The following is a 45024-nucleotide window of genomic DNA, read 5'->3' on the forward strand; positions in this document are numbered from 1 at the left end:
CCTACTCTTCAAACTAGCTAATTGATAAAGATTATCATTATCATCTATAATACTACGATGTATTCTGATCCCTGTCAAGAAAATCTTTTAGCTATTAGCCATTTCTACAAATTTATTTTCATAGTACCGTTTTTTCTTTGTATTGTTAGTGTTATCAAAAAATGCTATTACATCAGCCAATGCATTTTCAAGCAGCTGACGGTCCTTAGTCAGTTCAAGGCGTTCAATTGCTTTCTCATAATTTTTGGATGCATCCAGGAGATTGCTTCCTTCCTTATGTTCGAGACAGTAGGCATATTGCATATGAATCATACCTAACTGTCGATGTGACGGAAATTGCAGATTATTATATGTTTCAATTGCATCCTTATAAAAAGGAACTGCCTCATTAAGCATTGATTTTCCAAAGTAGTAGTATGCCATTTCTGTTAATGCTTCAGCGTGTGCTATTGTATTTACTAATGAGGAGTCCCCCAAAAGCTGTAATGCTTCTTCTAAGTATGGATATGCCTGTTTACTTTGATCTTTACTGCCGTATGTTTTTGCAATACTTACGAGACTTTTAATTTTAAGTTCCTCATTATCATCCCCCGCCATCTCGATCACTTTTTTGAGGTATGAAATAGATTCATCACCTTTATTTTGCATCGAATAAAGCATCCCAATTTTAAAATGGATATACAAAATCATATACTGATCCCTGTTATCATCTTCCTCGAAATAGCTCAGCCCTTTTTGGAAATACTTCACAGAGCGAACCAATTTTTCAAGCTTTTCTTCCACTTCAGCCAATACCAAATAACCCCGAGCAAGTTTTATTCGATCCGCTTCCAATTCTACCTCCATTTGTTTTATTGCAGCTGTCATAATTCTGCGTGCCAATTTATAGTCACACATAAATGCGAGCTCACCAAGTAACATTAAATCGCTATCATCATTCCTATACAGCTGAGCGATTATTTCGGATGATGCCTTGTTTTCACCAATTTCCGCGTGACAAATCGCCTCAACCATCCATAATTTTTGAACAAGAACTGTATGTACATCATTATTTTCACGTAAAGTTTTCGACTTGGACAGGACGTTCGGATAGTGTCCACGCTTAAACTCGTCCAAAATCTGTACCAAATCATCTTTATGTTCAACTGACACATTATCATTAAATATTTCTGCCAAATTTAAAATATCCATAACCAATACTCCCCCTCTCTGACTAAATATTAACCAAATTTCATGTTAAAATAAAGCTAAAGGGGTGTTTCAGACATGATTATTTATTATGATAGCTATTGTAATATGTGCACAAGTTCATCACTATTCTGGAAAAAAATTGATTGGAGAAACCAGCTTTCATTTGAATCGTTCCGTACGCTGGAAAATTATCCAAAAGCAATGGAAGAAAGTCTGCACGTATACCACCAGAAAAAATGGTTTGATGGTTTTGATGCTATTATAGAGGTTTCTAAAAAGCTGCCACTTATGTGGATTCTGCTGCCTTTCATGTATCTCTTCAAATGGATTGGATTAGGCGGGTTTATTTACAAAAAAATAGCCAGGAATAGAAAACTTGTTCCCGTCAATCAATGTGACCATGACGGATGCCGAATAGACTCATAGTGATTCAGAGGAAAGGATCCTGATAATCATTTTCCCTTCATCAGCTGTTGCCCGAATTAATAATGGTTGTCGATAATTATTCTTAAATACAAAGTCAGGACCATACCAGCTAACTGTCGCATCACGTCCTGGCGGTACATACGGGACACTTCGGCTGTGGGAATATCGTTCAATTATCTGGACACCTTTCAGCTCGACTGCATTGTACAACGTTGAAGAAACTTGGCATATGCCTCCGCCAACGTCCTCTGCCAACTCACCTCTTACGATAACAGGGGCTCGCTTGTACCCTCTTTCTTTCGTTCTTTTACCAACTACATTGTTAAAAGAAAACCTTTCTCCAGGAAAAACAACATAATTATTTATTGCTTCAGCTGCGAGCACAATATTATGTGATCTTTCCTTATTGTTCTTTTTAAAATAAGTAATATAGCTGCCAAGTATCTTTTCGCGAATCTCTGCAAGTAACTCACTATCAACACGGGGATAAATCTTTTGTTTGGGAAGTATTATTTCTTCCCTGCTTCCCTCGTAAAAATATTCCTGAAACAGCTGTCGAAATTTAATACGGTCAAGCATAATCCCCGGTTTTTCCTGCACAATCTGACCGTCATCATCCAGCTTTGCATTTATCGGTTTTTTGTAAATTTTTTCACTCAAAACATCCATTTCGAGTTCCAGCTTTTGATCATTTACAAATAAACTATCCACATAGGATAATGAAAAGTCACTCCTCAATAATTCCCCTACTGGTTCTTGATCACTAGTTAAAGTCAGAGGAGTCGAAGCTAATAAAAAAGACAAGATAACGGTTAACAAATAACCACCTCCTGTCTTAGTATTTGATAGATAAATAAAAACATGTAACTGTTTAAAAACTTAAGAAAGATAAATTGCAAAAACCACAAGCGAAATTACAATTGTAACCGTGTAAATAATAAGTTGAAGGGGGAGATTTGATTTCAGCGATGATGACTCATATTCATGTGATCGCCTCAACTGATCTTCTACACTGTCTCCTTCTTCTTCATATTTTTTCATCTTATTTTCCTCTTGTTTAAATACTAATAATGTCCCTGCCAATGCAACAATAAATAGAAATGCCAGTAAGATAATTAGTTCAATACTCACGAAACAACCTCCTCTGATAACTCCACTATATATCATTAACACTACACAAACAGTGATATCCATCACAGATTTAAAAAATAATTTAGAAATCCTGACTTATCGCCAAACATAATATAGATAAGCCTTAGTTACACTTATGCAGTAAGAAAGGATTTATACTCTCCTTAACTACACTAAAAAAACCACCCTGCTGCTTAAACAGAGTGGTTTTTGATTAGTCTTATCTGAAGTCTCTTGAATCCTCGAGATTACGGGTTGCTACCGTATACCCGATAATTGCTGCAATTGTAATTAATAAAACATACAATGTTCCATTTTTCATAAAAATGTCCCTCCTCATTTATTTAAAGCATGCGTAATTTACCTTTTTTCAAGATAAGTTTAGGTCCGCCAAGTAAGAACAGGTAGCGGTTATCAATCACCTTTTTCATTGCAGTAGCAGGTGTACCATAAAGCAGGCGCTCAGAGAACACAGTTCCCATTGCATCACTTTCACCAAGGGAAGCTACTGTACCTTTGTCATCAAATGTAAAGCTTTCTAATGGTTCATTACGAAGCAGTCCTTTTAAGTTGGCAGCACATGTATCAGCATGCTGCATTGCAGCTTGTGCAGTTGGTGGGAATGGACGACCTTCCTCTTTATTCATTACCCAGGCACAATCACCAATGATGAAGATATTCTCTTCACCTGGTGCACGAAGATCAGACTCAACGGTAACTTTACCTTTTGTTATTTCAAATCCTGATTTGCCAAGAATAGAATTACCGGTTACACCGCCAGTCCATACGATAGTTCCGGCTTTAATTTCTTCCCCATCATCTCCAATAACAAAACTGTTCTTCTTACACTCGGAGATTTTAGCACCTTCTCGAATTTCAACTCCACGGCTTTCCAAAGACTCTTTAGCGTATGCTACTAAATCATCATTAAAGCCAGGTAAAATTCTTGGTGCTGCTTCCACATTAACGATACGTGCTTTACTGCGATCAATATCATACTTTTTGCAGAGTTTCGGTACTTGTTCTGCAAGTTCACCAACAAATTCGATACCAGTAAAGCCGCCACCGCCAACTAGAATTGTTAAATCATTTTCATTCTTCTTGTTTGAAGTACTGTATTTGGCAAATTGATACTCAATATGTTCGCGAATCATACGGCTTGATTCGATGTCTGTAATGGAAAATGCATTCTTTTCCATTCCTTTAATTCCAAATGTATTTGTTTCAAAACCGAGTGAAATAACAAGATAGTCATAAGAAACTTCACTATTTTTCAATACAACACGGTTCTCTTCTTTTTTCACTTCAACAACTTCATCATAAATTAAACTTACACGATTTGGGCTAATCACATCACTGATCATCATTCGTGCTTGGTTCTGATTCCTCGTACCTGCTGCAACCTCATGAAGCCAGGTTGTTTGATAGTGATAGTTATGTTTATTTACTAATACTATCTCCGCTTCATCTGGTCCTAGTTTTTGCATTAATCGTTTAGTCGTCATCATGCCAGCATAACCGGCGCCAAGTACGACTATTTTTGGTTTACTCATATAATATCCACCTTCCTCAAATAGTAAAATAGCAATTTCATACGAAAATTCATATAAAATGCAGGAAAAACCTTATGTCCACTTCCTCTATAATATCAAAGTTTTTATAAATAGGCTAACAAATCTATGGTTACCTGGCTATTCTTTGTAATAATGAAGAAAAACATTCTATAATTATATGGAGGTGGATTATGGAAAAAATTAAAATTTATCAGGATGACAAATCTGTACATGAATTATCAAATGCTGATCCGCAAATGAAAAAACTAATACAAATCATTGGAGATATTGAAGTTGTAATGCGCGTCGACTTTTTCACATCCATGGTTCGTTCAATGATTGGACAGCAAATTTCAGTACAAGCAGCAAACGCCATATATACAAGGCTTGAATCGCTTATGGAATATAATATTACAGCCGTTTCAATTCTTAATACACCTGATGAGCGATTACGTTCAATAGGTTTATCAGCACGAAAAGTCATCTATTTACGGGATTTGGCAGAAAAAGTTTATGATAACGAAGTCGATTTACAAAAGTTGCACGCACTTGATAATCAGACGGTTATTAAGCAACTGACAAGTATTAAAGGAATCGGAAAATGGACTGCTGAAATGTTTCTAATTTTTTCATTAGGCAGAATGAATGTATTGGCAGTAGATGATATTGGTATCCAACGGGGAGCGAAATGGCTCTATGAAGTTGAAAAATCAGAACGCCGAAAGATTTTAGTCGACAAACAGCCGGTTTGGAGCCCCCACCTGACAATTGCATCATTTTATTTATGGGAAACCGTGCATTTGGATTTAGTAAAAAAGTACAATTCAATAGAGGATATTGGAGGACAACATTATGCATGATAAAAGTGAAATCAAAGCTCTTTACCAAAAAATGATTGACGGATGGAACAATAGAAATGCCCATGATATGGCAGGACAGTTTACCAAGTCCGGCGAATCGATTGGGTTTGATGGCAGTCTGATGTCGGGGCAGGATGAAATGATTGCGCAACTAAGCGGGATATTTAACGAGCACCCTACCCCTCCATTTGTAACGAAGATTAAAGAAATACGTTTTATCGGAGAGGATACCGCAATCTTACGCGCAATTGTAGGAATGGTGCCACCTGGCCAGACTGAGCTGGACCCTGAATTAAATGCTTATCAGACAATTGTGGCAGTTAAGCAGCCAAGGCAATGGAAAATTGAACTGCTTCAGAACACACCTGCACAATATCACGGCCGGCCAGATCTGGTTGAAGAGATCACCGAAGAACTGAAGTCTGAAATGTGAAACTGCTGGTTTATATAGGTTGTTGATGGTATATATTGCGACACAATGTGGCAATACACTTTAGTTCGCTGTCTATAGAAACTCCAAAGGTTAATAAAGCTAAAATAAAGGGAAATGCTGATACATTTATAGCATTTCCCTTTATGTTAACTACACTGGTCTTACAGTCACTTCATTAACATTCACATAATCCGGTTGTGTAACGGCATATACAACGGCACGTGCGATATCATCTCGTTCTAACTTTTTTCGATCAGAATTGGAGGCTTTCTTTTTAAGATCTTCATCCGTTCCATGTGAAGCAAGATCAGTATCTACAGCTCCAGGCGAAATGTTTGTTACACGCACACCAGTCCTTGCAAGTTCTTTTTCCAAGCCCATTGAAAGTGCACGAACAGCAAATTTTGTCGCACTGTACACAGCATTCACTTTAGAGACTTCATGTCCTGCAACTGATGAAATATTGACAAGATGCCCTGTTTGACGCTCTATCATTTTAGGTAAAACCGAGTTAACCCCGTAAAGAACTCCTTTTATATTAACATCAATCATCTGATCCCATTCATTAACATGTCCTTTTTGAATAGTTGACATTAACATCAGCCCTGCGTTGTTAACATAAATATCTATTTCGCCAAAGGTTTCTGTTGCTTTTTCTGCAAGCGTGTCAACTTCTGATTGTTTTGCAACATCGGTTTCAACAGCAATTGCTTTTCCGCCTTCCGTATTATTAATTGATTCTACAAGCTCATCCAGCTTTTCCTTGCGTCGTGCTGCTAATACTACATTAGCGCCTTCATTTGCAAGATGTTCTGCAATCGCAGCACCAATTCCGCTGCTAGCACCTGTTACAATAGCAGTTTTCCCTGATAATTTTGCCATGGTTAATTCCTCCCTTACTGTTATGAGTTTATCATGTAAGAAATGCAAATTCTAAATTTATGGATTAGGATTACGTTGATTGACAAAAAATGAGAGCGATCGCTATACGCGATCACTCTTATTTTTTCACTCAAAATTGTGAACTTCAGCGGGGAAATTGTGAACTTCAGCCAAATGTGTGACAACTTCGGCGAAAACTCTGTGAACTTCAGCCATTCGACAAGTTTCGACATTACTGATCCCGGAAAACTCACACATCACGGACGCAGTACGACCTTGATGCAATCATCTTCTTTCCTGTTAAACATTTTATAGCCATCTGAGGCATCATCAAGTATCATATGGTGCGTTATGATCTCTTTAGGATTGATATCTCCTTGAACAACCTGATGATAAAGTTTATCCATATAAGATCTGGCATGCGCTTGACCTGTCTTCAACGTAATGTTCCTTGAGAAAAACGGCCCCAGTGGAAACATATTATACAGCCCGCCATAAACACCAGTAAGTTGAACGATTCCGCATTTTTTCACTGCTTTTGTTGCTATTTGGATTGGTCCAAGTGTGCCACCCTGCAGTTTAAGTTTTTGTTCAACAAATTCAAGTGGAGACTTTTTGCCATCCATTCCGACACAATCAATTACGACGTCCGCTCCACCATGTGTTGCCTCTTTCAATTCTTCACCCATATCATCATATTTAGCAAAATTATATGTTTCCGTTCGATTAATCTTCTTCGAATGCTGGAGGCGAAATGGGATATGATCAACTGCAATTACACGTGATGCCCCTTTTTGCCATGCAAACTTTTGAGCCATTAATCCGATTGGACCACAACCCAATACCACAACTGTATCCCCTTGTTTAACCCCAGCATTCTCCACACTCCAGTAAGCAGTTGGCAAAACATCAGATAAAAATAACAGCGAGTCATCATCCATTTCACAGTCTTCTGGAATTAAGAATGGTGTATAGTTGCCGAATGGTACACGAAGGTATTCCGCCTGTCCACCTGGATAATTACCAAATTTCTCTGAATATCCAAAATAACCACCTGAATCATAATGGGGGTTCGCATTATCACATTGAGATTCCTGATGATTCTCACAATACGGGCAGCTCCCACATGCTACTGTAAACGGAATGACAACCCGGTCACCTTTTTTAACCTTTGTTACATCATTACCGACCTCTTCCACAATACCCATTGGCTCATGACCAATCTGATAACCGATTGGCAGTGGAAAATTCCCCTGATATAAATGTAAATCCGATCCGCAAATTGCTGTTGATGTAACTCTTATAATAACATCTTCTGAATCCTGGATCCGCGGGAAATCAACATTTTCGACACTTACTGAATACTTTCCTTGATATGTTACAGCTCGCATAGTTAATCCACCTTTATATAATTTACTAAGATTTACTAAGATTTAAGATATCCTATTTGCTGTAACTTATGTGCTAATTTACCGTCTAGTACCAGACTCTGTAACCTTAAATTTCATTTTCACTTCAATTGGAAGTGTCTGGTATTTCTCCTTAAACTGTTTTTGATTATACCCTCGAATACTGCTCCGAACATGTTCTTTAATTCCGAGTGGATCAATGTTTAACTCCTGGAATTGTTTGATTAATTTATTTGCTTTCTTTGTAAAATCATCTTTCAAATCTTTTTCAAAAGAAGGTATGCGCTTCGTTAAACTTTCTTTTGTATATTCCCTGACAACCCCCGTTAACCTCACATCTATCGTAACGTTTATATTGCCTTTTTTATTTGAAACATGAAAATCCCTCGTTCCATTAATATTTTGAATCGATGCTTTATACGTATCAGTGATCAAATTATGCTGTCCGTTTTTAAAATCCTGATAAAGCATTTTAAATATATTCGCATCTGTTATTGGTATGCTGTCAACAAATTTATCATCATCAAAAAAAGCTATACCCTTAATACTCGGTACTCCTTTTTCAAGGGTTAACATTGGCAGGAATGGATCATAGGTAGAGGCTTTCAGACTAGAGGAAAATTGTTTTAAGTTTGTTTGGGGAACATTACCATAATGTACATTATGGTCTATTAAATCTGACAAGTAAATTCCTGCACCTTTATCACTGTTTACACTATTCAGCAACTCATATGCAGATCCTTCCACAACTCCCATGTATAGCCGGGACCCGATTGACGGGTCTCTCAACAGATAATCGACACTATTACGCAGCCCTGTCTTTGCCAATTCATCATTAAATAATGCTACCTCTAATTTTCCATTAAACAGTTCTTCGGATGCCTGTGCATTTAGTTTCCCTCTGTTCTCATATATCATCGATGCTGTATCTGTAAACACTAAATCCTTTAATTGATTTTGTTGTAAAAACATTGGCGAAACCACAGTTCCCTGTATGGTCTCTTCATCTACATAGTCATACCCTGCTACCGTGATCATTCTAATTTGGTCAATAACCTTCTTAGGCATACCAAAGTTTGCAACGACGCTTGTGAATATAAGTGTGAATGCAATAAGATACCTAAGACGCATTATTCGTCACCTTTCTGCGGACAAAGTTAATTAAAAATAATACAGGAATATAACCAAACAAAAAAAGCAGCCCAAATTTACTTACAATATCACTCAACTGATCTATAACTATTCTTCCAGCGGGGATAACACAAGCCACATACATTATAACAAGTAAAATAGTTGCTATTTTTTTATGTGATATTCCAGCAACATTGTGTAGAGTTCTCGTGCTTGCCCATAAAAATAATACGATATTAGGCAGGATACTAAAAAACAATGTAGCAATGCCGAAGTATTCGAACCTAGCTAGAAACGGCATCTCGATAATCTTCCACATACCTAACGTTGCCCAAATCGTATTCTGAAGTTCATTCTGATTGTAATATATATAGGTAACAACGCAGATAAAAACATATAAAAGTGTGGTAGCTAAATTTCCAATATGAGCAAATTTTTGAGATTTTCTGGACTCACGTATAAATGGATAAAAGACAAGTAAACTGCTAACACCCAGAAAACTTAAGACTGCTAATGATGAGGACTGCATAATTTCAGTAAAGGAGTGGTCAAAAACAGGCAAAATATATGTTATATGAGCATATTTGAGCGGATAAAGCAGTGTAAAGATTAAGAAGGAAGGATAGAGCACACCGAAAAAACACACACCTACGACAATCCTAAACTCCCCTGATATAATGTAATAAAACAACGGAATAAGAAGGAATAATAATGCCCAAACCTGGATTTGGGGAAAAACCCATACCTGAATGATTTCAATATATGTCCGCAATACAGTTATCGACAGTAATAACAAGTATACAGAGAAAATTATGGAGAAAAAAGCTCCTAACCATTTACCATAAGTAAATTTGTGAATAGCAACAATTTCTCCTGGTTCATTATTATGTAAAATCTTAAACATAATCCAAATAGTTACATGGAAAGCAAGACCTGCTACAATTACAGATATCCATGCATCATGTCCGGCATACTTATTGATAACGCTTTGAAAACCAAGAACCCCAACACCAACCTGTGAGGAGACAATTAAAAAGAACACCATAAGTGCCGGCACTTGATCTTTTAGCTTAATCATAAAATACTCCTCTACTTATCCTTGTTTTGTTTAGTAGGTCGCAAAACTTTATCTGGTCGAACAGAAAAAGGACGCTTGTTCTGTTTATCAAAAGGTAACCGAATAAAAGCATCTTTTAAATCCGTCATTCGAAATGGAAACATCGGTTCCAAAAACGGCCTTCCCAACGATGTTAGCTTTAGCAAATGAACCATAATATATGCAATACTGATAGCAATACCCAGTAATCCATATACATGTGCAAATATAAGTAATGGGAACCTGATAAGGCGGATTGTGTTACCCATTTGATAGACAGGCGTTGTGAAAGAGCCAAGTGCTGCCAATGCAACAAGAATCAGCAGTACATTACTGGTCAGTCCTGCTTCCACTGAAGCCGTCCCGATCACAATTCCCCCCACAATACCAATTGTTTGACCAATCTTGCTGGGTAAACGTGCCCCAGCCTCACGTAATAGCTCAATCGTCAACTCAAGAATGATAGCCTCCAAAATAGGAGGGAATGGCACTTGTGTTCTTGAGCTAACTAAAGTCCCAAGCAGTGTTTTAGGTATTAATTCAAAATGGTGAGTAAGTACAGCAACATACATTGGAGTAATTAAAATAGAGAAAAATACCGCAAATAAACGAATAAGACGAAATGCGGATGCAAGTGTCCAATTTAAAAAATAATCCTCAAAGGCTGAGAAGAACTCCACCAGCGTTGTTGGGCCTAATAATACATGTGGTGAACCATCAACAAAGATAACTACTTTCCCTTCAGTTAATACAGCAGCAATCCTGTCAGGACGTTCAGTGTCCAGTAGTTGCGGAAATGGTGAATTCTGGTTATCGGTGATCGATTGCTGGATATATGAACTATCAATTACCTGATCAATTTGAACATCTTTTATACGCTGAACTACAGTTCTAACATTTTCTTTATCTGCTATACCTTCAATATATACAACTGCAACCTTTGTTTTTGTTACGGTACCAACCTTCATCTTTTCTATAGCTAATTCAGGGACAGCAATTCGCTTTCGCACTAGATTTAAATTAGTATCGATATTTTCTACAAAAGCTTCTTTTGGCCCTACAACACTGAATTCCACTTCCGGAATACCGATTTGACGTGTATCAGCAAGCGGTATAGGTATAAGTAGATACTGAGGATTCACATTTTCCATAGAGATGAATACATACCCTTGAATAAGCTTCTCGTGTAATTGATCAGGATCATCCATTAATTGTGATTTGGTGATAGGAATATCATTAATTACTTCAGTTAAATCAGCATAATCATTTTGCTGTATTTGTGGCAGTATGTATTTCTCTAACTTTTTTTTATCAATTGCTGATTTTAAATAACCAATAGAAATAAGATTATCATTATGCTCAAATTGATAATCAATAAAATCATCTTTTTGTTTTAAATCAGCTAACAAATTTTCAAAGTCTCGTTGCTTTTTCTTTTGTGCCGCTTTCTTTTTCATCGAAACATCCTCATTAAAACGTGCTACAAGGTAGTATGAAAAGGAATTGGCTTTCTTATGCATCTGGAAGAGTTCAAAGTAAATGAATAATCTTGACCTACAAAAATTTCTTTAGTAAAAAATACATAATTTACTTAAACATGCTAAACAATACTTACGGAGCACAAAAAGCTCAATATACATTAATGGAGGTTTTTTATTTATGGCACAACAAAATCAACAGCAGCAACAGTTACAACAAGCTGTACAACAGGCTCAACAAGCGCAGCAAGCGGTACAGCAAGCTTCTGCAAGTGCTGATCCTCAACAGCTGCAACAGGCGCAGCAACAATTACAGCAAGCTGAACAAGGGCTTCAAAATGCTCAATCCCAAGCTGGTGCTGCCGGACAGCAAGACCCGCAAGCTCAGCAAGCACAACAACAGCTGCAACAGGCACGTCAACAGGCAAATCAGGCGCAGCAAGCTCAGCAAAACAAACCACAATAATACTTGGATTATCACCCAAGTAAATAGGGAGTCTTCAAGATAATTGGAGACTCCCTTTATTATTTATTGACTTTGGATTAATTCTACAATTTTATCTTCAATTTCCGGACCGTCTTCCTCATCCAACAAGTTATTAAGCATGATTGAAAAAATGAGCTTTTCACCGCTTTCGGTTTCAACCATCCCTGATAACGTACTGACACCATAAATAGTTCCGGTTTTCGCCTGGATATTCTTGTCCTCCATTCGGCTTCGCAATGTTCCGCCAGTCATCCTGTCAGCTTTTCCAGCTATAGGCAGTGAATGGAGATATGAATCATACCAACTTTGACTCTGTACTGCATAGAGTAATTTTGAGATCTCATTTGGGGGAATTAAGGTTGCATGTGATATCCCCGAACCATCGCGGATCATAAGGGAACCTGTGTTCATTCCCATTTTTGTTAATTCCGTTTCAACTACTTCCAGCCCTTTCTCCCAGCTGCCTTCACCATGTACAACCTTTCCCATTTCTTTTACCAATACTTCCGCAATCGTATTATTACTTAACTTCATAAACGGTACCAGCACCTCAGATAGTGGCATCGATTCATGTGAATAAAGAACTTCAGCTTCACTCGGAGCTGCGTTCATTTTAACTTTGCCCGTCCAGGATATCCCCTCTTCTTTAAGTGATTGCTGAAACAAATCCATCGCATAACCAGTTGGTTCCCAAACAGTCATCCATTCTTTAATAACAGCCGACCCAGCTGGAATCGTCCCCTCAATTGTTAAGGTATTCTCACCATGTACACGCTTAAGCGTCAAGTCCTCTTCCGCGCTTGGTTCACTAGTTATAGCCGTATTCTTCACTTCTATATAGTTTGTCTTGGGTGAAACGGTAACATCCGGCTTTTTCCCTTTACTGCGTGGACCCACCTCAACAATAACTGTACCTGCATCAAAGTCAGTATCCGGTGAAGCAGTTAGAGCAGAAATTTGTGCACCATAATACCAATGCTCGTCACTCCAAATAAGATCCGGTGACAACCGAACCTCATCATACCACGTATCATCCGCCACAATATCTCCCTTAATCACGTTGACACCACTTTCCTTTATTTTTTTAGCAAAATTATCAAAATCAGAAGGAAGTAATGTTGGATCCCCTTTCCCCTTTAAAAAGAGATCCCCAGTCAATGTACCACTCTTAATCGATCCAGTTGTAAGAATCTCGGTTGAAAAGGTGTGATTCTCCCCCAACACGGCGAGTGCTGCAGCTGCTGTTAAAAGTTTCATATTTGATGCGGGTCGCAAACGGACGTCACCCATATGTTCATACAACTTTTCTCCATTCGATGCTGAACGGACACTTATCCCAGTGATAGCCCCATTCAATTTTGGTTCACTTTTTATAAAACTCTCTATCTGTTTCGTCATCGTATTACGCTCCTCTATTGTGTTTGCTGCTTCATTATTTCTATCTGTTGCACCAGACCCTATCATGAAGATTAATAAGAATAGAAAAAGCATACCAAAGCTATAATTTTTTACTGTCATTCCTATCACCTCATTTCAGCCCTAATAATAATTTCTGTATTTATGTAAAAAATCCTTTTTACTTCCTTATATTTAAAGAAATTCACGATAAACTGACCCGGGAACAGCCTATTTCCAATGATTAACTTGACTCTAAAATTATATACTTTATTTTAGAAAACCAAGCTTATTGTTAAGCCTTAATGGGGAAAGTCTAGTTGCACCTTTATTCCATGCGTAAATCACTGCATGATTCGCGATGTTCTTCTGTTGATTCCACGTGCTCTTCTGGCGATTCGGCGTGTTCTTCTGTTGATTCCATGTGCTCTTCTGGCGATTCCGTATGTTCTTCTGTTGATTCCGCATGCTCTTCTGGCGATTCCATATGTTCTTCTGTTGATTCACGATGCTCTTCTGGCGATTCCACGTGTTCTTCTGTTGATTTCACGTGCCCTTCTGTTGATTCCGCATGATCTTCTCTTGATTCCACGTGCCCTTCCGCCGATTCCGCACCACGCTCTGTTGATTCACAATGCTCTTCTGGCGATACCCATTGCCCTTCCATCGCATCACATTCACAGCCAGGTGATAGATTGATTACTTCCCCCCAACCTCTCTAGCTCTATTACAAATCATTATTTTCATTATGGGTGGTGTCAGTTCATTTAACGGCCATATGATTTCTTAGCTGCTAAAAAATTATAAATAATTCTGATTTAAAACAGCCATCCTAATTATGTTAGTAATGCGTTATGGAGGTGTGAGTGTAATGGATTTTTTCAGTGGACAGGAATCACTTACCGCAATTCAATGGGCGTTAAGAGCTGTTGTTGGATTTTTATTTTTAATTGGCATAGCTAAATTTATGGGGCAGCGATCAATTTCACAATTGAGATTTCTCGATTTTGTCGTTGCATTATTAATTGGAAACATTATTGCTCACCCTCTATCAGATGAAGGACTTGGACTCAAGGGGTCAATGATTACAATGAGTGTTGTGGTAGGGTTATATATATCTGGAGTATTCTTGAGTTTAAAGTGGGACCTAATACGAAAAATCTTCAATCCTCCTCCAATTCCTTTGATTGAATACGGGAAAATAAAATATAAAAACCTGAAGAAGGCAAGGGTCTCAATAGACGTGCTTTTATCCGAATTGCGAAAAGAAAAAACAGAGGACATCCAAAAGGTAGCACTCGCATTGTGGGAACATGGCGGATCTATTTCAATTTTTCTATATCCTCAATACCAGCCGCTTACACATTCAACCCTGACATCCCCTTTACAACCGTTCCATTATCCTCATACACTCGTTAAAGAACGTAAAATCGATTATGAAATTCTGCAAAAGGCAGGGAAAGATAAAGAATGGCTGGTTCAAGAACTGAAAACAATTCATAATGTAAAACTAAACGATGTACTGTTGGCGACAATCGATGAAAACAAAAACCTGAAAGTATTTTTGTATAACTGATCAAATTGTTAGAAGACTGGCATGCACCAATAAATGTCTTAATTACACTTATTGGTGCTTAAAAGATCCTGATAATGAATATTATAATTAATTTTTAAAAAAGGCAGAGAAAAAAACCACATATTGTGCTGTGCCTTAAGATTTCCCTTCTCAGTCTCTTCAACATAGAATTTTTCTTCAATAGGTAATCGAAATAAATACTTGCCAAAGGATAAATAAATCCCTGTATTATTAACTTTATTTGCACTTGAAAGTTGAAGTGCTTCTTCATGCTGGTTAAGTTCAAGTACGCCAACCATTGAAGCAAAAGGCAGTGGCAAGGCTATGTTCATGTAGGACCGACCTTGTTCCTTATGTAAAGAGTACAATGCTACAAAAGTGGTTTCCTTATTTATTTTTCGAACCCATGCCCTTACTTCATTACGTCCATCAGCATCATCGTTAACCGAGATAATATTTCCACTCATCTCGACCTTTTTACTGGAAAATGGTAGGTTAATTTGTCCAACATATCTGCTAATCAAACGATACACTGCCGCAAAAGGCTTAAACCATGCGCGCCATTTCACTTCAGCAATTAACCGGTATTTATTTGTGTTTTCATAAAAATCTATGATCCCTGGAGCTAATGTATCCGTATTTATATCACCTTCATACACACTCATATCATCTACTAATCCATTATAGGTCTTATGATCTGTTCTACCTGCTAAAATCCTTTCACCAATGATACCCTTCCCTCTAATTTGACTTACCGGAAAGTTCGGCTTTTTAAGCCTTGTAAAAGGAAGCTTAATATACCAGCCTATAATCCCTGCTGCTGCAAACAACACAGAGTTTGTTATCCCATGAAATAAAAGCATAAAATTAATTGTTACGGTATACAGTCCGGTAACATTACCAAATGCGTATACTAATGAAAAAATGATTGCCACACCCAACGCAGCAAAAGACACTCGATTCAGCCAATTAATAGACGCTTTAAAAGATATGTAGATTAAACCATAAATACCAATGATATAAATTACTACCGATATCAGTTCTAATACTGTTGAAAAAGTGATTCCTAACGCCACAATAATTGGTGAAACAATAACAACTACGCCTACCAATTTATATAGTGCTGATTTGTATAACCTGCCAAGCAGTCCCGTAAAGATAGGCAACAGAAAGGCTGAATAATGAAAATGAATACCTGTCAGCCATGTCATCATCGGGGAGAATCCTGTATTCATATTGGCCTCATATGCAACAAACCAGGCCCCGCCGATTGCTATATAAATAAGACCAATATCAATTAAAAATTCCTCCAAATGAATAGAACCTCTATGTAAAAAGCGACTGAATCCGTACCCAGCAATGAACAACGTGAAAAGAAAATAAATTACCGCAAATGTCGTATCCCATGCAGTATCAGTTGTAATTTGCAAAAAAATAACAGCAGTAAATGCAGGTATTGCTAGATAAGAAAGATATCTTGGAATATATCCATTATCACTTTTCATTACCAAATGAAGTGTAAGCGGAACGTAGACTAATTGAGCTGCCGTCAACATCATAAAATGCCACGGATGTGAACCAATTATAGCAATCACGAGTACTATTATTATGTTACATAATCCAATATTACGAAATGTCATCGGCTGTAAACTCTCCCTCATACGAAAACAGTATACCAATTAACGGATTTCTAACTATTACATGTATCGAGTATGCATCATTTTCCTCCACATACCTCTCCGTAACTGTCGCTAACCCCTGAAACAACGTTGGCAATGGAATTTCCAGCCGTCCAAGTACCAAGCGCTGCCGCTTTGATGAGATTTTTAAGGCTCTGTCTTTGGTTACAGCAAATGACAAGTCTGAATAAACCAGATGTGGTTCACCAAGATAATCCTTTATTATATTCCGTTCGGAGTCTAAACTCATCAGCGCATTAAAATACCTTTTCTTCGATCCAAAATAAAATGTCCGTTCCCAATGAATCTGCTCCTCACCGTTTCTCCCTTTTTCTGGAGTATTTATAATCTTAAAGGGAATATTCTCCCCATGCTCCGGAAACAGTAACTTAAACTTCGCACCCGTCCAAAATAAGGGAAATAGCCATTTCGGCCCACCTTTTATACGTTTCATCATGCCTGTCCCTGTAAAGGATATTCCTTTTTGGATCTCATATCTTTTTTGCAGCATGGGATGAAGCAAATAAAAATCCTTCCCCATAACATGTTTATAAATGGACATCTTTATCTCCCTATCTCTTTCGTTTACAACTTTTTGCAGTAGGAATATTTTTACTGGACATAAATCCCACTACGGACAGAATAAGTAATGCTAAATTAAATGTTAACGGATTAAACGGATTCAAAGCACTGCTTGGCTGTGCGATAATTGCTCCCACTGTTAACAAGGGAAAAATAATAATCTGCAACCGATACAATTGCCTTTTTTTCGAATAAACCAGCCAGGCAATCCCGAATAATACTTCGATAATTCCAGCAATCAGAACAACCCATGATGCTTGCATATACGAAATAGGTATTGCACTTTGGACCATACCTACCTCAGCTGGATGCATACCAATTATTTTTGGAACAAGCCCGTGATACAGCCAGATGAATGAAAATAGAAGCGTAATAATCCAATAACTAAAAAACCTCAGATACTGTGCTGAAGGTGCATCCCCTTGCTCCAGCCATCGTTTCAATACATCAAAACTAAGTGCAGTCCCCCACCCTATAAGTGGTCGAAACATAAAGTCATCAATCAATTTACCAACCCTGCCAAGACCTGGTTCATAATTATATTGTGTTATAAATGTAATTGAAGAATCTGATTGAGGGATATACTTCCAATACCCTCTTCCTTCACGAATAATGGAGATTGCCTGGTCCGTTCCAAAATGTAAAGAAGATGTTCTCGCCCCATCTTTCGCATGAAAACTGCCAACACTTTTTCCCCAGCCTTCAACTGATAGACCAGGTCCAATAGCTGTCTTATATGTAAATTTCTGTGCCTGGTTTTCTTTTTTAGGGAGATATGTAATTGACGAAAAACGAAGATCCCACTGTTCATGGAGATCTGGAGTTTGAGTTGCATCCCATAATTTATCCATCTTTGTTTCGATGGGTAATTCAACATATACTGGTTTACTTTTCACAGTGTTCACCTCAACTTGCACAAGTAGTTTCAGTTTAACATATAGCTGTTCAGATAAAGTTAAAACATACGAAGGACCTAATAAACTATTGAACTCTAATCTTAATTGGACTTTCTGCTCGCTACCCCAAAAGCTAGTATCACTAATGAAATTACCAAGAATGTTGGAATATTAATATGACTCTGTGTAAGCATTGCTAAAAAGAACAGTACTACAATTCCTATAATTATGTACAAACACCCGCGTCCGAATATTTCCATCTATACTTCCACTACTAATTCGAAATTCTAATTATCTAATTGAATATGTATTAACAGTACTTTTATGATCTAGCCTCGCATACTGCGAACGCCCTAAATAAAGGGGAATTTCAAGTTTACTGAAATCTGGGAGTCCATTCTCCAAAAATAAAGCATCATCACGATAGCATTGAGTAATATCGCCGACAAACCAATCATGATCACCATACGTATTAATATCAACTGTCTTACACTCATAGGCAACATATGCATCATGAAGAATCGGTGCATTGATAGTCAATCCGTTATCATATGATATTTTTCCATGGTCAAATTTGTCGAAATTCTCCCCAGTAAATACTCCTGTTTCTTGAATAAATGCGGCTTTTTTATATGGAACGAAATTAATTGCAAATCCTCCAGCATCCTTAACCAGGTCAAATGTATAACGTTCTCTCCCAATTGCCACACCATACATCGGTGGGTCAAACGAAATGTAGGAATGCCACCCAGCAGCCATTATATTACTTTTTCCATTATAGGTTACCGTAACTAATGCAACCATGCCAGGATAGCTGTGCATGACCGTATTTGGTATAGGTTTTCTCATTGTGATCACCCTATCTATGTATCTATTTAATCCGATAAAAAGCTAAGAACTAATATGTTTAACACTGACGATAACAGCATTCGAAAATTAGTAATAACCTTTCTTAATATTAACACCATAGTAGTAGAGCAACAAGACAATAAGCAGTAAGTTCTTGAATCTAAATGACTATTCTTTATAAAAAATATAAACAGTACGACATAATCTGGAAACAAACCTGACCAGGTCTCATGACATTGATGAGTGACCTTTTCTCTCTAGTTGAACTGAATTCAGGTTCTCATTGCTCTTATGAGTGGCATTGAGCAAATGTCGCATTTGTGCCCGGAGTGGTGAAAGTGAGTTATTCTGCCAGAACGAATTGCTGCACTCAACCATCATTAATACAAGAGAAAGCAGCAAAAAATCTTCACTTAATCACAGCGAGCATTTTTAAGAGCATATTTTCAAACAACATTTTACTTTATCCATGCCACCTAAACCAATTGAGAATCGATAGTAATAATAAGAGAGGTTCACTACCACTATCGTCTACCGAGCTAAAAAAGTGGCATCTTAAAGGAAGTTAATTTCAGAATTATGTATGTGAATCATAGAACAAAAGCGCAAGCGCCTGTTCAGCGCCGTATGGACTGCGCTCAGCGCTGCGGGTGGGTCGACGTTGCCGCGCAAAGCGGCGGTGTTAGTCAATCTTCCTTTTCCCGTGTGAGATAAAGGATACACGAAGAGCGTAAGCTGCCCCACAGGACGTGGGGTAGTTCGACGTTGCCACAGGATGTGGTGGTTTTAGTCGAACATCCTTTATTCTTATCGTAGACACGGGGAGGGAAGTCCACTAGGCGCAAGGTGCTGGCCGGTGAGAACGCCACGTCCTGTGGCGTCACCGGCACTAGTACGTCCTATACGTCGGAGCTGGACGTCGCTGATTCTGATGTCCAATTATCCACAGCACTTAAATTTTATAATTTCCTAAACAATAAAAAAGTCACTTTTCAACTAAATGAAAAGTGACTGCAAACTTCTTACTGTTGTACTGGCTGATAAATATTTGCTATCGTTTGAATTGCATTTTGTGGTGCAGCCATTAATGGATAGTAACCCTTTTTAGTCATATATTGCCATACTTCATAAGCATGACGATTACTATTTAGAAACGCATTCTCAAGAAACGTGCGTAAATCCGGATTTGAACATTCAACAGCAGAGATAGCATAATTTTTAGCTGAGCTTTTTTGACCGAGTAGATAGGATGTAGCAATTTCACGGTCGTTATGCTGCTGTACATTCGTTCTTGGTGTTGCAGGGGGAAACTGACTAACAGGTGCCTGTGTATATGACTCTAACTCCGGCTTTAATGTATCTGGTACGAATTTTGAAATATCTGGAGTCGTTTGGCTTTGTACAAATTCGACTTTTAAATTGTAGTCCGCAACATGGAGCGGAAAATGCCGTTGCAGTAATTCCTTCAACTCAGGATCCTGTGCCTGATTTATGAAACTTGACATGGTGTTTACGGTGTTATAGCAACCCGCAATCAGTTCACTTAGATCATGTAACTCATGAGACGCCAATTGCATACAAATCCTCCTGTACTTTTGATAAATCTCTATTCATGTTTTTGGTCAATTGTTCCTTCAAAATAATCATCTGAAGCTTGTTCATGTGTTTCGGCCAAACCTTTTTCAATCTGTGTATGACCTTGATAATCAGAAGTCTCATAATTCTTTTTTGCGACTTTACGGCTATCTTCTGGATTTACTTTCTTACGTTTCTTTGGCAAATTCACACCTCCATCGCCTTATTTTTATTGCGAATTAGGTCTGACTAGGTATGTCAGTATGAAGCGGCGGTGTCATTAACCAGCCTTTTTCTTTATTTAACCGGAGCGCCTTTGCACTTGCCTGACTTTTGTTCATGTGATACTGGCCAAATAACATTGCAACATCTTCACGAGTACACTGGCCCATAATTGAACTGCAGGCTACAAGGCCAGAAGCAAGACTCGCCGATGCCATTGCACTTATTTCCTGATCATTAAACTTTGCACCAGAAGGAATGCTTTCAAGGTCAGCTAAAGAGCGTTCTGGAGGTGAAGGAGGAATTGTGATGCCATTCATTTTTAAAATTTCCTCAATATCTTCAGATTCTTTTTTTATACCTTGAATTAATTCTTCTAACAATTGTCTTAAATCCTTGTCACCCGTGTGATTAATATAAGTTTGAAAAGCAGCGTAGTTCCCTTTTGCTACTACCAAATATGACCACATACTAAATACCTCTCCATAGTGAAGTGGTTGTTTCTTTGGATTACCTGACAAAATACCCATTAATAATACACTCCTTTTAATTTGATTCACTAAGATAGTTTTACTCAAGACGTTAATTCTATTCAAGCTAAAAAATAAATATAAACCAGACAAGTTGTAAACAATAATGATTAATGTGGTGGAAATGAGGGGATTTTTTTGCAGAATAACCAAAATACAGATAGAGCCAGGCGATACAAAGCATATGTAAGCCCTTTAGGCACTACTCAAATCCATTTAAGGAACCCATATATAATTGCTTGGTGGTCAGCTGCCTTCCCCGGATTTGGTCATCTTCTGCTATCCAAATACCTAAGAGGATTTCTCTTGTTTATATGGGAAATTGTTATTAATGTTAATTCAAAATTAAATGTGTCTATGGTATATACCTTTGGAGGACAATTTGATATGGCAAAGGAGGTTCTTGAACCCAGATGGATACTTTTATATATACCTGTCTATATTTATGGCATTTGGGACAGTTACCGGACATCGGTCGATTTAAACAAAGTTTATATACTTGCTGATCACGAAAATGCGAACTTTATAAATTTTCAAATCACATCATTAGAGATTAATTATTTGGATAAGCGAAAACCCTGGGTGGCTGTAATGTGGTCTTTTTTCATGCCCGGAGCTGGTCAGATATACATCCACAGAATTGTTGTAGCATTTTTCCTTGTATCATGGACAATCATTATTGTTTATTTTTCACATGTTCTTGAAAGTGTACATCTATTGGTCTCAGGAGATTTTTATTATGCCAAGGCTATACTGAATCCGCAATGGTTAATGTTTCTCCCCTCTGTTTATTTTTTCTCTATCTATGATGCCTATGTAAATACTGTGGAGAATAATAAATTATTTGATAGTGAACAAAGAACTTTCCTAAAAAATAAATATCAAAATAAACAATTTAATTTACCCTTAAACCTTATTAAAAGGAGCAAGTGATAAGATGTACATAATGGCCACTTTTGATCATTCAGTCTATTTGGAATTAGCACTTTCTTATCTGGAAAAAGAGAATATCCCTAAGGAAAATATTTTGGCAGTTCCCCTCGACAACAGGAAGGAACAATTGAAATTGTTTGATACACTTCATAGATCTGACGGCGTAAGCTTATTCGATATGGCAAGTGCCCTCGCAACTGCTTTTGCCGTAATTGGGGCAAGTATTGGATTCCAATTGAAATTGGGACCAATTATATGGGGAATTTCAGGAGCAATTGGCGGGTTTATCTTAGGCTTCTTGATAAAACTTTTAATCCAAAAATTGAAGCAAAAGAAGCAAATAAAAATGAAAAACAAATCGACTGAACTTATTCTCATCATTCATTGTAATAAAAAACAAGTTGAAGTAATTGAAAAGATTCTTTGGGAGCACTTAGCTTTAGGTGTTGCTATACTGGATAACAATTATCAAAGCATATAATGGAAGAAAACAAAGGAAGTGAAGAAAATGGTGTTTTTACTTATGTCAGTCGCTGTATTTAGCCTTGGAGCGATATTTGTACCAAAAAACATTTCATGGATAGAGATTTATGGCACAATTTTAACTACTATTGTTCTTCATCTTCTCATAGATGCATTCCTTGACCTTAAATATAATTTGTATGGCTATTTTGATAAAGGGGTGGAATTTAGAACTCTGATTTTCACCTTTGGTATTTATCCAGCAGTAAATATCCTAGTTGTAAACTTATTTTCCTTTATCCGTGGTCTTCACTCAAAAATAATTTATATCCTGATAATCACAACATTTGCTTTATGTTATGAAGTTGCACTAATTCATGCAGATATCTTTTATCACAATGAGTGGAAGCTATGGTATTCTGCCGTTATATATCCTTTCCTTTTAATTCTTTTGTTTCTTAACAGAAAGTTTCTTAAAAGCATAGCGAACTAGCAATTTCGAATAATTTACTTGTGGATGGGAAAATTAACCGCAACAACGTTATGGGAGGGTATATCTTTGGAAAATACAAATGCCTTAACACCCGGGGAAATCACCAATCTCTGGAACTCCTATCTAAGCAATTCAATGGCTGTAGGGGTGACAAGTTACTTTATAGGAACTGCAAAGGACCCAGAAGTAGTCGAGTGGCTTGAAAAAGCTCTTGACCTTGCTTCCTTTCAAGTAAGCGGAGCGAAGAATTTATTAGATCAGTCCGGTCATCCCCTGCCTCAAGGCTTTTCAAGTGAGGATCTTAACTTTAAAGCACCAGCACTATATAATGACAATATTATACTGTTTGTGAAATATATTTTATCAGAAGATGCTGGTCCAGTTTATACAATTGCATTGTCAGAAGCAAAACGCTCTGATGTACGAGATTACTATCTATCTGTTGTAACTAAATTAGTAAACTTAATTAATCAGCTCGTCGCGTTAATGGAGAAAAAAGGGTTATTCGAACCAAAAATCCACCTCCCTGTCCCAGGTAATATCGAAAAAGTACAAAAACAATCCTTTGCAGGTAATTGGCTTACTGGTCGACGGCCGTTGAATGCTGTAGAAATAACACAAATTAAGTCTAACTTCATCAATATGGAACTGATGCATGAATTTTTTAGAAGTTTTATTCAAATTTGTTCATCCACAAAACTGCGGGAACATTTAATACGAGGTCAGGAAATTACAGAGAAACATATGGACATTTTTCAGTCATTATTGACTGCAGACGAACTGCCAAACCTCCCTACATGGGAAAGTGAAATCACTGATAGTACTGTCTCTCCTTTTTCTGAGCGTTTAATGCTGTATAAAATTTCGGTATTTGTATCGTCAACCATCTCCCGGTATGGTACAGCATTAGGAACAATCATGAGAAAAGATATTGGTGTTGAATTTTCACGTCTATTAGCAGAAATATCATTATATGGCGAAGACACACTTAATTTAATGATTGAGTTTGGTTACTTGGATCAATTACCACTTGCCAGAAGTAAATAATATTTGAAATGAGAGCAGGCAAACCATATGAACATACCCGAATTACTAGTACGAATCATATTAGCGTTTTTAGTACTTTTTATCTTAGCAAGGATTATGGGCAGAAAAGAAATCAGTCAAATGACATTTTTTAATTTTGTATCTGCAATTGCAATTGGTACCATTGCTGGAAGTCTTGCTACAAGTCAGAATCTAAGTATACGGAACGGCATATTGGCACTAGTTGGATGGGCTTTATTTACCCTTGTAATGGGATTTATTGATATTAAATCGAAAGGCGCTCGAAAAGTAACCACCGGAAATCCTGTAATAGTTATTAAAGATGGTAAAATAATGGAAAATTCACTTCGAAAAACAAGGCTCGATATTGGATCACTTAACGCATTGTTAAGACAAAAAAATGTATTCTCTATGGCTGATGTTTCTTATGCTATTTTTGAAACAAGCGGAAAACTATCTGTCATGAAAAAAGAAATTAATCAACCAGTAACAAAAGGCGATATGAATGTATTGAGCACAACGCCGAATACATACCCAATAGCAACAGAAGTAATATCTGACGGTGTACTAAATAACAAAAATTTGGCCAAATTAAACCTTGACAGGGAATGGGTAGAAAGCCAGATTAATAACGCTAACGTGGATTACCTTTCGCAAGTCTTTTATGCAGAGGTTCAGCAGGATGGCACCCTATTTATTGATAAAAAAGACGATTATATGTAAATAGGCCTGAACATTCAGGTCCTGAGGAATAAATAATACATTGAATTATAGTTATTCGGCCTTACGTTGTATTGCTCCCACATTCTCCTTTCATTTGCATCTATAATTTATCAACCACATCAGCATAATAAATCCCCTGCCTTAAAAGCAGGGGATTAGTTTTGGAAGGACTATTTATCAGTATCTTCTTTATTGGCAACCGTATGTTCATTCGTTTCATCTGAGAATTCGGTTTGTAATTGATTTAAGGTACGTGAATCTTCTCGCTCATCCCCGTCAGCAAATCGATTTACTATATACCCATGAATAAAAGGCTCGCAACAGGTAATAAAAAAAGCTGCCATTACAGAAATAGTAACGATAGGAATACCTTCTGATAAAAATAAACTTCCTAGCACCCATAATGACAGGAATGCTAATGGAAAATCCGCTATCGATGCAGTGACATTGCCAAATTTCCGAAGTATAAATAAATCTCCAATCAAATATGATATCCCTGTAACTAGTAAGCTTATCAAAAATAGATTACCTAGGGTAGCATCATAAAAAATCCCAAATAGCGAAAACACCGTAACAAATATAGCAATAAATTTAATTCCTAACACTTTTATATGATCCATAGAACAATACATCCTTTCTTAATTTGTATTTACTAGTGTTTGTTAATTCATATAAAATATAACGATTTCAGCAAAAAACTTTATATTCAGTTCAGGCTTGTTATTCTGAACCAATATAATAAACTAGGATTAATATAGGTGGAATGGACAATAATAACGAGAGAAATCGTAATAACCGCAACCAGGACGCAGACAATGTTGAATTCGCTAATGAAAACGAATTTGTTGATGAATTAGACAATAATAACAACAACAATGATAATAACAACAGAAATAATAGAAACAACCATAACAATCGAAACTAAATTAAATGTATTAAAAAACCTGTATCACTCTTGATACAGGTTTTCCACTGTTCATCCTCTTTTAAAATTCCATTCAGTCTGCACCGAAGAAGCTTTTGAACGATTGAACAGTAGCTTCTCTGTTAACCGCTCCTATGGAAGTAGTTATCGGAATTCCTTTTGGGCATACCTGGACACAATTCTGGGAATTTCCACATCTTTGAAGTCCACCATCATCCATGAAACTTTGAACCCTCTCACCTTTATTCATTCCACCGGTAGGATGGGCATTTTTGAGCCTGACTTGAGGAAAAACAAATGGACCTAAGAATTCATTTTTATCATTCACATTAGGACACGCCTCCAAACAAACACCACACGTAAAACACTTCGACAGCTCATATGCCATTACTCGTTTATTCTCATTCATTCTAGGACCGGGCCCTAAATCATATGTACCATCAATAGGGATCCATGCCTTGACTTTCTTAAGCGAATCAAACATACCTTCTCGATCGATGATCAGATCTCTTACAACCGGGAATGTTCTCATCGGTTTTAACCGTATTGGATGTTCTATTTTATCAACTAACGTGGAACACGCCTGCCGAGGTACACCATTTATGAGCATTGAGCAAATACCGCAAACTTCTTCCAGACAGCTCATCTCCCACTGTACTGGCATTATATTTTCTCCATCTTTATTAACCGGGTTTTGCCGAATATACATCAAGGCTGAAATTATATTCATATTAGGGCTGTATGGCACCATAAATTCTTCATCATATGGCTTTGAATCTGGATCTTCTTGTCTCTCAATGATTAGATGAATTTTTTCCATATCGAAGCTCCTTTTCAGTTAGATCAACAATGCTAGTCTTTTACATATTGTAATCAAAAAACCTTATTTTAAACTAATTCTTTCATTTTTAATGAAATGATTCTAGAAAGCAAGCGGATGAAAATTAACATAGGGGGTATTTTAATTTAAGGGACCTGTAAAATAAAGCTTGTAGATTATCCCAGTTAGAGACAACTACAAGCTTTTTGTTGTTAATAATTTAATGATATAAAACTACATACTTGGTCCCGGCAGATCATCTGACATAAACAGGATCCGGACTTTCAGGTTTTAAAGGATATTGTAACTCCTTCACATGATAAACCATTATACTTACTTCCTTTTAGTAATTAGCTAGGCTATAAACTACCTCTTACTTAAGTATTCAATGTTTTTTGATTGGTGAAAAAATTATCCCCGGTTTATATTCTATTGGAAACGCTAGAGGTTCAATTTTTCTATGAAATTTTTCAATACATGGATGGTTTGTACGCAATCGTTTAAATCAGACCACTCTGCTGGGTTGTGGCTTATACCATCTTTACTTTGTACAAACAGCATAGCAACGGGCAGTTTATCTCCAATAATCATTGCGTCATGTCCTGCTCCACTTGGTAATTTATATGGCTCTATTCCTTTTTCAAGGAACGATTGTTCAAGCATGTCCTGTGTTTGATCTTCGATTGGAACTGGTTCCACACGCAGCTTCTCTTCATGCTCGACAGTAATTTGATATTTTTGGGATATCTCTTTTGATAAAGATAATACTTCATCTACTAATTGATCTCTTGTTTCTAGAAAAATATCTCGGATATCAACATATAATACTACTTTTCCAGGAATAACATTCACACCATTTGGTTCAACTAATTGCTTTCCAACCGTTGCAACTGCTGAATCACTTAATTTGCCAGGCAGTTTATTGACTTCAACTATAAACTCACTTGCTGCTACCAATGCATCTTTTCTGTCGTTCATAGGTGTATTCCCTGCATGTCCTGCCTCTCCTGTAAACGTTAATTCCAGCCAACACGGGCCTGCAATACCGGTAACAATTCCACAAGGTAACCCTCTATTTTCAAGCCTCTTGCCTTGCTCAATATGCACTTCAACGAACATTTCAATCTCATCTAAATTACGATTAGCTCTAGAGTATCCTTCAATAGTTAATCCAACATTGTTAAGCACTTCTTCAAAGCATAATCCATCTTTATCAACAAGCTTTACTTTTTTCTCAAAATCACTATTTCCGATTAATGCTTCACTGCCATTTAGCCCACCATTAAAACGTGATCCTTCTTCATCCGAAAAAATGACAACTTCAAATGGTTTTTCTGGCTTAAAACCAGTATTATTCCAAGCTTCCACCACTTCCAATGCTGATAATACTCCAAGCGGTCCATCAAAATGACCGCCATTCGGTACGCTATCAAGATGTGAACCACATAGAATTGCAGGGAGTTCGTTATCACTCCCATCAAGTCGTCCGAATATATTCCCTGCCCCATCTTCTTGTACATCCAGACCTGCTTCCTGCATCCAGCCTGAAACTAATACTTTTGCCTGTTTCTCTTCTTTTGAAAAACCAGGCCGATTCGAACCATTATCATCTGTTAGACCAATTTGTGACAGTTCATCTAATCTGTTGGCTAACCGTTCTCCTAGAATGCCGTCATCATTATGTTGATTGCTATATTGTTCCAGTAGTTTTTCTTTTAATGATAAATTCCTATCCATTGTTTCAGCTCCTTATTAAGTTTTACTACTTATATGGGTAAACTTTCTTACCTGCAAAAATAAGCATGGATTAGTATCCATGCTCAATATTTTGCAAAAATCATCATTTAATCCTGTATATTTTTCTCTACTTTACCATCTTTCAAGACGACCTGCACTGTATCATTATCAGCAAGTGAATTGATATCCTCTAACGGATTTCCTTTGACGACTATTATGTCAGCAAGTTTTCCTGCTTCCAATGTACCAACTTTATCTTCCCAGCCCAGACATTCTGCAGCTGTTTTGGTTGACGCAACAATTGTTTCCATTGGCGTCATGCCACCATCTGCCATTAAACCTAACTCACGTAAATTTGTACCATGTTTCATGACTCCTGCATCAGTACCCATGGCAATTTTCACACCAGCATTGTAGGCTTTGGTAAAGCTTGCTTTATGCTGTTCTATAACTTCTTTGGATTTTTGAACAGCACTGTCAGGCATACCCTTTTCATCCGCCGTTTCCAGCACAGCAACTGGTGCAAGTAAGGTAGGGACCAAATACGTTCCGTTTTCAAGCATTAACTCAATTGCCTCATCGTCCAAAAAGATACCATGTTCAATGGAATGTATACCTGCTCTTACAGCATTCTTAATCCCTTCAGCACCTTGCGCATGAGCCATTACTTTAACACCTTTACGGAAACGTCCTTCCTCAACAATAGTTTCTAACTCCTCCTGTGAGAATTGAGTGAACTCTGGATGGTCTGTTGCACTCAACACGCCACCAGTTGCATGAACTTTGATGACTTCTGCACCTGCGCGCAACATCTCTCGTGTTTTTTTTCGCACTTCCTCAACCCCATCACATTTACCGTTAGGCATTCCTGGATAATCGGAAGGCAGCAAATCTTGGACACTTCCAGAAACAGTATAACCATCACCATGACCACCAGTAATGGTCAATGCATTGATGCTCAATTGTAATCTCGGACCAGAAATAAGTCCGTCTTCTACTGCTTTTTTCACTCCAAGATCAGTACCAAGAGCATCCCGTACAGAAGTAACCCCTGCATCCAATGTAGACTCCAAATATTTCGCCGCTTTATAGTACATAAACGAAAATGGTGTTTCCAATCGTTCAGCGATTGGTGAGAATTCCATCATCATATGCACATGTGTATCAATTATTCCTGGAAGAATCGTTCCTCCTTGAGCATCTACTTCAGTTTCATCACCTGTGGCAGAATAGCTGGCTTCAGCGCCAACGTATACAATTTCTTTTCCATCAACTACAACTACACTATCCTTTTTCGGTTCGCCACCATTCCCATCAATTAATAAACCATTTCTTATAATCGTTTTTGTCATGTTTTATTCCTCCCTTTATAAGGTTTGAACAAGTAGTCCTGCTACAACAACAGATGCTACTGTAACTGTAGTAAATCCGCCGATTAACATTGGTGTTAACAGCTCATCAAAGATAACCTTCTCTTCTCTCTTATCTCTTGCAACACTTCTGCTTACTTCTTCACATAGTAAATAATCGCCTGGAAAGCCAAACAGTGCTGTTAAAGCAACTGGCATTGCTTTATAGGGATTCCATTTTACAAGTTTGGCAGTGATATACCCGCCAAGAGTGATACCAAATGTTCCTATCAACAAGATTAGTAGAATACTAGGTAAATTGCTTAATACATCCCCTGGTGTTACATCTGCCATTGTCCCAATTACGACGAAAATAATAGCTATCATAACAACAGTAAATGAATTCGATTTTTCAAGAGCTTTGGATTCAAACAAGCCAAGCTTGAGACCGGTAATTCCAATTGCCAGACACCATAAACTGTAGTGAACCGGCGTAATTTCTCCAAGTGCAATACCGACTGCTGCACCAACAAATATAAAGAATAATTTCAATGTAGAACTGGATTTAAGCGAACTGGATTTACTGGAATTCTTTTTTTCACTTTGTATTGCTTCATTGGCCATCGGAATGAATGTTCCGTCATCCAATTCACGTTGGATTTTCATGGCATATTTCCTCATGAAATTCATAGCTAAAGGCATTCCCATAACTCCCTGAAAAGCGACGATAAGAGCTGGTATTACAATTAGGCTTGTCATCCCTAGTTCCGTCAGTTTTTCAGAAGTGATAATCAAGGCGATAACTCCCCCGCTAATTGGACCAACCCCAGCCACCGCTGTTTCATAATCGAAAATTAGTGGTACGATTGTTAATATCAAAACCCCCGACACTACAAGACCACCTAAAGCAATCACTACCGCTTTAATTTGACTTTTAAGCAATGAGAAGGGAATTAGTGTACCCATATGCAAGATAGCAGGACCAATTAAGATTCCTCCTAAAGCAGCAAATGTAGATTTTTCTAATATATCTTTAGGAAAAACACCTGTCCACGTTAAAACCAAAAAGCCTACCATTGCAGTGAGCAGCATTGGCACTCGTGCTCTTGATATGATGGATAGCCACTCTCCCAGTGCAATTAATCCAAAAACAAGCACTGTAGCAATAAGTGGATTACTTAGCATAAAACCCCTCCTCTAAAATTAATTCCTCATAATATATCACCTCGGAATTTGCTTGTCTATAGCCATTTTCAGAGTATTAGTCACAGTTTGAATAATTAAAGTTATTTTATCTTTATACAAAAGAATGTTTATTTAATCATTAAAAATGCGGTCATTCAATAAAGAAAACGGTTACGGATTTTTGTCTGAAAAAGCCGTTAATTTCCATGTTTTAGGTAATAACTTAATAATAAAAAATTTTAAATGCGTTTGATTTCCGTTTGTTACATTTATGAATCAATGTAAAGATCTAAAACACAACAAATAATGCCAGACATTTGTTAATGCCTGGCATTATTCAAAAAAAACTATTACATCTTATACCATAAGATGACACGCACTCTGCACTTTTTCTTCAGCGTTTACTAGTTCACCTTCTTCGACCCTTCCCAGTACATTTCCCTTAAGCGATATTTCTGTAATTTTCCTGTTGCTGTTTTCGGCAATGCTTCCACAAATTCTACAGCTTTAGGTGCTTTAAAATGAGCCATATTAGACCTGCAATAATTAATAATTTCCTCTTCAGTCACATTCGTATTTGGATACAGCACTACAATAGCTTTCGGAACCTCGCCCCATTTCTCATCAGGTATTGAGATAACAGCAGTCTCCATAACAGCCGGATTTTTATATAACACACCTTCTACCTCCGTGGAAGAAATATTTTCACCACCAGAGATAATCAGATCCTTGGCACGGTCCCGAATTTCGATAAACCCATCCGGATGGGTAACCGCCAGATCCCCTGTATAAAACCACCCATCCTTTATTGCGGCAGCAGTTTTTTCATCGTCCTTATAATATCCTTCCATCACGACGTTTCCACGCGTAATAATTTCTCCTAGTTCTTTTCCATCCCAATTGACTTCTTCACCGTCTGGATGGACCACCTTGGTTTCCCCATTAAAAACCAGTTCAATCCCCTGTCTCGCCTTAATTGTCGCTTGTTCATCAGCCGATTTTGAATCAAATTCTTTCTTCCATTCGCAATATAATATAAAAGGCGAAGTTTCCGTCAAACCGTAAACATGGATCATATTTAACCCTAATATGTCTTGCGCTTTGTTAATAAGAGCCGCAGCTGGAGGTGCTCCAGCTGTCGCCATACGTGGGTGCGTTTTTATATCAGTTTCCTTTGCTTTTGGATCATTCACCAGCATGTTCACAACAGTAGGGGCACCACATAACAATGTGATTTTTTCACTTTCAAATAATTCAAGAATATGAGGTGGATCGACCTTCCTCAAACAAACATGGGTACCTCCAGCCGCCGTAATGGCCCACACGCCACCCCAGCCATTTGCATGAAACATCGGTAGTGTATGAAGATAAACATCATCGTGATTTACACCAAGATGGTACATGAAATTAGCTGCATTGATGTAATTACCGCGATGAGTCAACATCACACCTTTAGGTTTCGAAGTTGTTCCACTCGTATAATTTAACGTTAGAAGCTGATTTTCATCAATTTCAACAAAAGGAGATTCAGCATTCTCTGGAACATGTTGAAGAAATGCCTCATATTCCACGCCTTTTAAAGTAGTCTCATGACCTGGAACCGAAACAATGACAATCTGTTCCAACGAAAGATTATCCTGAATTTCCTCAATTGGACCACAAAACTCCTCATCAACAATTAACATTTTCGCATCACTGTGATTGATAATATACTCCAAGTCCTCGGCTGTTAAACGATAATTCAAAGGAACCATTGCAGCGCCAAGCTGACAAATACCATAAAAACTCTCAAGCATATAGTGCGTGTTGGGCAACATTACTGCAACATGATCCCCTTCTCGTATGCCTGTTTCATGCAAGGCCACAGAAAGCTTGTCAGTACGCTCCCCAAATTCTCTGTACGTAAACTGTTTAGACCCGTCGATAACCGCAGTTTTATCGGAATAATATTTAACCGCTCTCCGTTTCCAATCAAGTGGAGTTAATGCAGAAAACATAATAACCAGCTCCTTTATTATTAATTTTTTTACTCGAACTTACAAATTAGTAATAAGTCTAACCATATGAATTGCTTAGATCATATGTTTCTATTTTATTTCTATCTCTGCTACCATCTCATTTCTATCTGCTATCCGAAAATTCCTTCTTTTTATCATATTAAATTGTTTCAGCCATTTATAAACCTGATGAGTGTGACTTTTTAACGTAAATTGAAAAGAGAGAGCGTCTTCATAACCTCAATTAGGACACGTTTTACTAATCTAACCAAAAAAACACTAACCTTTGTGTTCATTGACTTTAAGGCTCTAATCATGCTATCTTTTGATGGTATAATCAATCAGTAAATGAGTGAAATTAAAAGGAGAATTATTCCGATGTAAATTAAAAATCCCTATTATAGCTATAGTAACGACAATTGAACAATTTAGAATGGAAGGGATTTTGTTATGAGTCTATACAATGAAGTTAATAAACGGAAAACGTTTGCGATTATATCTCACCCTGATGCTGGAAAAACAACTTTAACAGAGAGGTTACTTTTGTTCGGAAATTTAATTCGCTCAGCTGGGACCGTTAAAGCTAAAAAATCCGGTAAATTTGCAACATCAGACTGGATGGAAATAGAAAAACAACGTGGTATCTCGGTAACATCAAGTGTAATGAATTTTCCGTACGATGGATATCAGGTAAATATTTTAGATACACCTGGACACGAAGATTTCAGTGAGGATACGTACCGAACGCTAACGGCGGTAGACAGTGTCGTGATGATTATTGATGCAACGAAAGGTATTGAAGCACAAACAAAAAAACTATTTAAAGTTTGCCGAATGCGTGGCATTCCAATTTTCACCTTTATCAATAAGTTAGATCGTGAAGGAAGAGAACCATTTGATTTATTGGAAGAAATTGAGGAAGTATTGGATATTGAGACCTACCCGATGAACTGGCCAGTAGGAATGGGAAAACGATTTCTAGGTGTTTTTGATCGCCATAAAAAGCAATTTGTTCAATATAACGGTAACGAGGAAGAAGTCTATATCCCATATGAGGAGTTGGATAAACCTGAACATCAGGATCTAGTGTCTGATTCCACTTTTAAAGCAACAGAAGATGAGCTTGAATTATTAGATGAAGCGGGAGATGACTTTTCGTTAGACACTGTTTTATCAGGAAAACAAACTCCTGTATTTTTTGGTAGTGCCCTAGCACCATTTGGTGTAGAAACTTTTTTTGATACATTCGTATCGATGGCACCTTCACCCAAGCCGAGAAAGTCTACAAAGGGAGTCATCCAACCTGATAACCCGGACTTTTCAGGTTTTGTCTTTAAAATACAAGCAAATATGAACCCTGCTCACCGTGACAGGATAGCATTTTTGCGAGTATGCTCCGGGAAATTTGAACGTGGAATGAGTGTTAATCTGGCAAGAACTAATAAGCCGATTAAACTGGCGCAGTCACAGCAATTTGTTGCATCCTCGAGAGGGACAATTGAAGAAGCATATGCCGGCGACATCATTGGGATATATGATCCGAATGCCTATCGAATTGGTGACACATTAATTGAAGGAAAAGAACACTTTGAATATGATGAGCTGCCCCAGTTTCCACCTGAACTGTTCAAAAAGGTAACAGCCAAAAATGTAATGAAGGCAAAACAATTTAAAAAAGGTCTCGAACAGCTAGTACAGGAAGGTGCAATACAATTATTTAAAAGACATCGTACCGAATCATATATCTTAGGGGCAGTAGGTGAACTACAATATGATGTCTTCAAATACAGAATGCAAAATGAATACAATGTGGAAGTCGAGTTAGAGTCAATAGGTGAGCGAATCCCCCGGTGGCTAAAAGTAGAACAAGTTGACGAATCACTTTTTGATGAACGGAATATTCTCGTTAGGGATCGGGAAGAAAATCCTATTGTTCTATTTAGAAATGAGTTCGCACTGCGTTGGTTCACAGATAAACACCCTAAAATAGAATTAATTGATTTATTCGAAGTAAATCAATATGATCAAACTAAATAAAGAATCAGCCGTTACCATGAGTTTTGGTAACGGCTGATTTTATAGTGTACTGCAGAGCAATTTGTTCACAATTTAAGCAAACAGAGTTAAAGGTAACTTTGGAAGAAAAAGATAAAACAGAGGCTAAGTTAAATATAGTTATGATAGAAAACTACATAGACTCACTATACTTCAGATAAACACTAGAATTTTAAAGTAATTATATGCTAGTTCCTGCTTTCCCCTAAAGAAAAACGTTAGGTAATAGTGTCATATCGTTGTAGTATACTGCACCAATTAGGTTATAATAATTGTAGTGCTCGTTCATCAAAGGAAGTGAATTACACATGAATAATGACTACGACAAAGCCTTGCTATTTAAGCATGTAAATTACTCAGTTGACGGTATACATATTCTAAAAAACATTACAGGATCGATACCTAAGGGTAAAATAACTACACTAGTAGGTCCTTCTGGGTCTGGGAAAACCACATTATTCAAACTATGCAATGGATTGCGATCACCAGATTCTGGCGATATTTACATAGATGACAAACCTATCAATAGCTATGCTCCGGTGAAATTGCGTCGAAACGTTGGGATCGCTCTGCAAAACGCTGCAATGATTAGTGGAAGCGTGATGAAAAACCTTTCCCTTCCCTTAGAGCTGCAAGGAGAAAAATTATCTGAAGAACGTGCAAAGGAATTGCTGCATCTCGTTGGAATGAATAAGGATTCGTTACAGCGTAATATCAAAGATTTATCAGGCGGACAACGTCAAAAAGTATCAATTGGCCGCACACTTGTAAACAAGCCAAAGATTTTATTGCTTGATGAAATCACATCCTCACTGGATAGTGTATCAAGACAGGATATTGAAGAATTAATTACTAAAATTAATCATACGTACGATACGACGATTTTCTGGATAACACACAATCTGCAGCAGGCAATGACAATCGGTGACTATACTTGGGCGATGATGAACGGAGAAGTGATAGAAACTGGCGAAAGTGACTTTTTAAAAAACCCAAATAATGAAAGAATGAAGAAATTTGTTAGGGGTGAAGTGGAATGAGTTTTCTTACCTTATCCATTGCGCTTCTTTTCGTAATTATTCCGCTCGTCTTATCCAAAGCACTAAATCTGGGTTTGGAAAAGGATACTGCCATTGCAGTGGTTCGCTCCATCATTCAATTACTCGCCGTTGGGTACGTCCTTCAATTTGTATTCAATACCGAAAACATCATCTACATATTACTGATGATATTGCTTATGATTGGAGCCGCCACACAAAATGCCAGGAAAAAGGGAGCGTCTATACCTGGAATCACATGGAAGTTAATAATAACCTTTGTGTTTATTGAAGTCCTGACACAGAGTATTTTACTTGGCCTGAATATCACGCCCCCGACACCACAATACGTTATCCCAATCAGTGGAATGGTGATCGGAAACTCAATGGTGCTGTCAATTTTATTTCTTAATCGCTTTACTTCAGAAATAGAAACACATCAGGATGAAACGGAACTCATCCTATCGCTCGGTGGAACTCCCAAACAGGCGATTCACACCCAACTAATTACATCCATTCAAGCGAGTACAATCCCTACAATTGAAAGCCAAAAAACAATTGGGCTTGTACAGCTTCCGGGAATGATGAGCGGTCAAATAATTGCAGGAGCTGACCCAGTACAAGCAGTATTATTTCAATTACTCATATTATTCCTCCTTCTGACTACCGCTGTTATCACAAGCATCATGCTTGGTTACTTATCATATCCAACCCTATTTAACCAGCGCATGCAACTATTGAAGGAAAACATTAAAAAAGAATGAGTTTTACTTATTAAGACCGGTAAAACTCATTCTTTTTTTAATTTCTTTTAACCTATGTATCACGTTGTTCATGTACATTCTGTTTCCCATGCCAGATACTAACCTGGGCCACCAATTGCTTTAAAACTTGTTTTTGACCAGGAAACAAAATTTATGAGGCTTAAGCTGATGGAATTGATGTGTCGATAAGCGTATCGATGTGATTGCCACAGCCATAAAAGGCGGCTTAACAGTTTCGGATTTACCAGATTTGGCATTAGCATATGCACCTCTTATTCTTCGGCAAAAGACCCTGTCAATATGACTGGTTATGTTGCTGGAAATATCGTAGAAGGTTTTGTTGAAACAGTTCAATGGAATGAAATCGATGAAATTGTAGCAAATGGAGGTGTATTAATCGATGTGCGTAATCTAGTGTCCATGATTGTCAAGTAGTCTTACGCGGATATATAGCGACAAGAATATTGCAGGAAAATGGCTATAAAGTTAAAAACCTAAATGGTAGCTGGAAAACCTACTCCTATACTAGGAAAGTAAAACACCTGCAATAGAAAACTTGGCGTTCGTCAAGCAGGTGCCTTCAGTTGCACTTATACAGTAAGACTTCCTGAATTGCTAAAAAGCTGGATTCCCCATAAGGAACCCAGCTTATTTATATTATGCTACAACATCATAGCCTTGATCTTCAATTGCATCTTGCATGTCTTTCACATTAACAAGATCTTCATCGTAGGTAACATCGACTTTTCCAGATCCTAAATCAACTTCAACACTTGTTACGCCATCCAATTCTTCAAGTGCACCTTTAACGGATGATTTACAGTGACCACATGTCATACCTTTAACATCCAATGTAATTTGCATACTAATCCCCCCCTTTCCAAAATGCTTTATATCTATATCTTAACTCGCTTTAATCGAAGTGAGTTAGAAACAACACTGACTGAACTTAAAGCCATAGCGCCGCCTGCAATCCACGGTGCCAATAAACCGACAGCAGCTATCGGGATACCAGCGCTATTATAGGCAAATGCCCAAAATAGATTTTGGCGAATATTTTTGATTGTAGCTTTACTGATTTTAATTGCTTTTGGTATCAGTAGCAATTCACCGCCCATTATTGTCACGTCCGCAGCTTCAATTGCAACTTCTGTACCAGTACCAATGGCAATGCCAATATCAGCGATAGCCAAGGCAGGTGCATCGTTGACACCATCACCAACCATAGCTACCTTTTTACCTAGCAACTGGACTTCTTTAACTTTATCCGCTTTTTCCTCAGGTAAAACTTGAGCGATGACCTGATCAATACCTACCTGTTTTGCGATTGCCCGGGCAGTTCGTTCATTGTCGCCTGTCAGCATTATTACTTCCAAGCCCTGCTCTTTCAATTGACTAATTGCTTCAACGGCTGTTTCCTTAATTGTATCTGCTACCGCAACAATCCCACGATATTCACCATTTACAGCTATTAGCATCGCCGTTTTTCCATCGGTCTCATAATTAATCATTTCTTCTTCAGATTGAGCAATTTCTACACCATTTTCAGTCAATAATTTTCTGCTTCCTACAAGTATCTGATTATCGGAAATTACAGCACGTATACCTTGGCCGGGTACTGCTGTGAAACTAGTTGCATCTTTTAATGCAATACTTTTTTCCGTAGCATATGCAACAACTGCCTCTGCTAAAGGATGCTCTGAGCCTTTTTCAGCACTGGCCAATAGTTTGAGTGTTTCTTCATCACCAGTAAAATCAGTCACTTCCGGTTTACCTTTTGTAATCGTTCCTGTTTTATCCAGAATAATAGTATCCAACTGATGTGTACGCTCCAGATGTTCGCCGCCTTTAAACAAAATACCAGATTCAGCAGATTTACCCGTACCAACCATAATGGAAGTCGGTGTTGCAAGACCTAAGGCACAAGGGCATGCAATGACAAGCACTGCAATAGCCACTACTAATGCTGGTTCAAATGCACCTGGTGTTACAAAGGAAATCCAGATAATAAATGTCAACATAGCGATACCGACAACAATTGGAACAAAGTAACCCGAAATAACGTCTGCCAGGCGCTGAATTGGCGCTTTTGTACTTTGTGCATCTTCCACCGCTTTAATAATTGACGCAAGGGCTGTGTCCTTACCAACCTTAGTTGCTTCCATTTCGACCCTACCATTTTTATTCATCGTTGAGCCGATCACATTTGACTGTTCATCTTTTTCAATTGGAATTGATTCCCCTGTAATCATTGATTCATCAACAGATGTCTTTCCTTTTACAACGATTCCGTCGACAGGGAATTTTTCACCTGGTTTTATAATCAAGTGATCACCAACAGCCACATCCTCAACCGCAATCATCACTTCTTCACCATTACGGATAACACGTGCCTGTTTTGCTTGTAAATCGAGCAATTTTGATAATGCAACCGTTGTTTTGCTTTTCGCATTTGTCTCCAGATATTTTCCAAAAAGAATTAATGTAATTAATATTGCACTTGTCTCAAAATAAAGATGCGGCATATATCCGGGATTACCAATTGTTTTCAAAGCTTCGTATAGACTATAGAAATACGCGGCACTTGTACCCAAAGCAACCAGGACATCCATATTTGCCCCACCATTGCGCAAGTTTTTGTAAGCACCAACATAAAATTGCCAGCCAATGACGAATTGGACAGGTGTTGCTAATGCAAATTGGAACCACGGATTAAGCAGAATAGCTGGTACGTTCATTCCAGATAAATGAACAAGCATCGTTATTAAAAGCGGTGCCGAAAGCAAAGCAGAAATGATCAGTTTTGTCTTCATTTGATTTAACTGCTTTTCTTTCTGTGTCTTTTTATCTTCCTGATTTGCTTTTATTTTAGCATCATAGCCAAGTTTCTGAATCCTGCCAATGATATCAGCTTCTTCCATCAACCCTGGATTATATTCAACAGCAGCACTTTCAGTAGCTAAATTTACACTGGCAAGCTTAACACCAGTTTGTTTATTCAGCACTTTTTCTATTCTGCTAGAACAGGCTGCGCAAGTCATGCCATAAACATCTAATTCAGCATTTTCAGTTTGAACACCATAGCCTAACTTTTCGATCTTAGCCGTTATATCATCATAGGTCGTTGTAGATGGATTATAGTCAACGGTTGCCTTTTCGGTTGTTAAATTGACCTTTGCTTCCACACCATCCATTTTGTTTAGTACTTTTTCTATTCTATTGGAACAGGCTGCACAAGTCATGCCTGTCACACCTAGTTGTGTATGTTGATTTTCTTCTGAATCACTCATATATACCCCCCTTTACTTGGAAAACTGTTTCAATACCTCAAGAAGCTCATCAATTGCTTCATTTCCATTACCGGATTGTACTGCATCGCTGACACAATGCTTCGTGTGGCGCTCAGCTATAGAGAAGCCTACTTTTTTTAAAGCAGCATTAATTGCACTTATTTGAACTAATATATCTATACAATAACGATCTTCTTCAACCATTTTTTGAATACCCCGTACTTGGCCTTCAATTCGCTTCAGCCGGTTAGCGACAGCCTGTTTCTCATCTTCTGTTCGAGGCGTAACCGGATGGTCATGCATGTATTCTCCCAATTGCTTCACTTCCTTTCAATCTTTGATTTCAATATACCCCCTATATGTATTTTTGTCAATAGATAACTTTTATAAAAAAAGATGGTAATACAAAAGATTTCCACGGATGTATAATATACTATAATTTAACTTTATACCCTCGTATGGTATTGCATATTGATGGTTGTCGGTGAATATAATACTATTGGACAACTAACGATCGGAGTTGAAAAGATGTCGATTGGATTATTTTTTATAATAGGAACGTGTTGTATTCAGGTACTGGCAATTATCACGTATATTACTTACTACCGAAAATGGGTAACCAAAATGTATGGAATGATGATTTCCATGGCGGTTGCTATGATGGTAGGTATATTAATGGGAACAATTTTAGGGGTATTCAACCAAGGAGATCTATTTGCCTCAACCATTTTGTCTATCTTAATCGGTTTAATTGTGGGATTCATTGCTGGAATGCCTGTTGGGTTGCCGGCTGTCATCGATGGCATGATAGCTGGATTAATGGGTGGCATGATGGGGGCAATGCTTGGAGATATGTTGGCTATGGCCAGACCCGAAACTATTATAAAGATCATGGCACTTATCGTGACCATGATTTTGCTGCTGGTTTTATACACAGCCGAAGACCTAATACGTAGAAAATCTGATAAAATAGTATATTCTTTTTTCAAATATCCCTTTGTTCTTCTATTTATCATTGCTTTTCTTTTTCTTGGATTAACCAAGTTGGAAATAAAATAAACCAACGGAGTTTGCTAATAGTGAACTACCCTATCCCTCAGTTACTTTTCAGGATGCTAATGTTAGGGATAGTTCACCTTTCTAGGGCTATTCTACATTTCTTCTTTAATTCCTTTTCTTACAAGAATCCAGTTAGCAGGATAACTGGTCAGGAATCCCAGAATCATTGCTATTTGCATCATGAACCAATAGGATGCCTCATTTGGTTTTGGCGGCTGAGCAAATAGGACATAATGAACAATTGCCATCCACCCGAACATTCCAATTTCAAAGGCTATTAGCGACAGAGTATCTGCCTTAATGGCTGCTTTAATTGATCCAACTATTCCCTGATCCTTATTCATGGGATATATGGCATAAAACTGGAATACAATCCCAAATATATACGCCAATAGAAATTCAACAACAAAATGAGCAAATAAGGTCGACCCAATCACAGCCATTCCTGTTAATGCTACGATTGGTACACCTGCTGCGTCTCCAACAGTGCACCCCGCCGAACAATGGCTAGTGGATACAAATACCTTAGCAGGTTTACTTCGACGGTCTTCACCCTGTATTTTCTTTGCTTTTAATCTACCCCACTTAAAATATGTCCATAACGCAAATGGGCCAAAAAACCACCCATTTATCGGCCAAACCACATTCATTATTTTCATCATCTGCGGATATCTAATAACATCAATAACAATGATTAATGAACTAATTAACCCTATTGTTAACGCAATCCATGAAATAATTGTTAAGAGCATATTATCACCTTATCTTGTTAAAACATTCTGCTTGATTAATACCCGGCTGAGTATAAAATAAACGTTTCAAGTGAGTTAAACAAACAAAAGGATTATCAAAATTGAAATAGTCCCTGGGTTACTTATCGTATATTAATTAAGTCAAACACCATTCACTGTTTTGGCTTAAATTCTTCCATAAGCAATTGTTCTGCCTGCGGAAAGGATAGACCCATTTTCCAGCCGCCCATTCCATATAGATTATATTCTTTCACAAGGCGGTATTTCGCTAAAATTGACCTCGCATCCTCAAACCACACTTCATGCTGATCACCACTTTTATCATTATATCTAAACCACGGCTGATGAGTTTCCTCATTATAATGAATAACTGAGCCATGATCAAGAGCTAACTTAATTGCATGTTCCTGGGCATATGCACTCCCTTGTTCTTTGTTATCAATATTCCAGTCATATGCATACATTGGAATTCCAAGAATGATTTTGGAACGCGGAACTGCAGATATTGCATATTCGATGGTTTCTCTAACCTTACCTAGGGGAGCAATAGCACCAGCAGGCCCTCCAGACCAATGCCAATCGTAGGTCATAAGAAACAAAGAATCCACGGTTTTTCCAAGTGTTTTATAATCATAACCAGAATAATAATCTGGATAACGGTCCCCTTGCATTGGTGGCAACGTTACATTAACTTTCATACCAACCGGATGAAGCTTGGCTGTAAGTTCCTTTATAAATTGATTAAAGTTTTCACGATCATTGTTTTTAATTCGTTCAAAGTCAATAATGACTCCTTTATAATCATTCTCATGTAGAACAGAATAAATATTATTAATCAGCTTCCTTCGAGTATTTGTATTGCCAATTACTTGATGGGCTAATTCGTCGTCAAATCCGTTAGAACTTAAATTAGTTATTGTTGCATACGGGATTAAGTTGTTCTTCCATGCCATTTTTACAGTGATCTCAGCAGGCATTTTACTGAGATTTCCTTGTGAATCAGGATGGTATTCAAAAAAACCAATAGTAGATATAAGATTTTTATAATGCTTTAATAATGATTTATTTGCCTTCTCGCCTTCAGGCACCATAAAAGCACCAGTGAAAATTTCCTTTTTTGGACTAGAAGGAATAGTTAATTTTTGGTTAGGGTATAGAATGTTTTTCTCCAGACTATTTGTGGACTTTATCTTTTCAATTGAAGTTGAATGACGTTGTGCAATCTCCCAAATACTTTCACCTGCTTGAACAATATATTGATTACCTGGAATTAATAACGGTAATCCAGGACTAATTACATCTTTATATGGAAGACCATTGGAGTTTACTATCTTTTCTACTGACGTTCCATATGTATTTGAAATTCCCCATAAGCTCTCCCCTTTTTTTACAACATGAATGACACTTGCAGAGGTTACTTGGGGAAGAAGTAAAATACATAAAAGAACAGTAATTACGATTTTAGTTTTATGCATCATTATTCTCCTAACAAGTTAATACCTATATTGTCTCTCTCATCTACTAAAATCATGTATAGGTTTTACACTAAATAATTGTTAGAGGTTTGCGCCAAAACGTATGCTAATTGCTCTGGATTATATAATAAGGAATTGAAATATTGCGACTCGGAATGAGGATCTGCTATCAAACGAAATGAATCCTCATTCCGTTAAATAGCAGAAAAGGTGCTCTCGGAAGGGTGAGACGGATCCTCGTTCCGCTATTAGTAGAAAATCAGTCAAATTTGAGGCAAAAATGACAAATAGCGGAATGAGGATCCGAACCCAAGCTTAAAACGAGGGTTTTCAAGGAAATAACGGAATGAGGATCCGCCAGCCAGTCGAAGGGGATCCTTATTCCGTTAAAAAATGGATTTTTAACAATAGCGGCGAAATATATACTAAATTTAAAATAACATTTATTCTTCCAAAATTAATCCGGTTATGAAACTTTAATTTTCACTTACATAAGTTCCACCTATCATATCGTGTATTGCTCTTCTGTCTTCTCGTAATATGACCATAAAAATACTTATTACTAAGGATGTTCCAAGTGTGACAATACCAATAAGGTGAAAACCTACAAGCTCTCTTAAAAAGGTATTGGAAATTTTAACATCGCCACCATCTGTTCGTTTTAATTTGATATCACAAATTCGTTTACCCATAATATATCCGGCCCATAACACAGGGATTACAATTAAGTATAATGTGTAAAATAAATCCCAAATCAATCCTTTATTCCAAGCAATACTGTAATCTCCCGTAAAAACATAAAATAAACTACCAATTAAAATTGAAAAAATGGTAACATCTAAAAATCTTGCTAATAATCTTTTACCAAATTCAGCATAACTTTTCACGATAGCCCCCCTCCCTTTGTCGTATTTTTTTCCTTAAAAATTGATTGTTGAATTCCCTAAACTAACCTGTCATGTCTGGTTAAGCACCGTTAGTGATCTTTATATCTAGTTTAACAGAAATATTCAGATTACGTTATAATATTAAGTGACAGCTAGTCAATTTCACACGAAACTGTAGGTCAAAATGCAGGCTAGCACTTAACCAAAAATACCATTATACCAATAAAAATAACCATCATTTTGATGACAAAATGATGGTTACTCTTCTTTTACTATTCTAATGATTAATGGCTTTTATCATTTGCCTGGCGGCGTCCTACTCTTGCAGGGGCAAAGCCCCAACTACCATCGGCGCTGGAGAGCTTAACTGCTGTGTTCGGCATGGGAACAGGTGTGTCCTCTCCGCTAATGCTACCAGACATACTGATGTTTTGTGTTTAAACAGAACATCTTAGCCTTAGGTTTTCAAAATTTTATACCCTAAAAACTAAATAAGAGCTTCACAACAACGTTTTATCCAGTATTGATTAGTTAAGTCCTCGATCTATTAGTATCCGTCAGCTCCACGTGTCACCACGCTTCCACCTCGGACCTATCAACCTCATCGTCTCTGAGGGATCTTACTCACTCGAAGTGATGGGAAGTCTCATCTT

The 45024-nt window shown here is 37.5% G+C and carries 45 protein-coding genes, 2 rRNA genes and 2 pseudogenes (1 of these 49 cut by a window edge); 15 read left to right on the forward strand and 34 right to left on the reverse strand.

Going from position 1 to position 45024, the window contains the following annotated elements; genetic code table 11:
• Both ACE1TG_RS16500 and ACE1TG_RS16505 read right to left on the reverse strand, forming a co-directional pair.
• On the reverse strand, position 1 holds a 1-nt sliver of the coding sequence (locus tag ACE1TG_RS16500) for a nitroreductase family protein (RefSeq protein WP_375053506.1). 593 nt of this gene lie to the left of the window's left edge; a 1-nt sliver of its 594-nt coding sequence is all that appears in the window; its start codon straddles the left edge of the window (only 1 of its three bases is visible, at position 1); its stop codon lies beyond the left edge, outside the window.
• An 86-nt stretch (positions 2-87) separates the two neighbouring features.
• Positions 88-1191 carry a tetratricopeptide repeat protein gene (locus tag ACE1TG_RS16505; protein ID WP_375053507.1) on the reverse strand — a complete coding sequence of 368 codons (1104 nt, stop codon included), beginning with the start codon at positions 1189-1191 and terminating at the stop codon, positions 88-90.
• Between the two features lie 75 nt (positions 1192-1266).
• Here ACE1TG_RS16505 and ACE1TG_RS16510 point away from each other — a divergent pair, with 75 nt between their 5' ends.
• On the forward strand, positions 1267-1617 hold the full coding sequence (locus ACE1TG_RS16510; RefSeq protein WP_375053508.1) for a thiol-disulfide oxidoreductase DCC family protein: 351 nt from the start codon (positions 1267-1269) through the stop codon (positions 1615-1617).
• Here ACE1TG_RS16510 and ACE1TG_RS16515 read toward each other — a convergent pair.
• From ACE1TG_RS16515 to ACE1TG_RS16525, 3 genes are all read right to left on the reverse strand, one after another.
• On the reverse strand, positions 1612-2436 hold the full coding sequence (locus ACE1TG_RS16515) for a VanW family protein (protein WP_375053509.1): 825 nt from the start codon (positions 2434-2436) through the stop codon (positions 1612-1614). The two genes, ACE1TG_RS16510 and ACE1TG_RS16515, sit on opposite strands and share 6 nt — an antisense overlap.
• A gap of 60 nt (positions 2437-2496) precedes the next feature.
• Positions 2497-2748 (reverse strand): hypothetical protein, encoded by a 252-nt coding sequence (locus ACE1TG_RS16520; RefSeq protein ID WP_375053510.1) that lies wholly within the window; start codon positions 2746-2748, stop codon positions 2497-2499.
• Positions 2749-3092: 344 nt separating this feature from the next.
• Positions 3093-4301 (reverse strand): NAD(P)/FAD-dependent oxidoreductase, encoded by a 1209-nt coding sequence (locus ACE1TG_RS16525; RefSeq protein WP_375053511.1) that lies wholly within the window; start codon positions 4299-4301, stop codon positions 3093-3095.
• A gap of 191 nt (positions 4302-4492) precedes the next feature.
• Between ACE1TG_RS16525 and ACE1TG_RS16530 the strand changes: the two genes are divergently transcribed.
• Both ACE1TG_RS16530 and ACE1TG_RS16535 read left to right on the forward strand, forming a co-directional pair.
• Positions 4493-5161, forward strand: a complete 669-nt coding sequence (locus tag ACE1TG_RS16530) for a DNA-3-methyladenine glycosylase family protein (RefSeq protein WP_375053512.1) — start codon at positions 4493-4495, stop codon at positions 5159-5161.
• Positions 5154-5594 (forward strand): SgcJ/EcaC family oxidoreductase, encoded by a 441-nt coding sequence (locus ACE1TG_RS16535; RefSeq protein ID WP_375053513.1) that lies wholly within the window; start codon positions 5154-5156, stop codon positions 5592-5594. The genes ACE1TG_RS16530 and ACE1TG_RS16535 overlap by 8 nt, the downstream gene beginning before the upstream one ends.
• Before the next feature lie 150 nt (positions 5595-5744).
• Here the strand turns inward: ACE1TG_RS16535 and ACE1TG_RS16540 are convergent, their stop codons facing one another.
• The 8 genes from ACE1TG_RS16540 to ACE1TG_RS16575 form a co-directional block, all read right to left on the reverse strand.
• A complete protein-coding gene (locus ACE1TG_RS16540; RefSeq protein ID WP_375053514.1) occupies positions 5745-6476 on the reverse strand; it encodes an SDR family oxidoreductase in 732 nt (243 codons plus the stop codon).
• A gap of 257 nt (positions 6477-6733) precedes the next feature.
• Positions 6734-7867 (reverse strand): zinc-dependent alcohol dehydrogenase, encoded by a 1134-nt coding sequence (locus ACE1TG_RS16545; RefSeq protein WP_375053515.1) that lies wholly within the window; start codon positions 7865-7867, stop codon positions 6734-6736.
• 78 nt (positions 7868-7945) lie between these two features.
• Complete coding sequence (locus ACE1TG_RS16550; protein WP_375053516.1) at positions 7946-9016, reverse strand: Ger(x)C family spore germination protein; 1071 nt, start codon at positions 9014-9016, stop codon at positions 7946-7948.
• Entirely contained in the window at positions 9006-10094 is a 1089-nt protein-coding gene (locus ACE1TG_RS16555) for a GerAB/ArcD/ProY family transporter (protein WP_375053517.1), read from the reverse strand. The genes ACE1TG_RS16550 and ACE1TG_RS16555 overlap by 11 nt, the downstream gene beginning before the upstream one ends.
• Positions 10095-10105: 11 nt before the next feature.
• Entirely contained in the window at positions 10106-11569 is a 1464-nt protein-coding gene (locus ACE1TG_RS16560; RefSeq protein WP_375053551.1) for a spore germination protein, read from the reverse strand.
• A gap of 200 nt (positions 11570-11769) precedes the next feature.
• Entirely contained in the window at positions 11770-12075 is a 306-nt protein-coding gene (locus ACE1TG_RS16565; protein ID WP_375053518.1) for a hypothetical protein, read from the reverse strand.
• Between the two features lie 44 nt (positions 12076-12119).
• Positions 12120-13595 carry a D-alanyl-D-alanine carboxypeptidase/D-alanyl-D-alanine endopeptidase gene (gene dacB, locus ACE1TG_RS16570; protein ID WP_375053519.1) on the reverse strand — a complete coding sequence of 492 codons (1476 nt, stop codon included), beginning with the start codon at positions 13593-13595 and terminating at the stop codon, positions 12120-12122.
• 205 nt (positions 13596-13800) lie between these two features.
• Positions 13801-14139: a hypothetical protein gene (locus ACE1TG_RS16575; protein ID WP_375053520.1), complete on the reverse strand. Its 339-nt coding sequence runs from the start codon at positions 14137-14139 to the stop codon at positions 13801-13803.
• 204 nt (positions 14140-14343) lie between these two features.
• Between ACE1TG_RS16575 and ACE1TG_RS16580 the strand changes: the two genes are divergently transcribed.
• A complete protein-coding gene (locus ACE1TG_RS16580; protein ID WP_375053521.1) occupies positions 14344-15048 on the forward strand; it encodes a DUF421 domain-containing protein in 705 nt (234 codons plus the stop codon).
• Positions 15049-15086: 38 nt separating this feature from the next.
• Here ACE1TG_RS16580 and ACE1TG_RS16585 read toward each other — a convergent pair whose 3' ends face one another.
• The 7 genes and pseudogenes from ACE1TG_RS16585 to ACE1TG_RS16615 all read right to left on the reverse strand — a co-directional run bounded on the left by ACE1TG_RS16585 (position 15087) and on the right by ACE1TG_RS16615 (position 21381).
• Positions 15087-16688 carry a YndJ family protein gene (locus tag ACE1TG_RS16585; RefSeq protein WP_375053522.1) on the reverse strand — a complete coding sequence of 534 codons (1602 nt, stop codon included), beginning with the start codon at positions 16686-16688 and terminating at the stop codon, positions 15087-15089.
• On the reverse strand, positions 16675-17289 hold the full coding sequence (locus ACE1TG_RS16590) for a DUF4166 domain-containing protein (RefSeq protein WP_375053523.1): 615 nt from the start codon (positions 17287-17289) through the stop codon (positions 16675-16677). Before ACE1TG_RS16590 ends, ACE1TG_RS16585 begins: the two co-directional genes overlap by 14 nt.
• Positions 17290-17299: 10 nt before the next feature.
• A complete protein-coding gene (locus ACE1TG_RS16595; protein ID WP_375053524.1) occupies positions 17300-18205 on the reverse strand; it encodes a DoxX-like family protein in 906 nt (301 codons plus the stop codon).
• 291 nt (positions 18206-18496) lie between these two features.
• A complete protein-coding gene (locus tag ACE1TG_RS16600; protein WP_375053525.1) occupies positions 18497-19054 on the reverse strand; it encodes a flavin reductase family protein in 558 nt (185 codons plus the stop codon).
• 1022 nt (positions 19055-20076) lie between these two features.
• Entirely contained in the window at positions 20077-20631 is a 555-nt protein-coding gene (locus ACE1TG_RS16605; protein ID WP_375053526.1) for a spore coat protein, read from the reverse strand.
• Between the two features lie 29 nt (positions 20632-20660).
• Positions 20661-20816, reverse strand: a pseudogene (locus ACE1TG_RS16610) (DUF4025 domain-containing protein); the annotation flags it as partial.
• A gap of 52 nt (positions 20817-20868) precedes the next feature.
• Positions 20869-21381 carry a DUF3231 family protein gene (locus ACE1TG_RS16615; protein WP_375053527.1) on the reverse strand — a complete coding sequence of 171 codons (513 nt, stop codon included), beginning with the start codon at positions 21379-21381 and terminating at the stop codon, positions 20869-20871.
• Between the two features lie 306 nt (positions 21382-21687).
• On the opposite strand from ACE1TG_RS16615, the gene ACE1TG_RS16620 reads away from it, so the two are divergent.
• The 5 genes from ACE1TG_RS16620 to ACE1TG_RS16640 all read left to right on the forward strand — a co-directional run bounded on the left by ACE1TG_RS16620 (position 21688) and on the right by ACE1TG_RS16640 (position 25039).
• Complete coding sequence (locus ACE1TG_RS16620) at positions 21688-22314, forward strand: hypothetical protein (protein ID WP_375053528.1); 627 nt, start codon at positions 21688-21690, stop codon at positions 22312-22314.
• 4 nt (positions 22315-22318) lie between these two features.
• Positions 22319-22795 (forward strand): hypothetical protein, encoded by a 477-nt coding sequence (locus tag ACE1TG_RS16625; RefSeq protein ID WP_375053529.1) that lies wholly within the window; start codon positions 22319-22321, stop codon positions 22793-22795.
• Between the two features lie 42 nt (positions 22796-22837).
• Positions 22838-23269 carry a CBO0543 family protein gene (locus ACE1TG_RS16630; RefSeq protein ID WP_375053530.1) on the forward strand — a complete coding sequence of 144 codons (432 nt, stop codon included), beginning with the start codon at positions 22838-22840 and terminating at the stop codon, positions 23267-23269.
• Between the two features lie 66 nt (positions 23270-23335).
• The gene (locus ACE1TG_RS16635) at positions 23336-24316 is read left to right on the forward strand and encodes a DUF3231 family protein (protein WP_375053531.1); all 981 of its coding nucleotides are present in this window, start codon (positions 23336-23338) and stop codon (positions 24314-24316) included.
• Between the two features lie 27 nt (positions 24317-24343).
• Positions 24344-25039: a YetF domain-containing protein gene (locus tag ACE1TG_RS16640; RefSeq protein WP_375053532.1), complete on the forward strand. Its 696-nt coding sequence runs from the start codon at positions 24344-24346 to the stop codon at positions 25037-25039.
• Positions 25040-25209: 170 nt separating this feature from the next.
• Here ACE1TG_RS16640 and ACE1TG_RS16645 read toward each other — a convergent pair whose 3' ends face one another.
• Positions 25210-25659, reverse strand: coding sequence for a YndM family protein (locus tag ACE1TG_RS16645; RefSeq protein WP_375053533.1), 450 nt, complete (start codon positions 25657-25659; stop codon positions 25210-25212).
• 143 nt (positions 25660-25802) lie between these two features.
• On the opposite strand from ACE1TG_RS16645, the gene ACE1TG_RS16650 reads away from it, so the two are divergent.
• Positions 25803-25964 (forward strand): hypothetical protein, encoded by a 162-nt coding sequence (locus tag ACE1TG_RS16650; RefSeq protein WP_375053534.1) that lies wholly within the window; start codon positions 25803-25805, stop codon positions 25962-25964.
• Positions 25965-26037: 73 nt separating this feature from the next.
• Here the strand turns inward: ACE1TG_RS16650 and sdhB are convergent, their stop codons facing one another.
• The 5 genes from sdhB to ACE1TG_RS16675 form a co-directional block, all read right to left on the reverse strand.
• On the reverse strand, positions 26038-26784 hold the full coding sequence (sdhB, locus tag ACE1TG_RS16655) for a succinate dehydrogenase iron-sulfur subunit (RefSeq protein ID WP_375053535.1): 747 nt from the start codon (positions 26782-26784) through the stop codon (positions 26038-26040).
• A 441-nt stretch (positions 26785-27225) separates the two neighbouring features.
• Positions 27226-28521 carry a Zn-dependent hydrolase gene (locus ACE1TG_RS16660; protein WP_375053536.1) on the reverse strand — a complete coding sequence of 432 codons (1296 nt, stop codon included), beginning with the start codon at positions 28519-28521 and terminating at the stop codon, positions 27226-27228.
• 107 nt (positions 28522-28628) lie between these two features.
• On the reverse strand, positions 28629-29873 hold the full coding sequence (locus tag ACE1TG_RS16665) for a metal-dependent hydrolase family protein (RefSeq protein ID WP_375053537.1): 1245 nt from the start codon (positions 29871-29873) through the stop codon (positions 28629-28631).
• A 15-nt stretch (positions 29874-29888) separates the two neighbouring features.
• On the reverse strand, positions 29889-31055 hold the full coding sequence (locus ACE1TG_RS16670) for a hypothetical protein (RefSeq protein ID WP_375053538.1): 1167 nt from the start codon (positions 31053-31055) through the stop codon (positions 29889-29891).
• 404 nt (positions 31056-31459) lie between these two features.
• A complete protein-coding gene (locus ACE1TG_RS16675; protein WP_375053539.1) occupies positions 31460-33052 on the reverse strand; it encodes a long-chain-fatty-acid--CoA ligase in 1593 nt (530 codons plus the stop codon).
• A gap of 450 nt (positions 33053-33502) precedes the next feature.
• Here ACE1TG_RS16675 and ACE1TG_RS16680 point away from each other — a divergent pair, with 450 nt between their 5' ends.
• From ACE1TG_RS16680 to ACE1TG_RS16695, 4 genes and pseudogenes are all read left to right on the forward strand, one after another.
• Positions 33503-35089, forward strand: a complete 1587-nt coding sequence (locus ACE1TG_RS16680) for a peptide chain release factor 3 (protein ID WP_375053540.1) — start codon at positions 33503-33505, stop codon at positions 35087-35089.
• 326 nt (positions 35090-35415) lie between these two features.
• Complete coding sequence (locus tag ACE1TG_RS16685) at positions 35416-36147, forward strand: ABC transporter ATP-binding protein (protein ID WP_375053541.1); 732 nt, start codon at positions 35416-35418, stop codon at positions 36145-36147.
• Entirely contained in the window at positions 36144-36908 is a 765-nt protein-coding gene (locus ACE1TG_RS16690) for an ABC transporter permease (protein ID WP_375053542.1), read from the forward strand. The genes ACE1TG_RS16685 and ACE1TG_RS16690 overlap by 4 nt, the downstream gene beginning before the upstream one ends.
• Positions 36909-37086: 178 nt before the next feature.
• Positions 37087-37313, forward strand: a pseudogene (locus tag ACE1TG_RS16695) (CoA-disulfide reductase); the annotation flags it as partial.
• Positions 37314-37565: 252 nt separating this feature from the next.
• Here ACE1TG_RS16695 and copZ read toward each other — a convergent pair.
• From copZ to ACE1TG_RS16710, 3 genes are read right to left on the reverse strand one after another with little or no spacing between them, the layout of a single operon-like run.
• Positions 37566-37772 (reverse strand): copper chaperone CopZ, encoded by a 207-nt coding sequence (gene copZ / locus ACE1TG_RS16700; protein ID WP_375053543.1) that lies wholly within the window; start codon positions 37770-37772, stop codon positions 37566-37568.
• A 32-nt stretch (positions 37773-37804) separates the two neighbouring features.
• Positions 37805-40198, reverse strand: coding sequence for a heavy metal translocating P-type ATPase (locus ACE1TG_RS16705; protein WP_375053544.1), 2394 nt, complete (start codon positions 40196-40198; stop codon positions 37805-37807).
• A 12-nt stretch (positions 40199-40210) separates the two neighbouring features.
• A complete protein-coding gene (locus ACE1TG_RS16710; protein WP_375053552.1) occupies positions 40211-40501 on the reverse strand; it encodes a metal-sensing transcriptional repressor in 291 nt (96 codons plus the stop codon).
• Between the two features lie 168 nt (positions 40502-40669).
• Here ACE1TG_RS16710 and ACE1TG_RS16715 point away from each other — a divergent pair, with 168 nt between their 5' ends.
• On the forward strand, positions 40670-41257 hold the full coding sequence (locus ACE1TG_RS16715; RefSeq protein ID WP_375053545.1) for a hypothetical protein: 588 nt from the start codon (positions 40670-40672) through the stop codon (positions 41255-41257).
• 92 nt (positions 41258-41349) lie between these two features.
• On the opposite strand, the gene ACE1TG_RS16720 is transcribed toward ACE1TG_RS16715, so the two are convergent.
• From ACE1TG_RS16720 to ACE1TG_RS16740, 5 genes are all read right to left on the reverse strand, one after another.
• Positions 41350-42009: a DUF4396 domain-containing protein gene (locus tag ACE1TG_RS16720; protein ID WP_375053546.1), complete on the reverse strand. Its 660-nt coding sequence runs from the start codon at positions 42007-42009 to the stop codon at positions 41350-41352.
• A gap of 152 nt (positions 42010-42161) precedes the next feature.
• Positions 42162-43484 carry a glycoside hydrolase family 18 protein gene (locus ACE1TG_RS16725; protein ID WP_375053547.1) on the reverse strand — a complete coding sequence of 441 codons (1323 nt, stop codon included), beginning with the start codon at positions 43482-43484 and terminating at the stop codon, positions 42162-42164.
• Between the two features lie 476 nt (positions 43485-43960).
• Positions 43961-44371: an RDD family protein gene (locus tag ACE1TG_RS16730; RefSeq protein ID WP_375053548.1), complete on the reverse strand. Its 411-nt coding sequence runs from the start codon at positions 44369-44371 to the stop codon at positions 43961-43963.
• 303 nt (positions 44372-44674) lie between these two features.
• Positions 44675-44790 (reverse strand): 5S ribosomal RNA (rrf, locus tag ACE1TG_RS16735).
• A 108-nt stretch (positions 44791-44898) separates the two neighbouring features.
• Positions 44899-45024, reverse strand: a 23S ribosomal RNA gene (locus tag ACE1TG_RS16740); the annotation flags it as partial.

Origin of the sequence: Virgibacillus sp. JSM 102003, from assembly GCF_041949995.1 — a bacterium.
In the GTDB taxonomy this organism is placed as follows: Bacteria; Bacillota; Bacilli; order Bacillales; family Amphibacillaceae; genus Lentibacillus.

Bases quoted from the DNA above. Each gene is read 5' to 3' on its own strand.
- ACE1TG_RS16505 (WP_375053507.1), bottom strand. From the start codon at position 1,191: ATGGATATTTTAAATTTGGCAGAAATATTTAATGATAATGTGTCAGTT.
- ACE1TG_RS16510 (WP_375053508.1), top strand. From the start codon at position 1,267: ATGATTATTTATTATGATAGCTATTGTAATATGTGCACAAGTTCATCA.
- ACE1TG_RS16525 (WP_375053511.1), bottom strand. From the start codon at position 4,301: ATGAGTAAACCAAAAATAGTCGTACTTGGCGCCGGTTATGCTGGCATG.
- ACE1TG_RS16530 (WP_375053512.1), top strand. From the start codon at position 4,493: ATGGAAAAAATTAAAATTTATCAGGATGACAAATCTGTACATGAATTA.
- ACE1TG_RS16535 (WP_375053513.1), top strand. From the start codon at position 5,154: ATGCATGATAAAAGTGAAATCAAAGCTCTTTACCAAAAAATGATTGAC.
- ACE1TG_RS16540 (WP_375053514.1), bottom strand. From the start codon at position 6,476: ATGGCAAAATTATCAGGGAAAACTGCTATTGTAACAGGTGCTAGCAGC.
- ACE1TG_RS16545 (WP_375053515.1), bottom strand. From the start codon at position 7,867: ATGCGAGCTGTAACATATCAAGGAAAGTATTCAGTAAGTGTCGAAAAT.
- ACE1TG_RS16550 (WP_375053516.1), bottom strand. From the start codon at position 9,016: ATGCGTCTTAGGTATCTTATTGCATTCACACTTATATTCACAAGCGTC.
- ACE1TG_RS16555 (WP_375053517.1), bottom strand. From the start codon at position 10,094: ATGATTAAGCTAAAAGATCAAGTGCCGGCACTTATGGTGTTCTTTTTA.
- ACE1TG_RS16560 (WP_375053551.1), bottom strand. From the start codon at position 11,569: ATGAAAAAGAAAGCGGCACAAAAGAAAAAGCAACGAGACTTTGAAAAT.
- dacB (WP_375053519.1), bottom strand. From the start codon at position 13,595: ATGACAGTAAAAAATTATAGCTTTGGTATGCTTTTTCTATTCTTATTA.
- ACE1TG_RS16575 (WP_375053520.1), bottom strand. From the start codon at position 14,139: ATGGAAGGGCAATGGGTATCGCCAGAAGAGCATTGTGAATCAACAGAG.
- ACE1TG_RS16580 (WP_375053521.1), top strand. From the start codon at position 14,344: ATGGATTTTTTCAGTGGACAGGAATCACTTACCGCAATTCAATGGGCG.
- ACE1TG_RS16585 (WP_375053522.1), bottom strand. From the start codon at position 16,688: ATGACATTTCGTAATATTGGATTATGTAACATAATAATAGTACTCGTG.
- ACE1TG_RS16590 (WP_375053523.1), bottom strand. From the start codon at position 17,289: ATGTCCATTTATAAACATGTTATGGGGAAGGATTTTTATTTGCTTCAT.
- ACE1TG_RS16600 (WP_375053525.1), bottom strand. From the start codon at position 19,054: ATGAGAAAACCTATACCAAATACGGTCATGCACAGCTATCCTGGCATG.
- ACE1TG_RS16605 (WP_375053526.1), bottom strand. From the start codon at position 20,631: ATGCAATTGGCGTCTCATGAGTTACATGATCTAAGTGAACTGATTGCG.
- ACE1TG_RS16615 (WP_375053527.1), bottom strand. From the start codon at position 21,381: ATGGGTATTTTGTCAGGTAATCCAAAGAAACAACCACTTCACTATGGA.
- ACE1TG_RS16625 (WP_375053529.1), top strand. From the start codon at position 22,319: ATGTACATAATGGCCACTTTTGATCATTCAGTCTATTTGGAATTAGCA.
- ACE1TG_RS16630 (WP_375053530.1), top strand. From the start codon at position 22,838: ATGTCAGTCGCTGTATTTAGCCTTGGAGCGATATTTGTACCAAAAAAC.
- ACE1TG_RS16640 (WP_375053532.1), top strand. From the start codon at position 24,344: ATGAACATACCCGAATTACTAGTACGAATCATATTAGCGTTTTTAGTA.
- ACE1TG_RS16645 (WP_375053533.1), bottom strand. From the start codon at position 25,659: ATGGATCATATAAAAGTGTTAGGAATTAAATTTATTGCTATATTTGTT.
- ACE1TG_RS16650 (WP_375053534.1), top strand. From the start codon at position 25,803: ATGGACAATAATAACGAGAGAAATCGTAATAACCGCAACCAGGACGCA.
- sdhB (WP_375053535.1), bottom strand. From the start codon at position 26,784: ATGGAAAAAATTCATCTAATCATTGAGAGACAAGAAGATCCAGATTCA.
- ACE1TG_RS16660 (WP_375053536.1), bottom strand. From the start codon at position 28,521: ATGGATAGGAATTTATCATTAAAAGAAAAACTACTGGAACAATATAGC.
- ACE1TG_RS16665 (WP_375053537.1), bottom strand. From the start codon at position 29,873: ATGACAAAAACGATTATAAGAAATGGTTTATTAATTGATGGGAATGGT.
- ACE1TG_RS16670 (WP_375053538.1), bottom strand. From the start codon at position 31,055: ATGCTAAGTAATCCACTTATTGCTACAGTGCTTGTTTTTGGATTAATT.
- ACE1TG_RS16675 (WP_375053539.1), bottom strand. From the start codon at position 33,052: ATGTTTTCTGCATTAACTCCACTTGATTGGAAACGGAGAGCGGTTAAA.
- ACE1TG_RS16680 (WP_375053540.1), top strand. From the start codon at position 33,503: ATGAGTCTATACAATGAAGTTAATAAACGGAAAACGTTTGCGATTATA.
- ACE1TG_RS16685 (WP_375053541.1), top strand. From the start codon at position 35,416: ATGAATAATGACTACGACAAAGCCTTGCTATTTAAGCATGTAAATTAC.
- ACE1TG_RS16690 (WP_375053542.1), top strand. From the start codon at position 36,144: ATGAGTTTTCTTACCTTATCCATTGCGCTTCTTTTCGTAATTATTCCG.
- copZ (WP_375053543.1), bottom strand. From the start codon at position 37,772: ATGCAAATTACATTGGATGTTAAAGGTATGACATGTGGTCACTGTAAA.
- ACE1TG_RS16705 (WP_375053544.1), bottom strand. From the start codon at position 40,198: ATGAGTGATTCAGAAGAAAATCAACATACACAACTAGGTGTGACAGGC.
- ACE1TG_RS16710 (WP_375053552.1), bottom strand. From the start codon at position 40,501: ATGCATGACCATCCGGTTACGCCTCGAACAGAAGATGAGAAACAGGCT.
- ACE1TG_RS16720 (WP_375053546.1), bottom strand. From the start codon at position 42,009: ATGCTCTTAACAATTATTTCATGGATTGCGTTAACAATAGGGTTAATT.
- ACE1TG_RS16725 (WP_375053547.1), bottom strand. From the start codon at position 43,484: ATGCATAAAACTAAAATCGTAATTACTGTTCTTTTATGTATTTTACTT.